The organism is Carboxylicivirga mesophila, assembly GCF_018271975.1.
Lineage (GTDB): Bacteria > Bacteroidota > Bacteroidia > Bacteroidales > Marinilabiliaceae > Carboxylicivirga > Carboxylicivirga mesophila.
The window spans coordinates 1-52,123 of record NZ_JAGUCN010000033.1 but is presented as its reverse complement, the minus strand read 5'-3'; the positions used below and the strand labels follow the sequence as shown (position 1 = coordinate 52,123).

General features: G+C 40.5%; 45 protein-coding genes. 16 read left to right on the top strand and 29 right to left on the bottom strand.

All coding sequences use genetic code 11. The features are described 5' to 3' along the window. Positions 1 to 544 precede the first annotated feature (544 nt). The 8 genes from KEM09_RS20310 to nusB form a co-directional block, all read right to left on the bottom strand. Positions 545 to 1,270 carry a hypothetical protein gene (locus KEM09_RS20310; RefSeq protein WP_212231383.1) on the bottom strand — a complete coding sequence of 242 codons (726 nt, stop codon included), beginning with the start codon at positions 1,268 to 1,270 and terminating at the stop codon, positions 545 to 547. A 116-nt stretch (positions 1,271 to 1,386) separates the two neighbouring features. After that, complete coding sequence (locus tag KEM09_RS20305) at positions 1,387 to 1,806, bottom strand: DUF5606 family protein (RefSeq protein ID WP_212231381.1); 420 nt, start codon at positions 1,804 to 1,806, stop codon at positions 1,387 to 1,389. Positions 1,807 to 1,882: 76 nt separating this feature from the next. Further along, positions 1,883 to 2,611 (bottom strand): TerB family tellurite resistance protein, encoded by a 729-nt coding sequence (locus tag KEM09_RS20300; protein ID WP_212231379.1) that lies wholly within the window; start codon positions 2,609 to 2,611, stop codon positions 1,883 to 1,885. Beyond that, positions 2,611 to 3,186 (bottom strand): dephospho-CoA kinase, encoded by a 576-nt coding sequence (coaE, locus tag KEM09_RS20295; protein WP_212231377.1) that lies wholly within the window; start codon positions 3,184 to 3,186, stop codon positions 2,611 to 2,613. Before coaE ends, KEM09_RS20300 begins: the two co-directional genes overlap by 1 nt. Beyond that, entirely contained in the window at positions 3,183 to 4,202 is a 1,020-nt protein-coding gene (locus tag KEM09_RS20290; protein WP_212231375.1) for a CdaR family protein, read from the bottom strand. Before KEM09_RS20290 ends, coaE begins: the two co-directional genes overlap by 4 nt. Positions 4,203 to 4,274: 72 nt before the next feature. Beyond that, entirely contained in the window at positions 4,275 to 4,601 is a 327-nt protein-coding gene (yajC, locus tag KEM09_RS20285; protein WP_212193343.1) for a preprotein translocase subunit YajC, read from the bottom strand. A 21-nt stretch (positions 4,602 to 4,622) separates the two neighbouring features. Further along, entirely contained in the window at positions 4,623 to 5,018 is a 396-nt protein-coding gene (locus KEM09_RS20280) for a DUF1573 domain-containing protein (RefSeq protein WP_212231367.1), read from the bottom strand. Positions 5,019 to 5,024: 6 nt separating this feature from the next. Further along, a complete protein-coding gene (nusB, locus tag KEM09_RS20275; RefSeq protein ID WP_244825127.1) occupies positions 5,025 to 5,924 on the bottom strand; it encodes a transcription antitermination factor NusB in 900 nt (299 codons plus the stop codon). A gap of 440 nt (positions 5,925 to 6,364) precedes the next feature. On the opposite strand from nusB, the gene KEM09_RS20270 reads away from it, so the two are divergent. Continuing rightward, the gene (locus tag KEM09_RS20270) at positions 6,365 to 6,724 is read left to right on the top strand and encodes a DUF3276 family protein (protein ID WP_212231363.1); all 360 of its coding nucleotides are present in this window, start codon (positions 6,365 to 6,367) and stop codon (positions 6,722 to 6,724) included. 76 nt (positions 6,725 to 6,800) lie between these two features. On the opposite strand, the gene KEM09_RS20265 is transcribed toward KEM09_RS20270, so the two are convergent. Together KEM09_RS20265 and KEM09_RS20260 are read right to left on the bottom strand one after the other, a co-directional pair. Then, positions 6,801 to 7,076 (bottom strand): thiamine-binding protein, encoded by a 276-nt coding sequence (locus KEM09_RS20265; protein ID WP_212231361.1) that lies wholly within the window; start codon positions 7,074 to 7,076, stop codon positions 6,801 to 6,803. A 10-nt stretch (positions 7,077 to 7,086) separates the two neighbouring features. Continuing rightward, the gene (locus KEM09_RS20260) at positions 7,087 to 7,842 is read right to left on the bottom strand and encodes a hypothetical protein (protein WP_212231358.1); all 756 of its coding nucleotides are present in this window, start codon (positions 7,840 to 7,842) and stop codon (positions 7,087 to 7,089) included. Positions 7,843 to 7,999: 157 nt separating this feature from the next. Between KEM09_RS20260 and feoB the strand changes: the two genes are divergently transcribed. Together feoB and KEM09_RS20250 are read left to right on the top strand one after the other, a co-directional pair. After that, entirely contained in the window at positions 8,000 to 10,495 is a 2,496-nt protein-coding gene (gene feoB / locus KEM09_RS20255) for a ferrous iron transport protein B (protein WP_212231356.1), read from the top strand. A 4-nt stretch (positions 10,496 to 10,499) separates the two neighbouring features. After that, complete coding sequence (locus KEM09_RS20250; RefSeq protein ID WP_212231354.1) at positions 10,500 to 10,688, top strand: hypothetical protein; 189 nt, start codon at positions 10,500 to 10,502, stop codon at positions 10,686 to 10,688. Positions 10,689 to 10,760: 72 nt separating this feature from the next. On the opposite strand, the gene KEM09_RS20245 is transcribed toward KEM09_RS20250, so the two are convergent. The 3 genes from KEM09_RS20245 to KEM09_RS20235 are packed head-to-tail and all read right to left on the bottom strand — an operon-like array spanning position 10,761 to position 14,016. Further along, positions 10,761 to 12,218: an aminoacyl-histidine dipeptidase gene (locus KEM09_RS20245; protein WP_212231352.1), complete on the bottom strand. Its 1,458-nt coding sequence runs from the start codon at positions 12,216 to 12,218 to the stop codon at positions 10,761 to 10,763. A 39-nt stretch (positions 12,219 to 12,257) separates the two neighbouring features. After that, complete coding sequence (locus KEM09_RS20240) at positions 12,258 to 13,130, bottom strand: transglutaminase-like domain-containing protein (protein WP_212231350.1); 873 nt, start codon at positions 13,128 to 13,130, stop codon at positions 12,258 to 12,260. Between the two features lie 7 nt (positions 13,131 to 13,137). After that, positions 13,138 to 14,016 carry a nucleoside phosphorylase gene (locus KEM09_RS20235; protein ID WP_212231348.1) on the bottom strand — a complete coding sequence of 293 codons (879 nt, stop codon included), beginning with the start codon at positions 14,014 to 14,016 and terminating at the stop codon, positions 13,138 to 13,140. Positions 14,017 to 14,243: 227 nt separating this feature from the next. Between KEM09_RS20235 and KEM09_RS20230 the strand changes: the two genes are divergently transcribed. Continuing rightward, the gene (locus KEM09_RS20230; protein WP_212231346.1) at positions 14,244 to 14,699 is read left to right on the top strand and encodes a DUF4293 domain-containing protein; all 456 of its coding nucleotides are present in this window, start codon (positions 14,244 to 14,246) and stop codon (positions 14,697 to 14,699) included. 34 nt (positions 14,700 to 14,733) lie between these two features. Here KEM09_RS20230 and KEM09_RS20225 read toward each other — a convergent pair whose 3' ends face one another. The 3 genes from KEM09_RS20225 to KEM09_RS20215 form a co-directional block, all read right to left on the bottom strand. Further along, a complete protein-coding gene (locus KEM09_RS20225) occupies positions 14,734 to 15,612 on the bottom strand; it encodes a DUF4249 domain-containing protein (protein WP_212231344.1) in 879 nt (292 codons plus the stop codon). 3 nt (positions 15,613 to 15,615) lie between these two features. Beyond that, the gene (locus KEM09_RS20220) at positions 15,616 to 17,925 is read right to left on the bottom strand and encodes a TonB-dependent receptor (protein WP_212231342.1); all 2,310 of its coding nucleotides are present in this window, start codon (positions 17,923 to 17,925) and stop codon (positions 15,616 to 15,618) included. A 71-nt stretch (positions 17,926 to 17,996) separates the two neighbouring features. Further along, entirely contained in the window at positions 17,997 to 19,250 is a 1,254-nt protein-coding gene (locus tag KEM09_RS20215; RefSeq protein ID WP_212231340.1) for a hypothetical protein, read from the bottom strand. 428 nt (positions 19,251 to 19,678) lie between these two features. On the opposite strand from KEM09_RS20215, the gene KEM09_RS20210 reads away from it, so the two are divergent. Continuing rightward, entirely contained in the window at positions 19,679 to 21,349 is a 1,671-nt protein-coding gene (locus KEM09_RS20210) for a M28 family metallopeptidase (RefSeq protein WP_212231338.1), read from the top strand. 223 nt (positions 21,350 to 21,572) lie between these two features. On the opposite strand, the gene KEM09_RS20205 is transcribed toward KEM09_RS20210, so the two are convergent. The 3 genes from KEM09_RS20205 to KEM09_RS20195 all read right to left on the bottom strand — a co-directional run bounded on the left by KEM09_RS20205 (position 21,573) and on the right by KEM09_RS20195 (position 26,181). Then, positions 21,573 to 21,992: a GNAT family N-acetyltransferase gene (locus tag KEM09_RS20205; RefSeq protein WP_212231336.1), complete on the bottom strand. Its 420-nt coding sequence runs from the start codon at positions 21,990 to 21,992 to the stop codon at positions 21,573 to 21,575. A 9-nt stretch (positions 21,993 to 22,001) separates the two neighbouring features. Then, positions 22,002 to 23,267, bottom strand: coding sequence for a 2-oxoglutarate dehydrogenase complex dihydrolipoyllysine-residue succinyltransferase (odhB, locus tag KEM09_RS20200; protein WP_244825125.1), 1,266 nt, complete (start codon positions 23,265 to 23,267; stop codon positions 22,002 to 22,004). A gap of 91 nt (positions 23,268 to 23,358) precedes the next feature. Next, a complete protein-coding gene (locus tag KEM09_RS20195; RefSeq protein ID WP_212231334.1) occupies positions 23,359 to 26,181 on the bottom strand; it encodes a 2-oxoglutarate dehydrogenase E1 component in 2,823 nt (940 codons plus the stop codon). 526 nt (positions 26,182 to 26,707) lie between these two features. Here KEM09_RS20195 and KEM09_RS20190 point away from each other — a divergent pair. Continuing rightward, positions 26,708 to 29,560, top strand: coding sequence for a PD-(D/E)XK nuclease family protein (locus KEM09_RS20190; protein WP_212231332.1), 2,853 nt, complete (start codon positions 26,708 to 26,710; stop codon positions 29,558 to 29,560). Between the two features lie 395 nt (positions 29,561 to 29,955). Here KEM09_RS20190 and KEM09_RS20185 read toward each other — a convergent pair whose 3' ends face one another. Both KEM09_RS20185 and KEM09_RS20180 read right to left on the bottom strand, forming a co-directional pair. Further along, a complete protein-coding gene (locus KEM09_RS20185) occupies positions 29,956 to 30,963 on the bottom strand; it encodes an outer membrane protein assembly factor BamB family protein (protein ID WP_212231330.1) in 1,008 nt (335 codons plus the stop codon). Positions 30,964 to 31,270: 307 nt separating this feature from the next. Then, positions 31,271 to 31,825: an REP-associated tyrosine transposase gene (locus KEM09_RS20180; RefSeq protein ID WP_212231328.1), complete on the bottom strand. Its 555-nt coding sequence runs from the start codon at positions 31,823 to 31,825 to the stop codon at positions 31,271 to 31,273. A 703-nt stretch (positions 31,826 to 32,528) separates the two neighbouring features. Between KEM09_RS20180 and KEM09_RS20175 the strand changes: the two genes are divergently transcribed. From KEM09_RS20175 to KEM09_RS20160, 4 genes are all read left to right on the top strand, one after another. Then, positions 32,529 to 33,182 carry a PQLLE family protein gene (locus tag KEM09_RS20175; RefSeq protein ID WP_212231326.1) on the top strand — a complete coding sequence of 218 codons (654 nt, stop codon included), beginning with the start codon at positions 32,529 to 32,531 and terminating at the stop codon, positions 33,180 to 33,182. Positions 33,183 to 33,528: 346 nt separating this feature from the next. Beyond that, positions 33,529 to 34,485 (top strand): tetratricopeptide repeat protein, encoded by a 957-nt coding sequence (locus KEM09_RS20170; protein ID WP_212231323.1) that lies wholly within the window; start codon positions 33,529 to 33,531, stop codon positions 34,483 to 34,485. A 120-nt stretch (positions 34,486 to 34,605) separates the two neighbouring features. Next, positions 34,606 to 35,022 carry a hypothetical protein gene (locus KEM09_RS20165; RefSeq protein ID WP_212231322.1) on the top strand — a complete coding sequence of 139 codons (417 nt, stop codon included), beginning with the start codon at positions 34,606 to 34,608 and terminating at the stop codon, positions 35,020 to 35,022. A 228-nt stretch (positions 35,023 to 35,250) separates the two neighbouring features. Beyond that, a complete protein-coding gene (locus KEM09_RS20160; protein WP_212231320.1) occupies positions 35,251 to 35,910 on the top strand; it encodes a hypothetical protein in 660 nt (219 codons plus the stop codon). 367 nt (positions 35,911 to 36,277) lie between these two features. Here KEM09_RS20160 and trmD read toward each other — a convergent pair whose 3' ends face one another. Beyond that, positions 36,278 to 37,048, bottom strand: coding sequence for a tRNA (guanosine(37)-N1)-methyltransferase TrmD (gene trmD, locus KEM09_RS20155; protein ID WP_280516781.1), 771 nt, complete (start codon positions 37,046 to 37,048; stop codon positions 36,278 to 36,280). A gap of 80 nt (positions 37,049 to 37,128) precedes the next feature. Between trmD and KEM09_RS20150 the strand changes: the two genes are divergently transcribed. From KEM09_RS20150 to KEM09_RS20140, 3 genes are all read left to right on the top strand, one after another. Next, the gene (locus KEM09_RS20150) at positions 37,129 to 39,054 is read left to right on the top strand and encodes a DUF349 domain-containing protein (protein ID WP_212231318.1); all 1,926 of its coding nucleotides are present in this window, start codon (positions 37,129 to 37,131) and stop codon (positions 39,052 to 39,054) included. A gap of 573 nt (positions 39,055 to 39,627) precedes the next feature. Further along, positions 39,628 to 42,558 (top strand): DEAD/DEAH box helicase, encoded by a 2,931-nt coding sequence (locus KEM09_RS20145; protein WP_212231316.1) that lies wholly within the window; start codon positions 39,628 to 39,630, stop codon positions 42,556 to 42,558. Between the two features lie 98 nt (positions 42,559 to 42,656). Continuing rightward, a complete protein-coding gene (locus tag KEM09_RS20140) occupies positions 42,657 to 43,349 on the top strand; it encodes a head GIN domain-containing protein (protein WP_212231314.1) in 693 nt (230 codons plus the stop codon). 55 nt (positions 43,350 to 43,404) lie between these two features. Here the strand turns inward: KEM09_RS20140 and KEM09_RS20135 are convergent, their stop codons facing one another. Then, complete coding sequence (locus KEM09_RS20135; protein WP_212231312.1) at positions 43,405 to 43,995, bottom strand: flavin reductase family protein; 591 nt, start codon at positions 43,993 to 43,995, stop codon at positions 43,405 to 43,407. Positions 43,996 to 44,127: 132 nt separating this feature from the next. Between KEM09_RS20135 and KEM09_RS20130 the strand changes: the two genes are divergently transcribed. Then, the gene (locus KEM09_RS20130; RefSeq protein ID WP_212231311.1) at positions 44,128 to 44,697 is read left to right on the top strand and encodes a hypothetical protein; all 570 of its coding nucleotides are present in this window, start codon (positions 44,128 to 44,130) and stop codon (positions 44,695 to 44,697) included. Between the two features lie 318 nt (positions 44,698 to 45,015). Here the strand turns inward: KEM09_RS20130 and KEM09_RS20125 are convergent, their stop codons facing one another. The 5 genes from KEM09_RS20125 to KEM09_RS20105 form a co-directional block, all read right to left on the bottom strand. Further along, positions 45,016 to 45,369, bottom strand: a complete 354-nt coding sequence (locus KEM09_RS20125; RefSeq protein WP_212231308.1) for a DoxX family protein — start codon at positions 45,367 to 45,369, stop codon at positions 45,016 to 45,018. Between the two features lie 131 nt (positions 45,370 to 45,500). Continuing rightward, a complete protein-coding gene (gene pyrI, locus KEM09_RS20120; protein WP_244825122.1) occupies positions 45,501 to 45,956 on the bottom strand; it encodes an aspartate carbamoyltransferase regulatory subunit in 456 nt (151 codons plus the stop codon). A 24-nt stretch (positions 45,957 to 45,980) separates the two neighbouring features. After that, positions 45,981 to 46,889 carry an aspartate carbamoyltransferase gene (gene pyrB / locus KEM09_RS20115; protein WP_212188418.1) on the bottom strand — a complete coding sequence of 303 codons (909 nt, stop codon included), beginning with the start codon at positions 46,887 to 46,889 and terminating at the stop codon, positions 45,981 to 45,983. A 390-nt stretch (positions 46,890 to 47,279) separates the two neighbouring features. Beyond that, the gene (gene msrA, locus KEM09_RS20110) at positions 47,280 to 47,873 is read right to left on the bottom strand and encodes a peptide-methionine (S)-S-oxide reductase MsrA (protein WP_212231307.1); all 594 of its coding nucleotides are present in this window, start codon (positions 47,871 to 47,873) and stop codon (positions 47,280 to 47,282) included. A 439-nt stretch (positions 47,874 to 48,312) separates the two neighbouring features. After that, positions 48,313 to 48,846, bottom strand: coding sequence for a DUF4395 domain-containing protein (locus tag KEM09_RS20105; protein ID WP_212231305.1), 534 nt, complete (start codon positions 48,844 to 48,846; stop codon positions 48,313 to 48,315). Between the two features lie 748 nt (positions 48,847 to 49,594). Here KEM09_RS20105 and KEM09_RS20100 point away from each other — a divergent pair. Further along, positions 49,595 to 49,846 (top strand): GlsB/YeaQ/YmgE family stress response membrane protein, encoded by a 252-nt coding sequence (locus KEM09_RS20100; protein ID WP_212231303.1) that lies wholly within the window; start codon positions 49,595 to 49,597, stop codon positions 49,844 to 49,846. A 120-nt stretch (positions 49,847 to 49,966) separates the two neighbouring features. On the opposite strand, the gene ybaK is transcribed toward KEM09_RS20100, so the two are convergent. After that, a complete protein-coding gene (gene ybaK, locus KEM09_RS20095; RefSeq protein ID WP_212231301.1) occupies positions 49,967 to 50,452 on the bottom strand; it encodes a Cys-tRNA(Pro) deacylase in 486 nt (161 codons plus the stop codon). A 224-nt stretch (positions 50,453 to 50,676) separates the two neighbouring features. On the opposite strand from ybaK, the gene KEM09_RS20090 reads away from it, so the two are divergent. Further along, complete coding sequence (locus KEM09_RS20090; RefSeq protein ID WP_212231299.1) at positions 50,677 to 51,549, top strand: hypothetical protein; 873 nt, start codon at positions 50,677 to 50,679, stop codon at positions 51,547 to 51,549. Positions 51,550 to 52,123: the final 574 nt, after the last annotated feature.

Here is a 52,123-nt window from a genome sequence, read left to right as displayed (position 1 = left end):
GAGAAGCGGCTGCAAAGGTAAAAACTTTTTGAGCTATTCTCCAAATGTTTTTTAGGTTTTTTTGAAGAAAAGATTTAAGACTTAAGACCTAAGATGTAAGACTTAATTTCATTCTCTAAAACCCTCTCAATACCCCGCCGTATCTTACAACCCTTGTTGATTTTGCGGCTGCAAAGATAAAGGTTTTTATTCGTAATATCCAAAACTATTTTTGAAAAAATTTTAGCCTTTTTTTGAGTCAGGAAAGCTAAGATATCACCTCTTATCTGCCTTGTCAAGACTATGCCCTTTTTACCTCTCAATATGTTATTGACATATGCCTGTAAGCCCTATCAATCCTGCTTTTCGTGACAACCGTTGTTCTCAAAAGCGGGTGCAAAATAACACAGGATTTCTTTATTATCCAAATGGAAATTCGAGAAAAAAGATAAACCCGTTGAACTTTGATTGCTTAGAGGTTGAATGGGTGGGTGTTGAAAGAAAATAAAATTTATAAGAAAGCTCCCGGATGGGGAGCTTTGATATCATTTATGGCTTCTATCTATTATATTCTTGCATCATAAATACGCTCTGCTCCTTCTCCTCCCCATATTTTATTGAAATCACGCGTGTCGAATTGCCAACTTAAGGAGATATAGAACATTTGGGTTTTACCATATCGGGAATAATCGTTCAACGGATTATCGCCTTTTTTAAAGTCATTATTTAAGAAATCATCCAGATAATATTTAAACTTAAGGTTTAAACCGCGGGGAAACTGCACACCAGCAAACACTGAGGGAACAAATCGATTGGTGCGATTACTAAACCATTCAGATGTTTTGTGTTTATCTCCATCTATCCAATACTTATACTTATAATGGAATAGCAATTCATATTCGGCGCCACCAAATACATAAAAGTGATTGCGGAACGAACCCAGCTTAAGTGCAACAGGTAATCCAAGTGTGTAAGAACGGTGCTTTTCCTTTTCAACCCCAAGATCAAGCGCATCATCTTCTGTGATGAACCCAATATTACGAATGGCTAAGCCTGAATACAGGCCTAAGGCATCGGTAAAATCAAGATGCACGTATTGCCCAACGTGGAAAAAAGCTGAAAAACGTGGTATGCTCGATACATTATCCATGGCTCCTCCTCCCAAGGGTGCCTGTTCAACATCAGCCCAGCTAAAGATCATCTCTCCACTGGTAACTGTATAAACTTGTGTTTGCGCATTTATGCTCAATGCTGCAATTAATAATGCAATTGATACTATAAACTTCCTCATTAAACAAGAATTAGGATTATTAAGAATAACACAAATATAACGATAAACACTTAATCATCAAGATCAAAAAAGGGCGCCCATACCGGACACCCTAATATCTTTGATTGGTGTTATGACTAATCTTCAGCAGCTTCCTCGCCTTCTTCTTCAACAGCATTTGGATCAAATAGCTCACTCTCCATCAGCAGATTATACCAGCCAAGTACTTTTTTGATATCAGAAACATACACACGATCCTTATCATACAATGGTAACACCTCTTCGAAATAGTTTTTCAGCTCATTAGAAGAGCTTTTGGGCGAAATGGCCATTCCTCCATTTTCCTTTTCGTATATAGCTTTGAATACATCAAACAGCTTAACATCCTCGTCTTCAGTGTAAATCGAAATATCCTCCAGCGCACTGATACGAGACGTAGCGTATGCCGGCATTTTCTTTCCATCAATCAACGACTCAACAATAATTGAGTTTTTAGCTTGCGACACCAACTTGAAAAGTCCTCTTTGTCCTGAAATCGCTAATATTCCTTTCAACATATGTTTACTTTTTATTTTTCTGCAAAAATAGAATTATACAGGCTTTGACCAAAAGATTTTAACTCTGCGGAAAGAATTATTTGATCCCCCGTTCCTTTTTTATTTGCTCGTAAGCCTCATTAATTTTTTGAAATTTCCTTTCGGCATCCTTGCGTATATCATCGCCCAGATGCGCTACTTTATCAGGGTGAAAACGAACAGCCATCTTCTTATATGCCTTCTTAATGACCTCATTCGATGCACTTTCATCCACTTCCAATACTTTATAGGCAGCTGATGAATCCTTAACATACATCGAGGCAATTGATGTCATATCAGCACTTGATATCCCAAGGCCATAAGCTATTTGCTGCAGATAATTTTTCTCTTCACTCGAAAGATGACCATCTGCCAGAGCGATTCCATATAGTAAGTGCATCAATTGCACTTTTGACGCATAATTGATATTAACACGCGCCTGGTGCACCACTTCATCTACCGGAATATTCTGATTTAGTATATCTCTTAGCATCAACAAGGCCTTACCTGCCTCCTTTTCACCAAAAGTGGCTACCAGGCTTCTCTTTACAAAATCCAGCTCTGAACGTACCACTTTACCATCCGCTTTCATCACAGCAGCCACCAAGACCAACAAAGTTGCCAAAAAACCACTTCTTGCCTGTTGATGAGGAGATTGTTTACTTCCTTTAATAAATGTTGACTGCTCTTCTGACAAATGCCCCAAAACCAAACCCATGATGGCACCAATGGGGCCCAATGTCCACCATCCGATACTGGCACCAAGGAAAGAACCTAATAATCCCATTATAAACTTTTTAAAACATTCAACACCTGAGGAATAACCAAGTTTTGACCATCACAGTCGATCACAAAATCGGCCAGTTTTACCTTTGCTTCATCTGTCCACTGGTTATTCATTCGTTCAATAACTTTTTGCTCTGACAACCCATCACGTCGCATAACTCTTTGCAAACGCACATGCTGCGGAGCTGTTACCAATATTGTTTTATCGAATTTAGTGTAGCTCCCATTTTCAAATAATATAGCCGCCTCCTGAAACACAATATTATGGTCGTTATGCTCATCACACCATTGTTCAAAGTGATTGGCAACAGCAGGATGCACGATGCTATTTAGCTGATTAAGTATTAATTTGTCATTAAATACTACACTTCCAACATACGCTCGATTATAGCCTTCAGCATTGTAGGCCTTCTCTCCTAAAAGCTCAATGATCTGTTCCTTTACTCTCGTATTGTGATTAATTAGCTTCTTGGCCTCAACGTCTGCTTCATAAACCGGGAAGCCTAGTGAAAGGAACAAACGAGCCACTGTTGTTTTTCCGCTTCCAATGCCTCCGGTAATACCTATCTTTATCATTCTTCAGTTTTCCTTTCCAGCAAATACTCCACAAATAGTGGCTGATAACTCATATTCTGAGCATTGCCTGGATAATCACTAACTCTCACTTTAAGGCGACGAGGCGGTTGTTTTAAATCGATACTGGAGAAATCAATTGATACATTAAAATCTCTCGCCAGATAAAGCGGACGACTCAAACCCAAATGATACGAAATATTCACCTCAGAAGGAAATGTCTTAAGTTGCAAACTATCAGGCAGATTCAATGCTTTTATTGGCACCATTACATTGGCTTCAGTAAATGGCTCAACAGGTAGCGTAACCACCACTCTTTTAGCACTCAACTCAAGGTTATCTGACTTTTCAAGTGCTACATTTCGCACAATTGTATCGGCCAGTTTTTCGAACTTCAAAGGCCGCGTTTGAATATATTCAATGGAATCTAACACCTGAGCAGCGCCTGATACTGTAACTGAATCAGGCTGAACAGCTATTGGGCCAGATAACTGGCATTGCTGGGCAAAACTGTAGTCAGCAACCACCTTTACCGGAAGTATTTTCGATTGCTTTTTTAACAACGGTATGAATAAAGTATCAGGCGTAATGCTCACCAGCTCAATACCCACCACCAACTCATCTTCAATAAGTTTAAAATAGTCGTTTGAGTTAATATAAGCACCAGTAACACCATCCAGACTTATACGCCTCAATCCGGATATATCAACCCCTTTGGCTGAAACTTTATGGCGAGTGAGATAATTTAATATCTTAAAACCTCCCCCTTTTATTTTCAGGTTGAGCTCTCGCCTTGCACTACCATTAATTATTTCATCCTCACCTACATTAACAAACTTGATTGGATAGCTCACTTCGGTAGTGTAATTATCTTTTTGCAAAGCATTTAGCACCCAAAAACAGGCTGACAAAAACAGAAAAACCAAGAAAATAAGCGCATTTTTATCATCGCGTACTTCCTTGGTTTTACCGATTATTTGTTGTAAATATTTTGTTAATAGCGCTTTTATGTTTTCCATAGTTTAATGATCAGACTCCCAAAAATAATCAATCTTTATCAGAATACTAAAAACACGCAGCACCCAAATGTTTTACTTATTGGCAGCTACATCTGACATATCCATAACGATGGCTGACTTATCCATCTTCACTTTCACACCATCAGCAATTTCCACTGTTACAAACTGGTCTTTTACCTCAGCCACTTTTCCATAGATACCTCCTGTCGTAATAACCTTATCACCTTTTTTCAGTGCTTCACGATACTTACGTAACTCTTTCTGACGCTTCATCTGTGGACGAATCATAAAAAAGTAGAATACAATAATAATCAACACAAAAGGTGCAAATGACATTAAAGGATTACCTCCTTCGGCCGCCTGTGGAGGCATACTTAAAAAAACATTTAAAAAGCTCATAATTCTTCTATTTCTTATTTTCTATTTAATACTTGCCCAAACCAGTAGCTCATGCTTTTGGATTGAATCATTGGCCATTACTACCACTTGTTTAACCTGTCTTCCGGTCCAACCTTTGGTGTCGAAAATTACTTCAACAAACACTGTATCTTTAGGCTCAATAGGTTCTTTTGGAAACATTGCATCAGTGCAACCACAACCATGCTCTACGTTCTGAATAACAACAGGGTAAGCCCCTTCATTAATTACTGCAAACCTGTGTCCGACAATATCTCCATGTTTTAGCTCGCCGAAATTATAAGTCAGTTCCAAAAATCTCAGCCTACCTTTTCCTTCCAAAGTGGTCGATGATTTTTGCTTTTTACCAACACAACCAAAAACCAGAATAACAAGAAGCAAGAAAGTGCCTGCCTTCATCTCCTATTAATTAGCCTTACCAGGTTTATTAATGACTTTTTCAGCAATAAGATGCTCAGTAATTTTATCTAGAACACCATTGATAAATACACCACTTTTGTTAGTTGAGTAGTATTTGGCTATTTCGATATATTCGTTCAGCGATACATTTATTGGAATATTCTTAAACTCTGTAATCTCAGCAAGAGCTACCTGCATGATGACCAAATCTAAATAGGCAACACGATCAAAATCCCAGTTTTTGGTAAACTTCTTGATTAACTCCATATTATCCTTATGGTTTACCAAGGTTTTACGGCAAAGGCGCTGCACGAAATCACGATCTTCATCATCTTTAAACTCCGGCAGCAGTGCTTCCTTCTCTGCATTCTCCTCACTGAATCCTTTAATAGTCTTCACGACCATAGAAATAACAAATTCCACTTCATCATTCCAATAAACACTCTGCTCTTCAAAAATGGAATACAGACTTTCGAAAGGTGCAATTACCTTCTCCAGAAGTTTGGCAATAAATTTCTTATCAGCATCATAATCACCCGCCTCAGTTGCCATATATTCAGTATACAACTCCGACTCAGTAACGATATTGAAAAGTCCTTTAATGGTTTCGGGATGGTTGACCCAAGGCGTTCCATTCTTGCTATTGTAGGCCAGCAATGACTCATTATTGGCCAGCTGCACCATAAAGGCATTCTCTACAAAACGCAAATTGGGATTCAGATCTTCTTCGGATGGACGTTTCTTTTGTTTGCGCAGTTCAATCCTGTTTTCTGCAAAATTCTTCAGTTCGAGCAACAACAGCAAAAACGCATGGTACATTTCATGAGACTTAGCTATGCTATGAAATAACTCATTTTCGGTTTGTTGTATCGACACTTCACCCTTTTGGTAATGTGCGTAAGCCATCTGCACAACTTTAACTCTTAACAATCTTCTACTTAACATCCTTAAAGAACTTTTTTACTATATAATAAATGCAAAAGTAGCTTTTTTTTTATTTGCATCAAGCGCTTTTAACAAGTCTTCGATATAACTTCATAGACCTTTAATACAACTAACTCAGATAAAGCATAGTTCCATTGAATCTGACCATAAATTTCTGTTTTAGCGGCCAGATTACTTTGGATACTATTTTGGCCTTTGCAATACCTAAAAGTTGCCAAACTAGATTATATTAAATATCTGAACCTCTCCATATTAGCATTAATATTAAAGCGTTAGTCGCTTGTAAGACTTGTTTATTTGTTTAAAAAACATAAAAAAATTGTAAAGATTTTATTGGTTAATAGGGAAATATTTATCATTTTTGAGGCATACAAGCTGTTTCCAAAACAATAAAGAAAACGATGGAAGGATTTGAAAAAAACGATGGATTTGAAAAGAATGATAGAGATGAGATCTTTTCAAAAGCGATAAGAGCAGGAAAAAGAACCTACTTTTTCGATGTAAAAGCTACTCGAAAAAATGATTATTACCTGACAATTACAGAAAGTAAAAAACGTTTTGATCAAGATGGGAAATACCATTTTGAGAAACACAAAATCTTTCTTTACAAAGAAGACTTTGAAAAATTTGTGAACGGACTTGAAGAGACAATTGGTTTCATTAAACAAAATCAACAGGCTAACTCTAATGAAGAGTTAATAGAAGAAGGTGTTGCTACAGCAGAGTACACCAATGTTGAGTTTGAAGACTTGCATGAATAAATTTATAGCGTTATAATTCAAAAAGGTTGCTGATATGGCAACCTTTTTTTTTGCATTTTAAATATCTTAAACTACCCTATTCATACTTGGCCATCTTATCTTCAATTGTTACATAGCCAGTATGGTCCGATTGAATTTTTAAATTACAAAGCAGCTTTTGTGCCCCACTGATAAAACAAGCCTCCTGGACCTTTTCAACCAATGCCATTACATCGTCATAACTTCCTTCAATAACGGTTTCAAAGGGTGTAACCTTGTATTTCAGCCCTGAGTTCTCAATCACCTTAATGGCCGCATCAACAAGGCCATACATATCGTGATTATCAGACATTGGCAAAACTTGCACTGCCACATTAACTGTTTTATTCCTCAATTCCATTTTTATTTATATTCTGATTAGATTGTTGCTGATCGATCAGCTTTTCAATTTCTCCTAATGATAGCTTTTTTACATTAGTAACCAAAAGCGATGGGCTTAAAAAATCACCCAACTCATTACATTGCTTAATAATTTTAGCGAGCATGTTTTTTAAAGCACAATCCAAAGGCACCAATGCCTGAATAGTCATATAATAACCGCAAAACTCCAGCTCCTCAATCTCAGCACTGTGCTTTCTAAAAGCATATTCCACCTCTCCCTTTACCAATTGCTCTTGATATTGTGAGAAAACTTGTTGCTCATTGGCAAAAAGCACGATGAAATAACGCAATTTATTGCCTTTACCACCTAATCCGGTTGAAATAAATAATGGTTTCTCATCGAGCAATGTACTTTGTAAAAGCATTTTACTTTCCTGGTAAGCTAGTATCGACCAATCAACCAAAGCCTTATCTGGGTTGGCCTTATAGGATTCCAGCATTCTGTAGGCCTCCACCTCATTTACAGAAGCTAACCGACACAATAGTAATTTCTTTTCCTCGAGTGAATAATCCGGATCAAACAGCTTTTCCTTTTGCGAAAGCACTTGTTCCTTGTCCAGTTCTTTCTTCTGCTGTTTACTTTCCTTGAAATATTGCAACTGCAACTGAACATCAATTTTCTCCTCAAGTATCGCAATATTTCCAGCATACTTTTCCAACAACTTCTGCATATCTACATCTGTCAAGAGTTTGTCCATACCAACTAAACGCAATTTCAGTTAAAAAGTTATATACAGTCTTGCAATATTTATTTTGCCCACACTGTAAAATCACTACTTTTAGGTATTGTAACATAAGGTCGACAAATATACTTTTGTAGGATCTTATTAATGGGCATAGTCAATCTAAGTTTTCATGAATTTATCTGAGTTAAGCAACGGTAATGAAGGTGTCATTGTTAAAGTAAAAGGCCATGGCGCTTTTCGCAAACGCATTACCGAGATGGGATTTATTAAAGGGAAGAAAGTTACGGTTGTAAAAAACGCACCTCTCAAAGACCCAATTGAATACCAAATACTTGATTATAAAGTTTCTTTACGACGAAGTGAAGCTAAACTCATTGAAGTTGTTACGGTTGAAGAAGCTAAGAACATTGCCGATTTAAGCTATCAGGGTACCATTTCAGAAGATATTCTCAAGCAATCAGCTAATAAGAAACATCGCAACATTAATATCGTATTAGTTGGTAACCCCAATTGCGGCAAAACAACCTTATTTAACTATGCCAGTGGCGCCAAAGAGCACGTTGGTAACTATAGTGGAGTAACAGTTGATGCAAAGGCTGCTACATTCCTGCACAATGGGTATCAATTCAATATTATTGATTTACCGGGCACATATAGCATTTCGGCCTATTCACCCGAAGAAACATTTGTACGCGAATACATCACCAATGAAAATCCGGATATAGTCGTTAATGTGCTTGACAGTTCCAACCTTGAACGTAATTTATACCTCACCACCCAATTGATTGATCTGGATATAAAAGTGGTTGTGGCCCTAAATATGTTCGACGAGATGCAGCGCAGAGGTGATCGGCTAAATTACGACCAGCTAGGTGCTATGCTGGGTATCCCTTTTGTCCCAACGGTTAGCTCTCGAGGAAAAGGCGTCACTGAACTGTTTGATAAGCTCATCGATGTATATGAAGATAGGGATGAAATTGTGCGTCATATCCATGTAAATTATGGAGATCCTATTGAATCAGCTATTGAAGTCCTTGACGGCATGTTTATTAAAGCCGGGGATATTGCCAATCGTATTTCGCCTCGTTATCTGGCGATTAAAGCTCTTGAAAAAGACAAGCAACTGTTTGATTACATGCAGTCAAACAGCCATATTTATTCTGACATATTAAAAGAAACCGAGCACCTGACTGAGAAAATTGAAAAGCAATCGCAGGAAGATTCTGAAACCATATTTACCGATGCCCGTTACGGCTTTGTTGCCGGTGCTCTAAAAGAAACATTTAAGGAAAACCCTCAAACACGAAGACGAAGGACTGATAGCATTGATGCGCTGATTACCCATCGTTTATTTGGCTTCCCCATATTTATTTTCTTTATGTGGCTGATGTTTCAATCTACCTTTAAGCTGGGCGAATACCCGATGACATGGATTGAAACAGGCGTGGCATTTTTGTCTGATTTTGTTAGTAGCGTCATGCCGGATGGCTCACTAAAACACCTGCTCGTAGATGGCGTAATCGGCGGTGTTGGTGGTGTTATTGTATTCCTACCCAACATTCTGATACTCTTCTTTTTTATCTCATTCATGGAGGATACCGGCTATATGGCCCGTGCTGCCTTTATCATGGATAAGCTAATGCACAAAATGGGCTTACATGGCAAATCATTCATACCGCTTGTAATGGGGTTTGGTTGTAATGTACCGGCAGTGATGGCCACACGCACCATTGAAAACAGGAATAACCGATTGCTAACCATGCTTATCAATCCGTTTATGTCATGCAGTGCCCGTTTACCGGTCTACATTCTTATTATTGGGGCTATATTTCCTGAAAATGCAGGCACCATGTTATTCATCATTTATGGCGTTGGCATATTACTGGCAGTATTAATAGCACGTTTATTTAAGCGTTTTATTTTTAAACACGATGAAGTTCCATTCGTCATGGAGCTTCCGCCCTATCGTATTCCTACGCTTAAAAACACCATCAGACACATGTGGCACAAAGGTGCCGAGTACCTCAAAAAAATGGGTGGCATTATCTTAGTGGCATCCATCATCATCTGGTTCTTGAGCTATTACCCGCAAAATGTCGATTACTCAGAAGACTTTGACACTAAGATTGAACAACTTAATACCGAATATGCGAGCTTAATAGCTAAAAGTTCAGATGAATTAGCACAGCAGTATGAAGAAGAACTAACAACTAAAACCGATTCTATTGAGCTGATTAAAAAGGGTGAACACCAAAGCAACACCTACATTGGACGACTAGGTAAATCCATCGAACCGGTTATTCAACCATTGGGTTTTGACTGGAAAATGGGCGTTAGTCTTATTACGGGTATTGCAGCTAAAGAAATAGTTATTAGCACGATGGCGGTTATTTATCACAGCGATGAGGATACCGAAGATTCGAAACAATTAATTACGCAGATAAGGGAAGAAACACATCCGGATGGCCGGCCCGTTTTCAATAAGGTTACCGCCTTTGGCTTTATGGTGTTTATACTCATCTACTTTCCTTGTGTAGCGGTAGTGGCAGCCATTCGAAAAGAATCCGGCTCGTGGAAATGGGCCTTATTTACCATCTTTTATACCACTGGCTTAGCCTGGGTTTTAGCCTTTGCAGTGAACCAGGTAGGTCATCTATTGTTATAATATTATGATACAGGATATAGTAACCTATTTGATTGTGGCCTGGGCCTTTTACCAGGTACTAAGTTTTTTTTACCGCCTGATTAAACCGGCTAAAGGAAAAACAGCCTGCGATGCCGGTTCATGTGCCTGCAGTGCAAAAAATGAACTCTTCACCGCTATAAAAAAAGGTAAATATCCTACACTTATCGAATAGACTGAATCATTTTGGCAATAACATAGCAATGAGATAAAAAAAAGCCGGATTTTTCATCCGGCTTTTGCTTTATTATGCTTCTGGTATATTTTTCAGAACATCAATCAAGTGCTTCCAGAATTTATCCACTGTCTCAATGTCAATTCGTTCATCTGGCGAATGAGCCCCCCTAATGGTCGGACCAAATGAAATCATATCCATACCCGGATATTTCTCAAGGAAGAGTCCACACTCCAATCCCGCATGAATAGCTCGCACAACAGGTTCATTACCAAATAAGCGCTCATAGGATTCTTTAGTTATCTTCAGAATTTCCGAATCAGTATTTGGTGCCCATCCCGGATAGCCATCAGTGTGAAAAGCTTCCGCACCGGCCAGCGTAAATACAGCATCAACCATGTTGGCTATATCCTCCTTTGAGCTTTCCACGGAGCTTCGCTGACTGGTAGTAACCAACACATGATCATCTTGCATCTTAACAGAGGCCAGGTTGGTTGATGTTTCCACCAGGCCTTCAATGTCACGACTCATTTCAATAACACCGTGTGGACAAGCATACAATGCATTCAGCAGGTTGTTTTGGGTGTTATTATCCATCACAAATGCTGGTACATCCACCGACTCTAGTTTCATTCTCAGACCAGGCTCAGTTACTTTCAGCTCCATCTGCACATCGTGAAACAACAGGTTAAATGCTACACGTACCTGCTCTTTATAAGCATTGGGCACAACGGCAATAGCATGAGCCTCACGGGCAATGGCATTTCGCAGGTTACCACCATCAAATGAAGCCAGACGCAAATCATATTTACGACTTGTCTCCCACAAGAAACGGTTTAATATTTTATTGGCATTACCCAGTCCTTTATTAATATCATCGCCTGAGTGGCCTCCTCTAAGGCCAGAAACAGATACTTTAAAAGCAAAGCCTTTATCGGGAGCAGCTTCTTTTTGATATGGAAACTTTGCCAGGGTATCTACACCTCCGGCACAACCTATAAAGAGTTCACCGTCATCTTCCGAATCAAGATTTAATAATATGCTCGAATTAAAAAATCCTTCCTTCAGACCAAATGCACCAGATAAACCGGTTTCTTCGTCAACAGTGAACAAGCACTCAATGGGGCCGTGCTCAATATCATTGGCAATGAGCAAGGCCATTTGAGCAGCCATTCCAATACCGTCATCAGCACCTAAGGTGGTGCCATCGGCTTTCACCCAGTCACCATCAATAACAGGCGTAATCGGATCATTATCAAAATCATGCTTTTTATCACTATTCTTTTCGCACACCATATCAATATGCGACTGCAGTACAACAGACTTCAGGTTTTCTTTACCAGGCGTAGCCGGCTTTGAAATTAATACATTACCAATTTCATCTTTCTTAGCCTCCAACCCGTTCTCTTCAGCAAACTTCAGAAGAAATTCAATAATCTTTTCTTCTTTTTTGGAAGGACGCGGCACCTGACAAATCGCCTCAAACTGTGTCCAGACTTCCTGAGGATGTAATCCTGATAATTTATTCATTCTTCTATATTCTGTTAGAATTATTATTGTGTGTTATTATTACTCATCAAACAAAGCCAGCAACTTTTGTATTTCTTCTTTTTTGGCTTCTTCACCATTGCTGTCATATCCAAAACTGAGGTTGTTAAACATCCGTTTGATGATGGTTACATTATCGCAAGGTAAAAAGAATTCTTCCTTTGGCTGAAGTTTTTGCTGTTTCACAAAGTACTCAATCTCCTTGCGACCAAGCACTGCTCCTTTATTAATCGGATTAATGTAAAACAATACAGCCGCTTCATCTGCCAGTTGATCATTGTCATTAATGGCTGTTTCATCAATAAATGCCAAAATAAAGTTTTTGGGCAGATTAACGCCATATACAGGCATTCCCAGCTCACGACAAAGGATTGAATAAATAACAGATACTGACAAAGGATTGCCTTTATGGGTATTCAGCACTTCGCATATATAATTGTTTTCGGGTGCCAGGTACCTGCTTGTGTTGCGCGAGAATTTATGGATGTCGAACAAAACATGATTGACAATGCGAATTTTCTCCAAGGAAGTCAGGTGTTCATTCATTTCCAGCCAAATATCCTTTCGCAACTCTGACAGCTGCTCCTTAAGGCGGATAATACTCACTTCGGGATATTGATATTTACATACCAGAAAGGCGCCGTATAGCAAATCTTTATTAGGTGATGCTAACCAGTTTTTCAGCTCTGTGTGAATATCATTGAGTTGAATGGTATGGATGATGTTTTCCACACGCGACTGAAACAAGCCATCCAAAGACGCTTCCCATGCCTTCTCAAGCTCTGGTACAATTTCCACCGGTTCCTTGAGCAGAGCATGCTCCACCGATGAGAACACTTCATCATTCGGATCATCCAGCAGCGCTATTAATGCTTTTATCTTATCCCTATCCATAGGCCTGCTATTGCGTTAAACCTTTTACTACATGCTCAATCAGCTGCTTCATTACTGGTTTATAATCTTTAGTGGCTGTGCCGGCCAGACGATTGGCAATGATCACACATACTGTAGCTGCCTGATGGCCCAAAAGTGCCGACAAGCCATAGATGGCCGAACACTCCATCTCATAGTTCGTAACGCGGTAATCCTGGTAGTTAAAACCTGTTATTTTAGCATTGATATACTTATCTGCAATGTCCAACCTCAGCTCACGCCCTTGTGGTCCGTAAAAACCAGGTGCCGATATAGTGACGCCCCGCACTACTTTGCCTCCGTCAAGCTTATGGAGTAGTGATGGAGCAGCATCAACCACATATGGAGCTGTTAGCAGAGGGTTCCAGTTCAGCTCATCGGTAAATGCTTTCTCAAATGCCAGATCGCTTATCTCGTTGCGACGCGCATAGAAATTAATTAATCCATCAAATCCGATGGCTTTTTCACTTAACAACCAACTATCTACTGGCAAATCTTTCTGCAAGGCACCTGATGTACCAATGCGCACAAAATTAAGCTGCGTATGTTCAGGTTTAACCGTTCTTGTTTCAAAATCAATATTAACCAGTGCGTCCAACTCATTAACAACTATATCAATATTATCAGTTCCTATTCCGGTTGCCACAACGGTAAGCCGCTTACCATTATATGTTCCTGTACAGGATACAAATTCCCGGTTGGCTTTTCTAAGTTCTATTGAATCAAACAATGAACTGATTAATTCAACCCTGCCCGGATCTCCCACTAATATTATATCTCGGCCAATATCCTCCGGTTTAAGGTGTAAATGAAAAATACTTCCGTCCGGATTTATAATTAGCTCTGAAGCTTCGATTTTCTTTTGCATGTAATTTTCAATTTCCAGTCAAATTAGTGATTTTTTATTGTATAAAGCATCCCAATCGGGCAATTTTGCACCAACAGGAGAAAAATCAGCTTTAAGCTGGCTGGGCAGACTTGTCTTGTCACCTTCAGGCAAATGCCAGGGCAAAGGTCAGTAAACATTGAGATTGCCTTAAGTTTATTGCATAAAAATATGTAAATTCGCAGTCCACATTTTTAAATTAGTTAAGCATGTTACAACGAATTCAAACAGTATATTTATTGCTAAGCGGCCTGCTGATGACCAGCTTGTTCTTTCTGCCATTTGCTCAGATTGAGGCTGAATCAGGCGAAGTGTATAACTTCATGTACAGAGGACTGACTAACGCTGATGGAGAAACAGTTATTCCTACTCTGGCACTGGCTATTCTGCTAACAGCTGCCACTATTGTAGCCTTTATAACCATTTTTTTATTTAAGAAACGGGTGCTTCAAATACGATTGTGCGGATTAAATCTAGCCTTACTGCTTGGCTCAACAGGAATGATATACTACCTGGGAACACAGCTGATTGATGAAATAACGGGCGTGATGAGTTATAAGATAATGACTGCCTTTCCGCTTGTGGCCTTAATCCTGACATTTTTAGCTTTAAGAGCCATTGGTAAAGATATAGCACTGCTCAAATCGATGGATCGCATCAGATAAACCAGCTATAAAATATCATGAGGCCCTGCACAATCTAGTTGCGGGGCTTTTTATTATATACCAGAAACTGCCGCGTCGCCATTCCGGTCCACCTCCCTATGCCGCCTTTAATATTTGTGTGCGTTTTTTGATCAACAAACGTAAAGGGACTGCTTTGACTTAAATGGTCGATGTAGATCCCATTTAAAACCTCGTAGGCTTCCTTATCAAGCTGTGAAATTTTCACCGAAACAGTGTCCGTAATGGCAAACTCATCAGCCATAATATTTCGGTCAGAATTGATATTATAGATATTTAAAGGATCAGGTTGATCGCTCCTTTTCACCTGAAAAGTATGCATCTGCCCATTAAAAAAACGGTCATTTTTCAAGGGATTGTCAGAAGGATGAAAACGGGTATCATAATGCCAGGTAAATATCTGCGAATAGTAGTAGTTTTCATTCAAAGCATCATCATTCACAGTTGCAAATATGACCATTGAGGTATCTGAAACAGGCTCAGTAACCACCTCCCTAACATCTGGTAATGTGGGAATTGAAGTAGCCGCCTCTACTATTTTATCGCGATAAACCACCTCAAGCGTATAGGTTTCGCCCACTTCCCCCTTTATAGCAATTGATTTGTACACAAAAGGAGGAAAAAACTCCTTTTGGCGGGTTAAAGTAAGCACCTCAGATTCTCCTTTACCGGTAGTGATGGTCACTTTTGCGTAGTTGAGAAAGGTATTGCGAATAGATGCAGAATCATAGTCGGTAAGAAATGGTGAACTCATCGTCAAAAGCACATTGGCAGTTCTACCATTTTCTATCCAGCCATCCACTACAATCTTTGGTTCATAGTTAACTTGTTCCAGTTCTATATCTTTAGAACAGGCCAATAATAGTGTTAGTATAAGTATTACAGCAATGCGCATACACTAAAATTTAAATCGCCAGCTGATGGATGGCATAATTGGAAACAATGAAACCTGTCTGGCTTTTATACTTAAGGCATAATCCTGCTGCCCCTCTTCTACCTGATAATAGATATAATAGGGATTGCTACGACCATACAGATTGATAATTGAAAAGTTAAGGACTGACTCATTAAATAAATTGGATGGCAAGTGGTAGTTTAAGGAAACATCCATGCGGTGGTAGGCCGGCATACGGTAATTATTGACGCCACTATAATCACTGGCGATCTCGCCCATCAGCCAGTAGCGGCCTGTTGGCAAGGTAGCTTTATTGCCAGTCGCGAAAATAAACACGGCTCCTAAATCAACTCGTTTGTTGAGCTTATACAATGCCTGTAAATTAAGATCATGGCGGCGATCATATTTGGCATCGTGCCATCTGCCACTATTTATGTCATCAAACTGTTGTTGTACCCAACCAAGTGTATAGCTAAGAGTATAGCTTAGCTTCTCATCCGAATTACTAAGGTAAAATTCACTTCCATAGGCTAATCCCCGGCCCCGATAGAAGTTATCCTCAAAACGCTCTGTTTCTGACTGATTCTGATTTAACTTCACCAATAGCTGGTTATGCATATACTTACCATACAATTCTATTCCCCATTGCAGTTTCTTGTCTGCATATGACTTAAAATACCCGGCTGTCAGCTGATGACTGGCCTCCAATGGCAAGGCCTCCGATGCAGGCATCCAGATATCAGACGGTAAAGGTATGGAAGCGACTGAAGCGAGGTGAATATCCTGCGTTGTATAAGCATATGACCATTTATACGAGGCATGCCGCGAACGATTATAATTCAGTGTAAGAATAATATTAGGAGCCATTTGCACCCCATTATCGTTTCTCGTTGTCTGTCCATCTCTGCCCGAATACATTAGCTTGTAGGCATTAAAACCTAGTCCGGCATACAACGACCAAGTGTCACTGAAGGTATAGTAATCGCTAATATATGGCCTGATGGCAAGACTTTTATACTCATCAATGACGGCATCGGCACTGCTAATATTGCTTACTTCGAGCTGCTGCGGAATGATATTGTATAAGGTAACATCACTTCCCCAGCGTAAAAAGTGCTTATCAGCCACCATACTAAAGCCACTTTGTAGCTTTACCTGACTATAGTCTGTATCAAACTGCATGGTACCATCAGGGATAGAAGCACCGAAATTGGAAAAGTAAGAAGAGTAAGAGATGGTATGTTCCATCATAAAACCTGGCTGAATTGTGTGTTTCCATTGCATGGCCGTTCCACAGTTACCCCATTTCGAATGAGATTCCAGTTGATGCTTAGGATTATCCATCTGAAAATTATCCTGCCCAAAGTACCATGTCAGCTGCACTCGATTGCGACCCGATTGATAACTTACCTTACCATTCCAGTCATAAAAAGTATAGGTATTCTGATCAAAATAGTTTACTTCATCACTAAAAAAAGGTCGAGCCATGTAGCCTAATACCTCCAGGTAGCTTCGCCTGATACCTGTTGAAAAATACCATTTATTGTTGGATGACTGACCATTGTATGTAAGATTGGTCATGATGTTGCCAATATTACCAGCCCAATTACTACTGCCTTTTTTCTGATGATAGGTATCGACAATAATCGATGAAGCCAGCCGTGATGAAAGGTGAATAGGCGCATTGCCCTTATAAAAATCTACGTGTTCGGTGAGTAAAGGATTGAAGACTGAATAAATACCCATCAAATGTGTCGGGTTCATCAGCTCAATACCATCAAACAGCACGTAATTCTGACCTGGCGATCCGCCACGAACATAAATCCCAGAATTACCTTCACTAACTGACTGCATGCCAGGTAGCAATTGCAGGCCTCTTAGTACATCAGGACTTCCCATAAAAGCCGGAAGCTGCAAGATATCCTCCTTCTTCAGGCTGAGTTTACCAGGTATATAGTTACTCACAATAGCATTTTGCTGGCCTTTTATTTGCACCTCTTTGGTGCTATAGGTTTTATAAGTCAGGTATATTTCCAACTCCTTATTCCTATCCTTGTACACCACTAATCTCTGGCGTTCAAAGGCCGTATGTCCAATTAGGAAAATAATACTGTCTCCTGCTAATCCACAAAGTTCAAAACGCCCATCACCATCTGACACTGTGCCTTTTTTTCCATCAAGGGTGGTAATATGCACTGATGGAACAGGTATACCAGCTTCATCAACCACAGCGCCTTTGATGCACCAACCTGTGTGTTGTGCATCAACTGAAATTGCAACCAGAAGAAGAAAGAATAAGAGTAGGTGTTTCACCTTAGCTTTATTTATAAAAGAATTGGAGGCCATTATAGGACCTCCAATTACTATGCTAAATCATTGAACATTTACTGAACAGGTGCACCATAGCTGGCCTCCAGGGCCGCTACAAGGTTCTCTATTTCGGTAATCAATCCTGAAAATCCACTATTAACAAACTCATCAACAGTTACTTTAGAACCGTCACCAAACACCATATTTAAGGCAGGCTCGTTATAAGTTCCTCCGTAATAATCTTCAACTTCCTTCAGGTAAAATTCTCCTTTGGCAATAATCTCTTTTGTATCGGCATAGCGCACATACAAAATGGCATATTCATTGATTAATTTAACCAAAAGGTTCTCCATGTCGTCTTCAGTCGGATTTTGAGGAAGATTGCCGACTTCATCAATGTAAGCATCAATAAAACCTTTCACATCAAAAATACCTTCTAACTTTATGTTGCCCAGCTGAAACCAGATGTTTGATTTTTCAATAACCTGCTGAGTGAAGATAGCATCCATCCCACTGCCGTCCTGTGGCATAGTATCGAATATTTCATTGTATGAAAACTCACCATCTATACTGATGCCATTGGCATAAATAACGTCATTTAAATAGTTAAAAGAGGCGCTGGTACCGATGGTTGAACTGGTATTAGTCAACTCACTTTCGAAAGAAAAATCTTCAAGCGTAATGATTTCCTGAATATGCTTTGGTGTGTCATCAGCATGCCATTCAGCAGCTAACGAAAAGCTGGTTAATACAACGTCGTTCAGTTTCACGTGTGCATTCAATGTTAATGGCAATTCTACCACCATTTCTGCATATTCATCCTGGTGAGTGGCATCTTTTGCAGTGAAGTCGTATACACTAATCTCTGCATCCTGACCATTTATCATGAAACGGAAAGTAGCCTCAGTGCTTGAAGTTTCTAACAATTCCCAATCCTGTACTTCGGCATCCCATAAAAAGATACCTGCTTCTTCTGCAAACATTTCAGTTGCACGCGATTGTTCAACCAATGCACCTTTCAGGTTAACAGTTGATTTAACTCCATTTGCCAGAGATACAATCTCATTTAATCCGAACTGAACAGCAAGCGTTGGCTGAGTGCCAACCGCATCCATATTGGTAAAGAATGCATCAATTACATCAAATGTTTTCAGATTTTTAGCAGCATCCAACTTTTGCACTAAAGCAATGCCTTCGTTTTCAATTTCCTTCTTGTGCTGCTCTGGTGACAAATCGCTGAATACCTCTTTGTTTTCATCATCACTACAGGCAGTAAAAGCTACTAATCCAGCAATAAGCATTGCTGATAACCATTTCATTTTTTTCATGTTAATTTGTTTCATTGGTCAGAAAGCAACCTCATGTGTGATTTAAGATTGCCTCTGCCCTCCCTAGGTTAATTATTATTTTTTGTTTGCTCAACTTCAATAAGTCAAAAATGTAATACGCCATATACCCCCATTTGTTACCTGAAATTAGTCACCATTTACATCGGCTACATCTTAATATTCTGATTTCTTAAACATTAATTGAATATTTTTTTTCATGTGTTTATATTTTCTTTCAATTGCCACATGGAACTCGCCAGAAAAATAGCCATCCCCGTGTGCGAGAACATTTTCTCATAGCTCGTTTCATATCCTGATGTAAGTATTACCTGCAACTTACTTAGTCCTTATAAGCAGATATTTTGCAGCCTGTTAATTTTCGATCCAGATAAGAAAGCCTAACTTCGCTTATCCAATTTAAATCAACTATGAAAACAACCAAACACTTGCTTTATGGGGCCATTCTAATTGCTCATATAGCATGTAATAATGAATCAAATAACATTACCATAGCCGAAAAAGCTATCTCCGAAAATTCCATAGCAGAATTTGTAAAAGAAATTGGTAGCGACCAATACCTTGGGCGCAAGCCGTTCAGCAAAGGTGAGGATTTAACGCTCGAATTTCTACAGGAAAGTTTTAAAGCAGTTGGATTAGAACCTGCTAACGGCAACAGTTACCTTCAGGATGTTCCGCTGGTCAAGATTAAAGGCGCAGTTGAAGGAACCATGCTTATTAAGACCTCCAAAGAAAATCGCGAGTGGACAGCATTCGATGATTTTGTGGCCTTCTCCCGACAGATGACTCCCTTTATTGAATTAAACCACTCCGAAATGGTATTTGCGGGCTATGGCATAGTAGCCCCTGAATACAACTGGAATGATTACGAAGGATTAGATGTTAAAGGGAAAACCGTTGTTGTATTGGTCAATGACCCCGGACTGGACTCTGGCCGTGAAGATTTCTTCACTGGTAATGCCATGACCTACTATGGCCGGTGGACCTATAAATATGAAGAAGCGGCCCGCCAGGGAGCTGCCGGTTGTTTAATCATCCATGAGGACAAAGGTGCAGGCTACCCCTGGTCGGTGGTAGTCAACTCAGCCGCTGTTGCCAAAGTTTATCCGGTTGTTGAAAATGATTATGCCGATCGCTGCCAGATAGAAGGATGGATACATGCCAATGCAGCTAATCAACTTTTCGAATCGTTAAACCTGAATCTGGACAGTCTTAAAAATGGAGCAAAACAAAGTGGTTTTATAGGTTTTAAGATGGATGCCAAAGCAGCTGTGCAGCTACATAACAGCTGGCAAAAGGATGTATCGCATAATGTACTGGGAATAATAAAAGGCACCGACCTGGCCGATGAATACCTGTTTTATTCAGCACACTGGGACCATCTGGGCATTGGCAAACCGATGAATGGCGATTCGATATACAATGGCGCAGTTGATAATGGCACTTCAATGGCCTGGATGATGGAAATTGCGAAAGCTTTTAAAGCCATGCCATCGCCACCACGGCGAAGCATTGTGTTTTTTGCCCCTACAGCAGAAGAATCTGGTTTAAATGGCTCGGGTTATTACGCTTACAATCCTATATTTCCAATTAACAAAACGGTGGCCAATATCAATAACGACCTGATGCTGCCCTTTGGCAAATGCAAAGATGTGATGATTACCGGCTATGGCAAGTCGGATTTAGATGATCTGGTTAAAAAGCATGCCACGAAACAAGGCCGATACATTCTGCCGGATCCAAATGCTCACACAGGTATGTATTACCGTTCCGACCATTTTAGTTTCGCACGGGTTGGTATACCCGCTCTTTTTGCACGTGGTAACAACGATCACTGGGAGCATGGACAAAGCTATATGAGCGAAAAAGAGCAGTACTGGATCAATAACTGCTACCATAAGCCTGATGATGAATACGAAGAATGGTGGGATGTTTCAGGCGTGGCTGAAGATGCCCGGCTACTTTTCCGCGTTGGATGGGACATTGCCAATACGGATGACTATCCGCAATGGAAAGCACAAGCAGAATTTAAGGCGATAAGAGATAAGCAATTCCAAGAAAAGAGGCTGTCCGAAAATTAGGAGAGGCATTTTTATACAATTAATCTATAACTTCATCCCGGCCTTCTCCTCAAGGAGAAGGTGACATTATCTAAAAAGGCAACTATCTATAATGGAGGATGATACCTTTTCTAAGTAGTGACTTCCTCTCCTTGAAGGAGAGGATTGAGGAGAGGTATTTTCTTACGAATTATAAGTTTATTATTATGATTTTTTGATTTTCGGACACCCTCGTTAATATCCTTTAGATTAGTGCTTTCTCCATGATAACATACTCTATCCCACCCTTCAAAAAAGTTTGGTCAGTCAACTTCATCCCGAATTTGGCGTAGTAACCAGCTTTATCCATTCGGGCATTACACCATATTTTATCCAGATTCAGACTTCTGGCCACATGTATCACTTCTTCCAATAGCAGTGTTCCATAGCCTTTGCCCTGTAACCTTTGAAGAGTGGCAAACTTTCTAAACTGGGCTTGCTTATCTGTAATAAATAGTGAAATCACCGAAACCATTTCGCCATCAATAAATAAGCCATAATGCTTTCCCTCTTCATCATTAGGCAACCTCACATAATCAACTGGTTTATCAGGCCACATAACCTGATGCCTGATGGCTATGGTTTCATCAGCTGAAATTTCGACAATACGATGATTCATATTCATTGAAGAAGTTTACAATCCTAAAACAGCCTGTTCAGGATCAAAACCGCCAGATAATAGTTTTGCCGGGTTCTCCAGCATTTCCTTCACCTTAACTAAGAAGCCAACTGAATCCTTTCCATCAATGATGCGATGATCGTAAGACAAAGCTAAATACATAATCGGGCGAATCTCCACTTGACCATTCACCGCCACCGGACGCTCCACAATGTTGTGCATACCCATAATGGCCGACTGCGGCGGATTGATAATAGGGGTACTCAGCATCGAACCAAATACACCACCATTGGTCACCGTAAACGTACCACCCGTCATCTCTTCCAAGCCGATTTTTCCTTTTCGCGCCTTCTCAGCCAATTCTTTCAATGCCGATTCAATGCCATCCAAACTCAAAGTCTCCACATTACGAATCACAGGCACCATTAAGCCTTTTGGCGTTTGAACAGCTACCGATACATCATGATATTCAGGCATCACAATCTCGTCGCCATCAATCATGGCATTCACCATGGGGTGATGTTTCAGAGCCAATGATGCCGCCTTGATGAAGAAAGACATAAAACCCAGTTTCACCCCATGCTTATCGATGAATTTGGATTGATATTTCTTACGCAAGTTCATCACCGCCGACATATCCACTTCGTTGAAGGTAGTGAGCATGGCCGTTTCATTTTTAACCGCCACCAAACGCTGACTTAGCTTTTTACGCAGCATCGACATTTTTTGGCGCTCAGCATCCCGACTGGCATTGGCATCAATGAACGAAGAATGGGCTGATGAGGATGAAGTGACAGCTTGTTCCTGCGGCATATTCTTCACCAACTCCACTTCTTTGGTCGATAATCGCTTTAATCCGTTTATCACCTGATCGATATCCAGACCGGCCGCTTCCATCTGCTTTTTAGCCAAAGGCGATGCTTTGGCATTTGGATAATTCGTTGAAGCAGTTTCTTGCTTAGGGGCTTCCTTAGCAACCTCTTTAACTTCCTCTTTAGGAGCATCTGCAGCCTCTGCCTTTGGTGCTGATTTAGCCTCACCTGCAAACTCTGTATCAACCGTACAAGCAACCGCACCAACGGCAATGGATTCACCGGCTTCCACTTCAATCTTTATTTTCCCGGCTTCAGTAGCCAACAACGACAATGTTGCTTTATCCGATTCTATCTCGGCAATTTCCTGATCTTTCTCAACTATATCGCCATCGCTAACCAACCAACTGGCCAGTTCAACTTCAGTAATGGATTCGCCCGGGGTAGGCACTTTTATTTCAATTATCATGTTTCTCAAATTTTAGTCCGAAGTCCGAAGCACAAAGACCGATGTCTAATAAACTACTACTGACCACTGACATGATACTACTGTCTGCTTATTATATCGAAAATCTTGGTTTTTCTTCAAAATACTTGTGCTGCTTAAGTATCTCGGTTCTGGATTTACCTTCCACACATTGTAATCCACAGTACTTAAGTTGTCGTTCACAATGGCAGCCTTTAAATACCTTATTGATGATCTCATTCTGACCAATCAAGTGTAAACCATTCAGTCCGGTAGCCGGACTACCACTGGCAATACGCGCCACTGGTATAATACCCGTTTCTGGCATCTTACTGCGAATGTAATTCCATGCTCCCATGTTCTCCGGCTCTTCTTGTACCCAAAGATGCAACAAGGCATTATTGTACTTTTTCAGGATAGCATCTACCTGCTCCTGCGGGAACGGATGCATCTGTTCCAGACGCACCAATGCCACATCACGGGCATTTAACTCCTCTTTGCGAGCCAGCAAATCGTAGTAAATTTTACCTGTACAAAATACAACGCGCTTTACGTCTGCCACATCCACGTTAGTATCATCAATAACTTCTTTGAATCCGCCTTGTTCAAACTCAGCTAATGACGACACACACTTCGAATGACGTAATAAGCTCTTTGGTGTGAATACTACCAGTGGAACACGAAATTCGCGTTTCAGCTGACGACGCAACACATGGAAAAAGTTAGCGGGCGTGGTACAATTCACCACCTGCATGTTATTGCGGGCCGCCAACGACAGGAAGCGTTCAACACGGGCACTTGAATGCTCCGGTCCCTGCCCTTCAAAGCCATGTGGCAGCAGCAATACCAAACCATTCATCAAGCCCCATTTTTCTTCGGCCGATGAAATGTACTGGTCAATAATCACCTGCGCCACGTTATAAAAATCACCAAACTGCGCTTCCCAAATCGTCAGTCCTTCTGGCTTGGCCAATGAATAGCCATACTCAAAGCCCATCACCCCGTATTCCGACAACAAAGAGTTATATACTCTAAATGGTGCCTGATCGGGCGATATATGCTGCAACGGACGATAGCGCTTATCTGTATCTTCAATGGTTAATGCCGCATGACGGTGAGCAAAAGTACCGCGCTCGGCATCCTGTCCGCTTAAACGCACCGGATGCCCCTCGGTTACCAACGAAGCATAGGCCAGCTGTTCACCCAAAGCCCAATCCAGGCGATCTTCATCCACCATGGTTTTGCGGTCGTTCACAATCTTATGCAGCTTCTTAAAGAAATGCATGTCCTCCGGCAGGTGATTGATACGTTCCAAAAGGTTTATGAGCTGCTCGCGCTTCACCGAGGTATCCGGGGATTTCACAAAATCCTCATCCTCTGAATAGCGGTAATCAGTCCAGTCATCATGCAGGAAACGCTGAATAACCACTTTATCAATTTCCTTCGATGCTGCCAGCTCTTCTTCCAGCAACTGGTTGAAGTTGGCTTCTTCCTTTTTGGCATCTTCTTTAGATACGACTTGCTCTTCTTCCAGTTTCAGCTTATAGATATCCCTCGGATTTTTATGGCGGGCTATCTCTTTGTAAAGAATAGGCTGTGTAAAGCGTGGCTCATCACCCTCGTTATGCCCATATTTACGGTATGACAACAGGTCGATAAATACATCAGAGTTAAAGCGCTGACGATACTCCATAGCCAGCTCAATGGTGTAAACCAAAGCTTCCACATCATCGCCATTCACATGGAAAACCGGTGAGCGGGTTACTTTACCCACATCGGTACAATAGGTGGATGAACGCCCTTCGAGGTAATTGGTGGTAAAACCAACCTGGTTATTGATGACAATATGAATGGTTCCACCAGTTTTATATCCTCTGAGTTGGGCCATCTGAACCACTTCATAAGCTACGCCTTGTCCGGCAATGGCCGCATCGCCATGGATGACAATAGGCACCACTTTATCGTAATCCTTATCGTATTTATGGTCAATTTTCGAACGGGAAATTCCTTCAATAATGGGCGCAACAGTTTCGAGGTGAGATGGGTTCGGCGTGAGATTAACCCTTACCTTTTTGCCATCGGGTGTTTCAATATCACTGCAATACCCCAGGTGATACTTCACATCACCCAGCGATATACCCTCTTCGTACTCATCTCCCACAAACTCTTTGAAAACGTTCTTAAAAGGCTTTTGAAGAATATTGGTGAGCACATTTAAACGGCCACGGTGCGCCATGCCAATCACCACCTCTTCGGCTCCCAGCTCGGCCCCTTTATTAATCAAGGCATGCAAACCAGGAATCAACGCCTCCGAACCTTCAAGTGAGAAACGTTTCTGACCCACAAACTTCTTATGAATAAAGCTCTCAAAGCCAACAGCTGTATTCAAGTGATTAAAAATAAGACGCTTTTTTTCGTGAGAAAAAGAAGGCGTGTTGCGAACGTTTTCCATGCGGCTTTTCATCCAGCCTAATATTTCCGGATGACGTATATAAAGGTATTCCACCGCCACCGACTGACAGTAGGTTTGTTGCAGGTGGCTGATGATATCTTTTAATGGAGCGGCGCCAATGCCTATTTCATTACCGGCCTGAAAAACGGTATCCATATCTTTTTCAGAGAGTTGAAAGTTCTCTACATCAAGTGTTGGATAGTATTTACGTCGTGTACGTACCGGGTTGGTTTTGGTAAACAAATGCCCGCGCTGCCGGTAGCCATGTATCAGGTTCAATACATGAAACTCTTTATCCACCAGGCCTGAACTTGTGGGTTGCTGGTAGTTTTGCAACGCAAAATCAAAGCCTTGAAAGAATTGCTGATACGATTCTTCGACCGAATCGGGGTCTTGTTTATATTGCTGATAAAGCTCGTCGATTGAGCCTATTTCACTGTTACCCAAGAATGAGAATTTATCCATAAAACTATTTTCGTGAGAAAAACATTTTGTATTTCTTTCCTCTTTTAACAAATAATTGACTTTAAAGTTAAAAGTTTTTTAGCCTTTAAAACCTATTATAAAACACCTTTTTATCTCTTATTATAATTTGGTCATTAACTTTAAAACTTTATACAGCCTGCTTGTAATGCAAAAGCACGGCAATTGCATTTAAAAACGTTTCAGGTTTTTAGTCGTTTGTTTCCGACTTAGGTTTCGCAGCTTGGGCTCCATCGGTTGAAGTTGATGCAAAGAAATAAAGCTGTTTGAGCGTAGCGAGTTCTTTATTTCTCATCAACAAAGCCTTGATGGGTAAGCGAGAAACCCGTCGGCAGTTTTCTTTGTTTACTTTCTTCAACTGAAGGAAGAAAGTAAAGACTTGTCCCGTGTCAAAACGGGAGCCTCAGCGACTTGCGCTGGCACAATGGGAATAAAATCTTTAAATGCAATTGCCATGGTAATCGGTATAATAAAAACATAGTACATTTGCTATTCAAAATTTGACCTTATGACTTCCGGATTTCTTAATTCAATAGCCACCTATTATTATCAGAATTCAAAAGAAGAGTTAGCCGATTACTGCTTCGTGTTCCCCAGCCAGCGGGCTGGTATCTTTTTTACCAATCATCTGAGGCAGTTGGTGGATGGCCCTGCATGGGCGCCCGAAATACTGACCGTCAATGATTTTTTTGCATCCTTGTCAAAGGCTATTCCTGCCGATAATATTACCCTGCTGTTCACCCTTCATCAGGTTTATAATGAGGTAACGAAAAAAGCCATCAGTTTTGATGAGTTTTTAGCCTGGGGCGAGCTTTTTCTGGGCGATTTTGATGACATCGACAAGTACCTGGTGGAAGTGGACCAGCTATTCTCCAACCTGATTGCTTTTAAAGAGCTGGATGATGATTACAGCCACCTGAACGAGAAACAACTGGAAGCCATCAAAACCTTTTGGGGCGCTTTTAAAGCCGAGCAATTATCATCGCACCAAAGTCATTTCCTTGAAAACTGGGAGCACATCCCGCATATATATAAGGCCTTTGTTCGGCAGCTGCAAACCGACTCACTGGCGTATGAAGGTATGATATACCGCGAGGTGGCCGATAAAATCATCAAGGATAAGCTCATAGATATTAAATGGAAGAAGGTGGTGTTTGTTGGTCTTAATGCCCTCACCCCTGCCGAACGCAAACTGATGGATCATCTGCGCAAACGACATCTGGCCGATTTCTTCTGGGATTATTCGCCCTGGATGGAAACAGCTGCCGATGATGTGTTTCAGTCGCGTGGACCCGGTTTATTCCTCAATGAAAACCGCTTGCGTTACCCCGCCCCAAAAGACTTTGTGTTACCACTTAACGAGCAAGGCCCGGAAGTAACCATCACAGCAGTAGCCAATCCCACCGAACAGCTGAAATCGGTCCATTCGTTTCTGACTAAAGAATATGAAAGTGACCTGAAAACGGCGGTTGTGCTGGCCGACGAAACCATGCTGATGCCCACCCTGCATGGCATCCCCAATAATGTGGATCGGGTGAACGTAACCATGGGTTATCCCTTGAACAACACGCCGGTATTCGGACTGGTGAACCTGCTGTTTGACCTGCAACGCAATGCCCGCACCAGCAAAGAAGGCACCTGGCTATACCACCGCCATGTTTTACCCATCCTGCAGCACCAGTACATCTCTTTGCTGGCCGAAGATGATTGCCGTTCGATGCACAAAAAGCTGGTGAAAGAAAACATCATCTTTGTCAGGGCGACTGAACTGCATAGCAATGCGCTGTTTAAGCTCCTGTTCAGTAGAGTGAATAACGGTTCTGAACTGGCTGATTACCTGATAAACATACTCACTAAAATATACGAGTTACTGCAGCCGAAGGAAGACAAGCTGCTGGAGCAGGAATTTGTGTATGCCCTGCACAAAAGCATTGTGCGCCTCCAGGATTTACTGGAACAGAACCAACAGGACGACCTGCAACCCGAAACCTGGATTAAGCTGTTTAAGAAACTGGCCGATTTTCAGACGGTGCCCTTTAAAGGTGAGCCATTAGCCGGTCTGCAGGTGATGGGTATATTGGAAACACGCGCACTGGATTTTGATAAGCTGATTATCCTTGACCTGAATGAAGGGGTGTTTCCGCGTACCTCAGCGCCCAATACCTTTATCCCGGCCACGCTGCGTGCCGGTTTCGAACTGCCCACCATCGAGTTTCAGGATGCCATCTTCTCCTACTATTTCTTCCGCCTCATTCACCGGGCCAAAAAGGTAGAACTGCTCTACTCGACCGGTGCACAGGGCATGAAATCGAACGAGATGAGCCGTTACCTCTACCAGTTGAAATACGAATTTAACGCCCACATTAACACGCACACCACTTCTGAGAATGTGTCGCTACTGGCAGCCCCTCAACCAATTGCTCGCAAAACAGCGGCCATATTGGGCGAACTGGACAAATACAAAACTGGTCATCAGCGCTTCCTGTCGCCCAGTGCCCTGTCGGTTTACATCGAGTGCCCCATGCGCTTCTACTACCAGAAGATAGCCAACATCAGCGAACCGGAGGAGATCACCGAAGAGGCCGACGCCCGTATCTTTGGACTCATCTTTCACGATGTGGTGGAACACCTGTACAAACCATTTGAAGGTCAGGAAATAGAGGCATCAACCATAGAAGGCTGGATAAAGAACAAGAAACGCATTGACGAACTGATACGCGATGGCTTTAATAAGCACCTGAGCGACTACGAGAAAGGCAAAAACGCCTTTACCGAGATACATGGCAAAAACGTGATGGTGTTTGAGGTGATTCGCCGTTACCTGCTGCAGTTTCTGAAGCTTGAAAAAGCCCGGGCTCCCTTTACCATTGTGGAGCTGGAGCGCAAGGTGGAGCACACCTACGCCTGCAACGGGCTGCAACTGAACATTGGTGGCTATATCGACCGCCTGGAAAGCAAAGATGGCCTGCTGAGGGTGATGGACTATAAAACCGGGACAGGCGATGCCACGGCCGGCTCCATTGAGGACCTGTTTAATACCGATAAGCATAAAAAGATTAAAGCAACCTTCCAGACCCTGCTGTATTCGCTCATCCTGGACGAAACAGCGAATGAGCCAACACCCATTCAGCCAGGCGTCATCTGGGTGCGCGATGTGTTTAAGAAAAGCTACGACACCCAGCTATTTCTGAAGGATGGCCGAAGTAAAAATCCCATCCTGCTGCAAAGCGTGCAAAGTGAGTTTAAAGCCGGGCTTGACAATTTGCTGGCCGAGCTTTACAACCCGGATATTCCCTTTCAACCAGTGGAAGATATTACTAAGTGCCGCTTTTGTCCTTATAAAACGCTGTGTAACCGCTAGGTGGCTGGCTCACGGAAGTTGTTAGTTTTTTATAGCACAGATTGCAAATCTGCGCTGGCCGGGGGGCTAATTAAAGAGATAAGATAAAAGAGGCAAGATTTATGACAAAAACCCAAAATCATTCAACTCTTATACTTCTCAACTCATAAACTAAGAAACCCTGAACTATCAAAGCTGCCGCGCGAATCCTTTCGCGTGGTTTGAATAAATTACTTTGTAAGCCACTTAGCTACCGCAAAACCTAAAGGCAAACTCTTTGCGAATTATTAAACTGATAATTATGGCCTAGTATTAAAAATTACCGCAGAAAATAGGGCAACTCACTATACCACACGAGAGGACTCGTGCGGTAGCGGGGACCTAGCGAGACGCTACGCCGAGCAGTTTTTTTTCAACTATAAAGTATCGTCCTTATAAATATGAAGGTTCTTTGAAAAATCGTCTAAATACTCTAACACATAAATATTACCATCCAATACCTCTAAATCTCCTATTTGCCAGGCATCTTTTTGGTAGTCAATGGTTATTATATCTATTAACTCTAGGCTATAATAGTCAAGTATACCTATTTTAAACTTACGGTAATCAGTAAAGTAAATACGGTCTTTTTCAACCTTATAACGAGAAATACGATCAATCCCTTTCCCTATTTTTAGGTAATCGTTAAGATTAATGTCTCGCAAGGTTTTTCCGGTATGTAGGTCAATTTCCTGGAATGCACTTTCGTATAAGCAAACTATTTTATCATTATAAATTTCGTATTTGCTAAATGGCACTATTGCTTCCCACACCAATTCACCTGTACTGTAATCAAGGCTTACTAATTTGTGACCTGTTAAGGGTACAATAAGGTAATTATTCCACAATTGTATTTTCCCTCTTATTTCCCCGGTATGTTCACCTTCGTAGTCGGTGAATTTACCTATTTTCGAGGCATTAAATGTCCAAAGTGTTTCGCCTGTTAAAATATCTCGCTTAAATATTTCTTCATCATCTAAGTATTTACAGTAGGTCATTAGTCTATCACTCCAACCTTTGCTTCTTACAGCTTCTTGTTTACTCCATATTACTTTTCCCTCCAAATCAACAACTCCATTTTCAAAGAACTTTCGCTTAATACGTTTGGTATAAATAAAGTACTCATCATTAACTCTACTTACGATTTCTGAATCAGCAACCTTAACCTGTGTTTCTTTTTCTAGTTTATGATTATATACATTTCTATTACCATTGTAAATCTCAATTAGTTTCCCCTCTTCTCTGTAGTAATTACTAGCATTTTTATTATATACCTTTTTTATCAAGGGTTCTGATGACATTAAAGAATTATCATCGTGATAAATAATACCATCCTTTAATGCCCAAAATGTTTTTACCCCTGAAATAATATTAACTTGTTTCATCCTGCTTATAAATTAAAGATAGTATCAAACTGTTTTTCTATTTGCTCCCCTCGCTGGCGCGGATTTGCAATCCGTGCCTCTACCTGTTATAGCACAGATTACAAATTTGCGCTGGCTATAGGCGACTTTCAATATTAGCTAAACCTGTCAGGATTCGAAATCCTGACAGGTTTTTCATGAATACGAAAAGCCTTGCCGTAGCTCAAAGCTGCCGCGCGAATCCTTTCGCGTGGTTTGAATAAATTACTTTGTAAGCCACTTAGCTACCACAAAACCCCCGCTGCCGCACGAGTCCTCTCGTGTGGTTTTACCTTATTACCACCACTCCTTCCAACATTCCTTGTTCTCCGCTATAATCTCTCGCACTACTGTATACATAATCTTCAGGATTAAATACCAAGCCTTCTTCTACCGGATTATTATGGATGTAATTTATTTTTTCGTCTATTACTTTATTACTCCAAAGCTCTATTGGCTTATTATCGTGACGCCAAAACTGATAATGCTTTACATTTGATGATTTTTCTCCTGCCTTTTTAAACTGAGCCAACAACCATTCTTTTCTGCTTTCTTGCAGATTATCTTGTATGGCCTTTACTAATACTCTACTTGTAAACCGCTTAAAATCGCCCAATAAAACTTCTGGTTTCATACCATTTGTACATTTAAATATAAGATGCATATGGTTGCTCATGATGCACCATGCATATACCTCCATGCCTTTTTGCTTTTGGCAATAGGATAAGTTTTCAAGCAAAATATCTTTATACTCGTTTCTGGTAAATACATCGAGCCACTCTACTACAGCAAAGCTTACAAAACATACACCTGATGGATTATGGAACTTATAGTTGTGGCTCATTTTTGGTTTATTATTATTGATTTAAAATGACTTAGCTTAACTTTTACCTACTTAGCTTTATTTACCACACGAGAGGACTCGTGCGGTAGCCGGGGGCCAATACCCAGCCAGTTGGCAATTTCGTTGCCAACTGCATCATTAAGTGGCTATACCTGGTCGTCAATAACATTTGCATATTTAACATTTTACATTTATATTAACAAACCTAAATCAAATAATCCTTAAACAAATGCTTTTATACCTTAGCCCCAATTACTGCAGATACGCAGCTCATAACACCAGACTGACTGCTCATTACAAGCTCTATCACGACAACATCCCAGGCTTCAAACAAACAATATACCGCATACACTCACTCATTAAGCCTATCAATCGACTTATTTTATGTCATATTAAAAAATCAACTCTTGTAGCTCCATCTTTTGCTAATGTCAGCTCACATATCATTACTGTAAGCGCGTAAAAGGCAGATGTAAATACATAAAACCCATATGTAAACCTTACAAGCGCATTTTATGAGCCTTCAACTACAGAATATGAGCCTGCATTACCAGTCTGTACAACAACAGATGCACCTTATGCAGCTACACACCCAGTTTATGTAACACCATAGGTACATGATGCACCACCAGCCCTTAATCATTTAGATGTCAATACATTTTATTTTCAATTTTTATACTTAATCATTTTAATCAACCAAATTATGAACAAACAATTAATGACCATCGCCGAATTCTTGTTTCAATGTAAGTTACGCATCAACAACTCCTTGTCTGATGAGGCCATTCAATCGAAAGTAGCCGTGCTTGGCTATACACCCGAGCGACTTGGAACCGGCAAAGATGCTTTAACGGATGCCGAGCAGGCGTGTGAGAACTACGACAAAGAATATGGTGAAGTAACAGCCGCCTTTGAGCAGCGCAACAATGAAAAGGAAAAGGCTGAAAAAATTTATGACACGCATGTGGCCATTGCCCGCATTGCCCTTAAAGACGACAAGGCGGCCAATACGACCTTGCAATTGTCAAAAGCTAAGCCACGCACCTTAAGCGGGTGGATGAGCCGTGCACGCAATTTCTATAGTAACCTGCTGGCCAATAGCAGCTGGTTGGCTGCAATGGCTACTTTCAACATTGGCGAAGAACAGCTGCAGGAAGGTAGTCAGCTGGTGAAAAATGTGGAAGCGTTTGCCGAAGTGATTATGCGCGAAAAAGGCGATGCCCAAAATGCCACCAAGATACGCGATGCCAAGCTGGATGTGCTTAACGAATGGATTAACGACTACGAATCAATTGCTAAAATAGCCCTAAGCGACGAACCGCAGCTATTGGAGAAGCTAGGTATTGTTATGAAGTAGCACTTGCGCTGAAAAGCCCTTTCATGATCCTGTAAAACAACAGACATGAAAGAAAACAAATGACTTTGCTAAACCTGTCAGGATTCAAAATCCTGACAGGTTTTTCATGAATACGAAAAGCCTTGCAGTAGCCATATTGCAAGGCTGTGTATTTTTTTCCGGCTATGGTAGATACAAGCTACTTGTTGTGTTCGACGAATCCACTGGATAACACACTACATGGTTAACATATAAAAGTGCACAATACTTGCCTATGTAGTATGTATTGTGCACCTTTAGCATGCGTAAAGAAATAAAGCCATGCGCTTTTGAAAGGGTTGGTGGCAATAAAACGTAAACCATTCAAATGAAATCCAAAAGAAACTTAGTCTTTTTAATCTCATCCATATTAATTCCAACTGGTATACTGCTTAGAGTGTCTGGATTGAATTTCGGAGCTTTATCGCTAGTTCTTGGTTTTCTAGGATTCTTAATCGTGTTTATTATTGAATTAATCACAGCAAGAAAGAGAAATCGCACTAGTATTGAAATTGTAATGTACGTATTGATTGTTTTAATGTCTGTTTCTCTATTTACCAGATATCTTTATTACATCTTTGGTGACTATCCATCTCTTATAATTGTGCCTCTTTTTATTGTTGCGACATTATTGTATTTAGCAACTCAGAAACATAAAGACCCTAAGTTAGTAAGTATCTCTTTATTATATCTAGTATTAACAATTCCTCTGTTCGGACTTGATTTTCATAAATCACCTAGACAATTATTTCCCCAATCTTGGTATAATAGATTAGGAGATGTAGATAATATTAATGTCACACTATCATATCAATTTCAACTCCAAACAGCAAAAGAATTGTATAATAACGCTTCAAATGCCAGAGAACATAAAGACTATTTTCAAGCGATAATATTTTATCAGAAAGCTCGAAATTTAGAACCTTACAATCCTACCATATTATTTGATTTAGCAGAAACCTATGTGAGAATTAACGAGCTTGAAACTGGAGTTGCACTCTTAGACACTGCAATAATGATTGATTCAACATATGCTGGATTTTATAACAACAGAGGCTTGTATTATTATAAACTCAACGATTATGACAAAGCGATTTCAGATTATCTAAAAGCTATTGAAATCGATTCAGTTGGACCAACTAGTTATGCAAATTTAGCTTTAGTATATTATTACAAAGACATGCACAATGAAGCCCGTAAGGCGCTTAAACAGGCTGAGTCCAAGGGGTTAATTATTAAACAATCAAAAGAAATACAAAAAATAAACAAGATACTTAATGAATAATTACTGCCACCAACAATATGCAATAGTGCATTGTCACCTTGCAGGATGCCAACAGAACCATGCAAAGACCGTAAGAGGCAAGTTTAAGCAGCACGTCCATTCAAAAATAAAAACATTAAGATGAAACAAAAAAAGATAAGTACAGTCAAAGTTTTATTTATTTTACTCGTGACCATTCTGTTTAATGGTTGTGGAGTTTATACAACAGTAAGTTCAAACAAGTGGGGAGAATATGAATTGCCACCTTCTAAAATAGTAAAAGATGGTTCTACGTTTTTTGAAGGAAAGCTTTCAGATGGTACTGATTTCTTTGTATTTTATGATGATTTAGTCGATAATGATGGAGAATATTACTATGCTATGCTAATGCAAGATTTGGGATGGAGAAGAAATGGTGATGAATGGTCTGCCCCACAAGGTACTCGTTCTTACAAAAGAGGTTGTATATATGTAAATCCAAGAAGACAAGTAGCTGTTTATTTTTATCCAGATAAAAATTTTAATGCATTTAAGTTGTCTTTTACAAAAAGGAATTAAGTATATGTACAATATTACTCTTATTAGTGCTAATTATTCAGCTAAAGCTGCCGCCCACAGCTGCCGCGCGAATCCTTTCGCGTGGTTTGAATCAATTACTTTATAAAACACTTAGCTACCACAAAACCTAAAAGCAAACTCTTTGCGAATTATTAAACTGATAATTACCTTACTTTACCACACGCAAGGATTCGTGCGGTAGTGAGGCAGTAAAAATCAAATTAAATCATGAAAAATCTTCTTGTAATCCTTTCTATTATCGCTTGTGTGAATTGTCAGAGGCAAAATGACATAGAAGCTTTTGACAAACTTATGGGATATGAAAAAGCAGAATCATTTAATAGTGCAGTAAGTTCATTTCAAGAATTCTTAGTATTAAACTATCCTAATATCGACGATGAAAATGAAAGAATTAGTGAATTTTTGAAGACCATAATACACTCTGAAAATATTAAAGCCGACTTCATATTTAATAAAGAACAATGCGCCAAAGTTGTTAATAATTGGGAGTCGAGTGGTTTACGAAAAGAAATATGGTTATATCCTGACGAAAAATATACTTCTCCAATTTACGGAGAAGTCACGATTGAAGAAGTAGTTATGCCCATTATTAGAAATGGAGAAACTAATACAGACACAATTGATTTAAGTAATTATTTGGAATCTAATACATATGGACTTTTCCTATATGGACTTGAAAAATATGCCCCTAAGGATAGAGTAATTATTGATTATGTTGAAAGTAAAAAGGCAATGGGGAACATTTATTATAAACCTGTTGCAGAATCGATTTATAAATTGAAAATAAAATACAATGAACCATTCTTCATGAGAATATTGATTGTTGAATTCTATTATGATTTAATGTCTTTAGCAATTGAAGAATAAGTAGAAAAACGCACACCCCCCGCTAAGCGTAGCGTCTCGCTACGTTTTATTCCACAAGGCCTCTGGCCTAACTATTACTTCACGGTTATTACGCTTAATGCCAAAACTTCCACTTCGGTAAAACAGCCGTTTCAACAGCATAATTACAGGTGCAGGAATATATATTACTCTTCCGGCTCCACAGTAAGCGAAGTTTGCATCTAACACACAGATTGCAAATATGCGATTGCGGAGCGATTAGTTTTAGGCCAGAGGCCCTGTTAAAAGCGACGTAGCGAGACGCTACGCCGAGCGGTTTTGTTTATTTGATGCTACGTGAAACGGAGATTCGTGCGGTAGCGAGGGTATCTCTCAGTTGCTCTTTCAATCAGTCCTCCAGCAAGTCAGGTCGAATCTGCTTAGTACGCTCATAGGCCTGCTGTTCGCGCCATTCATCAATCATGGCCTGGTTGCCACTTAACAGCACATCAGGTACTTTCCAGCCATGGTAATCGGCAGGGCGTGTATACACAGGTGGCGATAACAGCCCATCCTGAAAGCTGTCGGTTAAAGCTGATGTTTCGTCCGACATCACGCCGGGTATCAGGCGAATAATGGCATCACTCACCACGGCAGCCGCCAGTTCACCTCCGGTTAATACATAATCGCCAATGGATAGCTCCATGGTCACATAATGGTCGCGGATGCGTTGATCAACACCCTTATAATGGCCGCATAAAATCATGATATTACCACATAACGACAAAGTGTTGGCGATGCGTTGCTCAAACCGTTGCCCGTCGGGTGTCATATAAATAACCTGATCATAATTGCGTTCTGCTTTCAGCTTATCTATCAGGTCGGCAATAGGTTGAATGGTCATCACCATACCGGCGCCACCACCAAAGGCATAGTCATCCACTTTTTTATGCTTATCAAGCGTATAATCCCTGATATCATGAAAATGCATCTCCACCAACCCCTTATCAACAGCCCGCTTCATAATCGACTGTGTTAATGGCCCTTCAAACATCTCCGGAAAAAGTGTCAATATATCTATGCGCATAGCTGTTTCAATTTTTGGCCAAAGATAATTAAAAGCGTTTAGCTGATAGCTATTGGCTTTTAGCTTTCTTTTTGCAGCAAATAATTTGCCCATTGCCCGATTTACAATATATTCGTAAAATAAATTGACTTAAAGGACCATACCTTAGTCTAGATTAAAGAACTCAAAAGCTTATGGAAGCACAAGACCTAAACAAACCGACCAACGATGGTGCAGGTTTGAATTCAGACAATCAAGCTGAAAATACGCCTGCCAGCAACACACCCGAAAATGAGGTGCCTACTCCAACCGACAGCAGCACGCCTGAAGCAGCTGCAACAGAAGAACCTGCAACAGAAGAACCTGCTACCGAAACACCTCAGGAAGAGGCTATCAAACTGGAGCCGGTTGACCATATTATGCTGACCAAAGAAGAGTTAGTAAAGCGACTAAAATCTGTCCTTAAGGATTTCCCGGTTGAAAAGATTAAAGAAGAAGTAGAAGCTATCAAATCGGCTTTCTATAAGAAGCATGCCGCCGAAGTTGAAGATTTGAAGCGTAAGTTTATCGAATCGGGTGAACAGGAAGAGAACTTTGAGGCCCCGGTGGATAGCTTTGAAGTGGAACTGAAGGCTTACCTGAAAGAGTTCAAAGAACGTAAAGCTGAATTCAATAAGCGCCTTGAAGAGGAAAAAGCGACCAACCTGCAAGCCAAACTCGATGTTATTGAAGGTATCAAAGAGTTAATCAATGGCCAGGAGTCGTTGAACGAAACATTCCAGCATTTCAGGGAATTACAGGAGAAGTGGCGCAACATCGGGACTATTCCGCAAAACCGCGTTCATGATTTATGGGAGACCTATAACCACACCATCGAGAACTTCTACAGCTATATAAAAATAAACAAAGAACTGCGCGACCTTGACCTGAAAAAGAACAGGGAAGCCAAAATTGAGCTTTGCGAAAAGGCGGAGAAGCTGCTGCTTGAACCGACCATTGTTAAAGCCTTTAAAACACTGCAAAAATACCATGAGCAGTGGCGCGAGATAGGCCCTGTGCCGCGCGAAGAAAAAGAGGAAATATGGGCACGCTTTAAAGAAGCCACCTCTAAAATTAACAAGCGCCACCAGGAATATTTCGAAGGACTGAAAGACCAGCTGCAGAAGAACCTGGACGCCAAAACAGAGCTTTGCGAAAAAGCCGAGGCCTTATCGGCACTTGAGCTGCATTCGCCTAAAGATTGGGAAGCCAAAAGCAAGGAGCTGATTGAGCTGCAGACCATCTGGAAAACCATTGGTTTTGCACCTAAAAAAGATAACAACCGCATATATGAGCGCTTCAGAACAGCTTGCGATAGTTTCTTCAATAATAAGCGTCAGTTCTTTAAATCATATAAATCGGAGCAAACGGAGAACCTTCAGCTTAAAACAGAGCTGTGTATACAGGCTGAAAGCATGAAGGACAGCACCGATTGGAAGCGCACCACCGATGAGTTTGTGCGTATCCAGAAGAAATGGAAAGAAATTGGTCCGGTACCACGTAAGCAATCCGATGCCATTTGGAAACGCTTCCGTACTGCCTGTGATGCCTTCTTCGATCACAAAAAGAAATTCTTCAGCAAAAAGGATGAGTCGCAGGAAGAAAACCTGAAACTAAAAGAAGCCCTTATTGAAGAAGTGAAAGTCTTTGAACCAAGTGATAATGCCGAAGATAATTTCCAGAAACTGCAGGACTACCAGCATCGCTGGAATGAGATTGGTCATGTGCCTATCAAAGATAAGGACAGGGTGAATCAGGAGTTCCGCAACCACATCAATAAGTATTTCGATAATCTTAACCTGAATGAATTTGAGAAAAACGTTGAGAAGTTCAGAAATAAGATAGAGAACTATAAAACGGAACATGCCGATGACCGTTTAACCCAGGAGCGTAATAAGATCATCAACAAGCTGAAGCAGCTGGAAAATGACATTACCGTGTGGGAAAATAACATTGGTTTCTTTGCCAAGTCTAAAAAGTCAGATGCTTTGGTGCGCGACTTCCAGCACAAAATTGAAACAGGGCGACGCAACATCAAACTGCTGAATAAAAAGCTGGACATGCTCGAAGACATGGATTAAGTATTTCAAAATTAACCATATTAAAAGGCCGGCATTATGTCGGCCTTTTTTATTCCAACGGGCATTCGCCTTTGCGCTCCCTTTTGGAGATATATCGTAAACTAGTAATTTATTGAATGTTGGCCTCGCTGATGCGATACCATTGGTGTTTAATGGCGAATCCTGTGCTTAATTGATTGCAATGGCTGCGGATTGAACCCACTTCGGGGCTCTATTCGTAATACTTATATGCCATGGGATACTCCCATGGTTATTTATAGTTACATCCCTGTGGGATAAACAAATGTCTGAAGGACATTACCAATAATAACCCCGTGCGAAGCGCGGGGCATGAAGAACCGTAAAGCAAACAACCCTGAATTGGGTTGACCATTGACGGTAAGTAAGTTTCATCTGTTGATGCGATACTATTGGTGTTTGTTAGTAAAATCTGTGGTTGAAATAGTTTATAAAGGTTTACAGCATTTTCTCCGATTTATCGCCACTGGGCAATTACTCTATTAAGAATGATACTATCTTTGTTGGTTCGATAAAACAATAGTAAGGTCCGAATTAACACATCGTCCTAAAGCAATGGAGCAATTTATTACCGTCATATCCGAGAAACGTAATATTGGTTTTACCCTAATCCCCTTTTATGCCACACTTAATGAGAGCGGTACACTCAAACTGATTGAGCAGGCCACCAAAGAACATATCCAAGACGAGCGATTTGACTTTACACCTGCTCAGAAAGAAGTGGTGAAACTGCTGGTCAGTATCAATGAGCAAAACCTGTTTAAGCGCTTCTCAAAACAAAAGAACCTCAAGCTCTTCTTTGAAAAACTGGAAGAGCAGTTTACGCTGGAACACATTCGCCCGGTGATGGATGATAAAATAACGCAGGCACTGGAAATAATTGCCTTGTCGGACATACCAGTGTACTTTAAAGACCCGAATTATTCATCCATCTATTCATCTGACCGCATTAAGGTACGTGCCCTGCACGACCAACCATTGTTTGACTTTAACCTGGAACCAACGGGGCTCAAATACACCCTTAAAATCAAAACGGAGATAGGTGAAATGGGCCTTACTAACCGGGAGGTAGCTGAAATCACCACGTCGCCATGTACCTTTTTAATCAATAACCAGCTGTTTCGTTTCCAGAATATCGACAGCAAAAAGTTCAAGCCCTTTTTAAAAGTCAATCACCTGATTATACAGCCACGCAGTGTAGATGCCTACATGTCGTCCTTTGTGGAAAATTGTGTGCGCGACTTTCCTGTGCAAGCCAATGGCTTTTTCATCAATAATAAAGATGCCAGGCTGGTGCCCATGCTCATACTGGAGCACGACCTTTCGCAACAGCCCGTTTTCACCCTTAAATTCAAGTACGACGACCGTGAATACCTGGCCGGGACCCGTTCAAGGGTGTTTGTTAATCATCGCAAAATGAAAGGGCACCATATATTCGATCGCTTTAATCGTAAAACTGAGGAAGAGCAGCAAATCATTGAAACGCTCATTGGCATAGGTTTGAAAGGCGTCAGCGAATCGCAATACCGACCAATCAACCAACAGCAACCGAGCACCGAAATGCACCAGGTTGTTGAGTGGCTCAATGCTAATGCCCATACCCTGGCAGCCAAAGGCATTAAAGTGGTGCAACAAGGCTTTGAACAGAACTACTATACCGGCGGCGTAAAGCTCACCATGCAATACACCGAAGACAATGATTGGTTTGATATTAAAGCGGTCATTCTGATAGATGAATTTAAAATCCCGTTTCAACAAATTAGGCAGCACATCATACGTGGCAGACGCGAATTTATCTTACCTGACAAGGCTGTATTTATCATTCCGGAAGAATGGTTTACCAAATACACTGATTTGATGCACTTTGTTAAAGCCGATGGCGAACAGCTTAAGCTGGATAAAATGCATTACAACCTGCTGGATCAGGAATTACTAGGCGAAGTATCGCCTCAGTGGCAGCAGCGCATGGAGCAATTAAAGCAACGTACCATTAATTATGATACACCTGACGGTCTGCAGGCTACACTCCGCTCCTATCAGCTCGATGGTTTTAAATGGATGAAACTACTTAACAGCAACCGGTTTGGCGGCATATTGGCCGACGATATGGGATTGGGTAAAACCATACAAACCATTGCCTTGCTCCTCAACCAGTATGAAACCAAGGAAGTAAACGATAGCAACAATAATGCTCAGGGACAACTCAATATGTTTGATGGAGTGCAGGGTTTTAACAACAGTGCTGTACCTGCCAGCCTCATTGTCATGCCTACCTCCTTGGTCCACAACTGGGCCAATGAGCTAATTAAGTTTGCACCAAACCTGAAAATTTATCTGTACACAGGTAATAATCGCACTAAATCGAAGGAAATTGGGAAAATATTGAAACACTACCATGTGGTACTCACCAGCTATGGCATAGCACGTAACGATATTGAGTACCTGAAGCATTACCAGTTTCATTATGCCATTCTGGATGAAAGCCAGAACATCAAGAACCCGGGTTCTAAAATATATCAGGCTGTTAGTGATATCCAGTCGACCTACAAGCTGGTACTCACCGGCACACCCATTGAAAATGCGCTGGTGGACCTATGGGCACAAATGAATTTTGTAAATAAAGGCCTGCTGGGCAACCTGAATTTCTTTAAAAATCATTATGCCGGCCCCATTGAGAAGAAGCAGGATGAAGCCAAGGAACAAAAACTGCGCGAGCTGATTAATCCATTTATCCTGAGGCGTACCAAAGAGATGGTGGCCAAAGAACTGCCACCTGTAACCGAGCAAACGCTGGTGTGCGATATGACAGAGGAGCAGCAGAAGTTTTATGAACGTGAGAAATCAGGAATCCGTAATGAGCTGATGAAAGCCATTGAGCAAACTGGCGTGAATAAAAACGCCATCCTCGCACTGCAGGCACTGACTCGCTTGCGCCAGATTGCCAACCACCCTGCCCTGGTGGATACTTCTTACAAAGGCTCATCGGGTAAATACGAGCAAATATTCGAAAAACTTAACAATGTAATAAGTGAGCATCATAAAGTATTAATCTTCTCATCCTTTGTTAAAGACCTGGAGCTGATAGAAAAAGACTTGGTAACCAGCAAAATAAAATATGCAAAACTGACAGGTGCAACAAGCGACCGGCAAAAGGTGATTAAAAGCTTTACCGATGATGAAGATTGCAGGGTGTTTCTGATATCGCTTAAAGCCGGCGGCGTGGGTCTGAACCTTATTGAGGCCGATTATGTATTTGTGCTCAACCCGTGGTGGAATCCGGCAGCTGAAGCACAAGCCATCAACCGGGCACACCGCATTGGACAAACTAAAAATGTATTTGTATATAAATTTATAGCAGCTGATACCATTGAGGAAAAAATAGCCAAATTGCAAGAACGCAAATCAGCCCTGGCCGACACCTTTATTACAACTAATAATCCATTAAAAGATTTATCAGAAAACGAGCTGCGTGAATTATTTGCATAGTTTTTGTTGTGAAAGTGAACATTTGCAACGCCTCTTCGTAAGGAAAAGCGGGGCTGGAAATAAGAAAGTGAAAACAATCAATAATAAAGAAACATCGAATGAAACTAACTAGCACAATCATACTGCTTTTGGCAGTTTTAACAGGATTACAAGCACAGGAACCCGATCACACACAAATACGCAAAGTGGGATCTTTTGACAAGGTAAAAGCTTCCAAAGGTATTAATGTGACTCTAATTGAGGGGGATAAAGAAGAAGTGGATGTACACATTAAAAATGCAGAAGTAACTGATGTTATCACCACCGTTAAAAACCGTCAGCTTGTGGTGAAAATGAAAACAAAAATTTACAAAGATATGGCCGTGCAGGTGTATGTAACTTATAAGCGTCTGCGAGAGATAGAAGCCGGTTCGGGTGCCAGCATAGATGCGGAAAATATTATCTATGCCGAAAGCCTGAAACTGCGTGGCGGTACCGAGTCAAACATCATACTGGATGTGGACGTTAACAACCTGGATGTAAACGGCTCTACTTCTAAAATTGAGTTAGCAGGCAAAGCTAAATACCAGGAAATCAATATTGGTGCAGGCGGTAAATACCTGGGCTTTAACGTTGAAAGTGAAGAAACCTACGCCAAATCAACCTTGGGCAGTATTGTGGAAGTAACAGCCAACAAAAAACTAGGTGCAACAGCTGGTTCGGGCGGTGTTGTTTACTACCGTGGTGAGCCCGATAAGATTGAAAAGAACGAAAACACAGGTGGTAAAGTTAAGAAAGATAGTGGTTCTTAATTGCTACACCTGGCAAGAACATAAAAAACCCGGCCTTTTAAAGCCGGGTTTTTAGTTATCTTTTTTTACGTGGCTTTCTCTTCTTTTTTTCAACAGCATAACCAAATTTGCCGATCTTCTTCCCCACCTCAAAATAATGCCCGTGCGAATAGCAGATAGGCTTCGCCTTTTGCAGACTGAAAGCACCCGTTTTCTCATCAATGTACTGCTCATCAGCCTTTACATTCACCACCTCAGCCATAAACATATCATGTGTGCCCAGCTCTTTCACCTCTGTCACTTTACATTCAATATTAATGGGCGATTCCTCAATGATAGGGGCATTTACCACCGATGCTTTACCTGGTGTTAAATGCATCTCTTCAAACTTATTGTATTGCCTGCCCGAACGCACCCCACACCAATCGGTAGCATACGCCAGTTCTTTAGTTGTCAGATTAATGACAAACTCACCTGTTTCCTTAAGGGTTTTATAGGAGTGCCGGCCTTTACGCACCGAAATATAACACATGGGCGGATCGGAGCAAATGGTGCCCGTCCAGGCAATGGTTATAATATTGTAGTTTTCAGGTGAATTACCAACCGACACCATCACGGCTGGCAAAGGATATATCATATTGCCGGGTTTCCAATCTTGTTTTGCCATGTTCTGAATTTTTCAACAAAGATACACCTCCGTCAGAAAAAGCCCGATGGATTGAAAAAAATATTGAAACAAACGTAAGTGTATCAGTCCTGCTTATTGTCAAATAGGCAAGAAATACCTTAACACTAAATAATGAAGAAAACTAAATTACTAGTCGCACTATGCTGCGTCTTAACATCTGCTATTGCACAAAATGAAGAAATAAGCATCACCTACTCACCCGCTTCCTTATACCGCTTCGAAAAATGGGTGGATGGCCGTTCTGATGGGCAGGATAAATATTTTGTATTGGGTGCCTTTAACCTGGAGTATAGCCGCTACCTGAACAAATGGCTCAAGCTGGGCATTAATATCATGTATGATAAAACCGTGAGCGAAGGCATACAAGCCTATTACTATACGCCTTATCCGACTATAAACTCACCATACCGCTCTTCCAAAAGTGCTTTTATTGTGGCACCACAGCTTGATTTTGAATACCTGCGCCATCCTGCGTTTAAACTATACAGCGGGCTGAATATTGGCTATGCTAAAGAACGTATCAGAAATGAAGGCGGATTGAACAGTTCTGCAGATATTGATGGCCTTACAGTTCACATTAACCTATTGGGCTTCAGATGGGGCCAAAAACAAGGCTTCACCGGTAATATCGGATTCGGATACAAAGGGCTTATTAACCTGGGATATTTTATCCGGTTTTAATTAAAAAGCAGCTAATAACCTGAGTTCGATGTGGAATTTTGAGCTCAGAACGCTTACAAATAGTGAGTTTCAAGTGTATATTGACGAAAGAATAGCGGGCTATTTTGAGTCGATTACACGAAGAAAATTGCTGTTTGTAAGCGGGATTACCAAGCTTTGAATAAATAACTGATTTACTGCTTCAATTTTTATCGCAATAGTTCACTATTCCTCTAAAATTATTCATTGTAAATCAGCTCTTTATTCTAATCTGAGTTTTAAAATTTAAATCGAACTCAGGTTAATAGCCTCCAACCGATAGCTATTAGCTGTAATTTTTTATCGCTTTCTTCCGAAAATATAGGACACCAGCAACAATGCCAGGGCAATCAATGCGCCCATCTCCTCTCCGTCCTTTACACTAATGTGAGCTGCTGCTGCCAATACAAAATCGAAGAAGAAGCCTGCATAGGCCCACTCTTTCAATAACCTTGATGCATTGGTTAATATGGCTATCAAACCGAGAATTTTGGCGACAGCCAATGGGTAAATAATGTAGGTAGGATAACCCAGCGTAATAAAGGCCTCAGTAATTGCCTCGTGATTAAAAATATACATACCAGCCGACATGAGCATCATAACGGTAAGTAAACCGGTGGCGATCCAATAAATAATTTTGTCTCTTTTGTTCATTTCACGAAAGTTTAAAGTTTATTGAAACAAACAATGCATAAAGGTAAATGTTTGGCGCAATAAAAACTCCCGCATCGAACGACACGGGAGTTTCCTATTTAAGTTAGATGCTTGTGCATCCTGATCCATCATTACAACACTTCGAGGTGAGCCTCGTTAGTGATTTTCTCACAGTATTGACATTTTAAAGCCAAAGGCGACTTCTCAACCAATGAGAACCTGGTTGTCATGTTCTCATTATTGGTTATACACTTAGGATTAAAACATTTAGCAATACCAACAATCTGCTCAGGTATTTCCACTACTTTCTTTTCCACCACCTGGTAGTCCTCAATAATATTCAGCTTAGCCGAAGGTGCAACCAGTGCGATCTTATTGATATCTTCATCGGCAAAGTACTTTTTAGCTACTTTAATAATAGCTTTATGTCCCTGTTGCTTGCTCTTCAGGTTGGTACCAAAAGTAATCTGGTTCTCTATCTTATCCAGTCCAAGAATAGAGATGACTTTAAATAAATGAGTAGCTGGTATATGGTCTATTACGGTACCGTTTTTAATTGCTCTTACGCTTAATTCTTTTTTTGTCATGATTCAATGTCTTTTAATCTGCTATTACTTCAATCCTAAAATAGATGCCATTATGGCCATACGTGCATATACCCCGTTTTCGGCCTGCTCAAAATAGTAGGCTTTTGGGTTGGCGTCCACATCGGTGTGAATTTCATTTACACGTGGCAGCGGATGCAAAATTCGCAGGTTGTCTTTGGTATTATCCAGCATCGAATTGCGTAACACATACACATTCTTCACCTTTTCGTATTCGATAGGATCTGAGAAACGTTCACGTTGTACGCGGGTCATGTAAAGAATATCAGCTTCCTCAATAATATCTGTAAACTCAAGGTGTTCATAGTATTTAATGCCTTTCTTATCGAGGAACAACTTGTATTCATCAGGCATTTTCAGTGAGTCGGGCGAAATAAAGTTGAAAGTTGGATTAAACTGTGACATCGCCATCAGCAATGAGTGTACAGTACGTCCATACTTTAAGTCCCCAACCAAAAAGATATTCAGATTATCCAATGTACCCTGCGTTTTATAAATAGAGTACATATCAAGTAAAGTTTGTGTTGGGTGCTGATTAGCTCCATCGCCAGCATTGATAACCGGCACATCTGACACTTCAGAAGCATAGCGGGCTGAGCCTTCCAATGGGTGACGCATTACAATCAAATCGCTGTAGTTGCTCACCATCTTAATGGTATCATTCAACGACTCGCCTTTTGATGTTGACGATGATGATGAATCGGTAAATCCGATGATACGGCCTCCCAGGCGCTGAATAGCAGTTTCGAAGCTCAGGCGTGTACGGGTCGATGGTTCAAAAAATAAACTTGAAACCACTTTGTCGTCCATTAACTTCTGATTTGGGTTAGCTTCAAATTCGGCAGCCAACTCAACAATGCGCAGGATTTCTTCCTTCGAGAAATCGGTGATGGAAACTAAACTTTTATTCTTCATTTGCATAACTGTTTACTGCGGACGCGGGCCCGCATTATTTGGTTCGGATTACAATTATTACTTAAGCAAAGGGTATAGCTTGCTTGAGAAAAGAGCACAAAAAAAAGACCTGAAATAAAAATCAGGTCTTCTTTAAAATATCTAAAAATAATAAGTTGATCAGCATTGAGATGATTGAATGATCGAAGGGAAAAACGGCGTGTCAAACCATCTTTTTCCGGATGATTTACTGACTTTCGTCGTCGTAAATATTGGTCAATCTGTTGTCTCATTCCGGAGTTCAAAGATAGGTAATTTTCATATTACAAAACAACCTTTCCTTAAAACAAATTTAACATTACCATTTTTAACCCACATCCAACTATTTGTCTTTCAGCATCAAAAGCACGATTATTTTTTCAGCTTTTCTTTAAAGAGCTTTTTAAACTTTTCCATTTTAGGATTAATCACCACGTTGCAATAAGGCTGACGTGGGTTGTTGGCAAAGTAATCCTGATGATAATCTTCAGCCTCATAGAATTGATCAAACGGGCTTACTTCTGTCACTATTGGATCATTAAAAATCTTTTCCTTCTCCAGCTCCTTTATCACCAATTCAGTAATTTGTTTTTGCTCCTGGGTGTGGTAAAAAACCACGGATCGGTATTGTGTTCCCACATCGGCCCCTTGCCGGTTAAGAGTAGTTGGATTATGAGTAGCAAAAAACACCTCCAATAAATCTTCAAAACCAATCTGATTAGGATTATAAGTGATTTGCACCACCTCGGCATGGCCTGTTAAGCCTGTGCATACTTCTTTATAAGTGGGGTTAGGTGCTTTTCCTCCACTGTAACCCGATACTACCTTTTCAACGCCTTCAAGAGCGGTGAAAAATGCTTCGGTACACCAGAAACAGCCGCCACCAAAGGTAGCCACCGCTTTATCTTGTCCTGTACTATTCATACTTATCAATAGAGTTAATGTTATTATCGCAATCTGTTTCATAAGTCGATTGTTTTAACCCACAATATGTATTAGAAAATCTATTACGCATTTAAACTGCTTTAAAACAAAACACTTCGTTGCTTTACCTCAACTCACCAGAACGATGCTATGCCTCGTTTCAGTAAAGCTTTGTTTTATTGCATTTTCAACGCTCATAACGTATTTCTAATTCATAATCCGGGTTTAAGCATAACAGGTGATGCATGCGAATGTTTAGGTAAGAAGCTTCTAGAATGAAAAGGATCGCATCTTTATAGGAATTGAAAAACAAAGATGCGATCCTTCTCTTAAGAAACGTTCATGATTAGGGGAAACTCCAACAGCAATGAAGAAACCCTGCTTGGCATCTCCCAGATGCTTAGCAAGTCGTTATACATACAGAAAAAAGCCCGAAAAGGTATTATTCCTTCCGGGCTTTGTAATATTGTTTTACAGGTTCTTACACGCTGCACGAATCACCCATGCAGTTGGGCTTTACTTCAGGTGCTTTAATCATCTTTAAGCGGATAGCCAGGTGATAAAGCTGACAACCCACACAGATGCCAAAAGCTGACTCTAAATAGAGCAATAGTAAGCACAACAGGCACAGCATACAAACTGGTCCAAAATATGTTACGTCGTTTAATAGTTGCAATGACATAATAAAAATGGTGAGTGATAATCCCAGGCCTAAACTCCAGGCAAATCGCTTTTGCACTGCTCCTATCCATAGTGGACTCTGGTTATAGGTTATCATCCTTGACACCAAGGCCGTAGGCGAATACTTAGGATTGATAAACACACCGATAAAAAAGTTAATAAACAAAAAGCCTGAAATGTAAGGCACCACTTCGTATTTATTGAAAATAAAGCCATTGATGGATGCAATTGCGCCAAGTAGCAACATGATGCCGGCGCTTCCCCGCCAAACGCGTTCATCAACCACTTTATAGCCTAAATCGTCTTTGTATTCTCCGAAACTAAAAATTGCCATAATGATTTGTGTATGTTTTTAATTTAGACCATTAGATTATAGACAAAAGATGGATTAGCATTTTGTCAACATCCAATAATCTGCATTTACTGTTTGTAACAATTTGTCAAAAATAAGGAGATTGTAAATAGCATTGTGTTAACGCGATGTAAAATTTATCACTGAATTGGTCAGGCCAGGCAATAGAATCTTATTTAGGTATACTGCCAAATTAATAAAGTGACACTTTTATTATCCACTTAGCCAGGGATTTCGCCTTTTAAAAATAGATTGATTAAATTTCTTCTTTTATCCGCAAAACAACGTTCGACGAAGTCAATTTCGCGAATTACACCAATTTTAAATTCCGCATAGCGAAATATTAAACCACTAATTGGTGCAATTAGTGGTTTAATATTTCTAATGGTGTTTAAAACAATTTCCCTGTCCACTGAGCAATTGCCATTCACTTTTGCGATTATTTTTCATTACAGACCAATTAAAAATGTAAAAAAACGTGGAAATGCCTATATGATATGCAATCCCGCTGGGATTGTTATTAATAAGGTAGGCTTATTATTTCTATAAATATTCAACTTCTCCGAAGTTGTCTTATTATCTCCAGCGGAGATAAATATTTGTAGATAAATGCAATGTTAATAACCAATCAACCTCAGCGAGGTTGAATATATATTTAATCGGTTATTAATGGATATTTTAATAACTTGCTGTATTATAAACAAATTAAGCAACTCTAAACAATCTAGTTATGGAAGGAATTATTGTTACAATTTTGGTCGGTGCAGTAGCTGGCTGGTTAGGTAGTATTATTTACAAAGGTAGTGGCTTGGGTATCTTTGGCAACATTATCGTAGGTATTATCGGTGGCTTTGTTGGCTATAAGTTGCTTGGAGCTATAGGCATCAGTTTAGGTTCCGGAATTATTGGAGCCATATTAACCGGGGCAATAGGTGCCATTGTAATTCTTTTTATAATTAACCTGATTGTTAAGAAGAAATAAGACTATCACATTTTAATAATAGTTTAAAAAAGGCAGAGGCTTGTAATAGTAATTACTGGCCTCTTGTTTTATAAAATAATGGATTGGCAACCAATTAGCCTGATATTAACGAGACATCTTTTAACTCAGGTCAATGAGTGCATTCAACTGTCCATTAATGGTTTTAAGCAATTGGTCGATGCTAATTTCGATAATATGGCCTTTTTTGCCTCCACTCACTATTACTTTTCCCAGGGGTAGCGAGCTTTCTTCCAGGTAGGTCGAATACAGCTTTTTCATGCCCAAAGGCGAGCATCCACCTTTGATATAACCGGTATATTTCAGGAGATCTTTATGGGGTAACATCTCTATTTTCTTTTCGCCACATGCCTGAGCCGCCTTCTTTAGGTCCAGTTCTTTGTTAATAGGAATAATGAAGACAAACAATTGATTTTTGCTGCTCTTAGCCACTAGTGTTTTATGCACCAATCCTGCATCACGCCCATTCATCCGGGCCACTAATGTCCCATCGGTATTTGCCTCGTCTACTTTGTAGTGAAACGATTCATACGGCACTTTTTTAGCATCAAGCAGGCGCATGGCGTTGGTCTTTATTTGTTTTCCCATATACATCAGTTTGCTGTGCAAAATAAAGGCATTTAAATCAAATTACCCGCTTAAAAAGAAGAACAGCCTCCGGTCATAGTCAAAAATACAGATCTCCTGAACGGCATTTTTCTTACTTTAGCACAATAATTGCTAAGAACTATCACCTGTGATTTGTTCCTGCATTTCTTTAAACAGAAATACACCATCACACACATCTTTAATACATTAAAATAAGACGATATATGAACCAGTTAAAGTCACTGACAGGCTACTTACTACTTGCCCTATTATTAGTTCAGCCATTAAAGGCACAAGAGAGTGAAGCGCCTAAAGATTTGGATTACCTTAAAAGCTTGATTGACATCACTGAAAATCAAAGCGCATCGGGCAGTGTGAAGTTCGTCAAAGATTGCTATAAACAAATACGCTCCACCCTGCAGGTACTGGCCTCCAATCCTGGTTTTAATATGATGGAATTAGATGCTCTGGCATTTTTTAATATGGTTAAATCGGATGACGATGTGGTGGTTTTACTGGAATGGCGCCAACATATTGAAGGTAGCCTTAATACACCCGATGAAATGTGCCATATTTTGATTTATCGCCCCGTTAACGGTACCAGCCAGCATACCGAATGGAGTGCACTAAAAAATACCCATGTTAAGTCGATACAAAAAGGCAGCTCAGATACGCACTACCTCTTTAATTATTCCAATAGCGGTGATTTATTGGTAACCGATAACTGGTCGGTGGGCAGTTGGGACACCGGCAAACTCATACAACTTAGCTCCTGCTCCATGACATACCGCAAACACAGCGATGAACATGAGGCTTTTATAGCCTGGGACAGCACATCTGCAACCCTGAACTTTTTGATTCATAACGACCCTGATGAAGTGGGATTAGATCTAAAGATTAATGGCAAATCTGTGTTCTCTAAGATGAAACTATCGGGATTTGATACCACGTCGGAAATGACTTTGTTTACCTCTAAACAAAGTACAGCCGCCAGCCCAATAGTGAGATACTCAGGTAAAGTAAGCTTGGGTAAGGATGATAAGTTTAAGCTGGTGAGTATTACTATTAATGAGTTGGATGGTAATACTGTGGAGTGATAATGTATTTAATTTCTTTTGTATTGCCTCAAAGAAACAATCCCGCTCATACTTTTTGTGTTTTTTGATAAAAATCCTACAAAATCTATGGCGGGACTAGCTGGAAAAAACGCCACCCACCCTTTCGACTCCACATAATTCTAAAGAAGTAGAGTGTTTTTCTAGCACAAAAGCAAGCTCCTTTTAAGAAGTACAACGAACAGCACCATTCACCCACACGCTGGCTTCAATGTCTGACGAGCCCACACTCTTTCAAAACGCCGTTTTGAGTGGATTGGACTATACACAATTAAATGCTAGTTCAGACGCTGACATCAGCAACGTAAATGGGGGACCACACAACTAAGCGGAGCAAAATGAGATTGGGTGCCAAGCTGTACATCTTTAAATCTCATGCAGAGTAAGTTGTTAGTGGGTCATTGAGTGCTGCAGTCTTGATTTTCTTTCATTATAGACCGATTAAAAATGTAAAAAACATGGAAACGCCTATATGATATGCAATCCCGCCGGGATTGTTATTAATAGGGTAGGCTTATTATTTCTATAAATATTCAACTTCTCCGAAGTTGTTTTA

Bases quoted from the DNA above. Each gene is read 5' to 3' on its own strand.
- KEM09_RS20270 (WP_212231363.1), top strand. From the start codon at position 6,365: ATGGAAGGATTTGAAAAAAACGATGGATTTGAAAAGAATGATAGAGAT.
- KEM09_RS20280 (WP_212231367.1), bottom strand. From the start codon at position 5,018: ATGAAGGCAGGCACTTTCTTGCTTCTTGTTATTCTGGTTTTTGGTTGT.
- KEM09_RS20135 (WP_212231312.1), bottom strand. From the start codon at position 43,995: ATGGCAAAACAAGATTGGAAACCCGGCAATATGATATATCCTTTGCCA.
- KEM09_RS20250 (WP_212231354.1), top strand. From the start codon at position 10,500: ATGATACAGGATATAGTAACCTATTTGATTGTGGCCTGGGCCTTTTAC.
- msrA (WP_212231307.1), bottom strand. From the start codon at position 47,873: ATGAAACAGATTGCGATAATAACATTAACTCTATTGATAAGTATGAAT.
- KEM09_RS20140 (WP_212231314.1), top strand. From the start codon at position 42,657: ATGAAACTAACTAGCACAATCATACTGCTTTTGGCAGTTTTAACAGGA.
- coaE (WP_212231377.1), bottom strand. From the start codon at position 3,186: ATGATAAAGATAGGTATTACCGGAGGCATTGGAAGCGGAAAAACAACA.
- pyrB (WP_212188418.1), bottom strand. From the start codon at position 46,889: ATGAAGAATAAAAGTTTAGTTTCCATCACCGATTTCTCGAAGGAAGAA.
- yajC (WP_212193343.1), bottom strand. From the start codon at position 4,601: ATGAGCTTTTTAAATGTTTTTTTAAGTATGCCTCCACAGGCGGCCGAA.
- KEM09_RS20290 (WP_212231375.1), bottom strand. From the start codon at position 4,202: ATGGAAAACATAAAAGCGCTATTAACAAAATATTTACAACAAATAATC.
- nusB (WP_244825127.1), bottom strand. From the start codon at position 5,924: ATGGCTTACGCACATTACCAAAAGGGTGAAGTGTCGATACAACAAACC.
- KEM09_RS20230 (WP_212231346.1), top strand. From the start codon at position 14,244: ATGTTACAACGAATTCAAACAGTATATTTATTGCTAAGCGGCCTGCTG.
- KEM09_RS20240 (WP_212231350.1), bottom strand. From the start codon at position 13,130: ATGGATAGGGATAAGATAAAAGCATTAATAGCGCTGCTGGATGATCCG.
- KEM09_RS20300 (WP_212231379.1), bottom strand. From the start codon at position 2,611: ATGGGATTATTAGGTTCTTTCCTTGGTGCCAGTATCGGATGGTGGACA.
- KEM09_RS20180 (WP_212231328.1), bottom strand. From the start codon at position 31,825: ATGAGCCACAACTATAAGTTCCATAATCCATCAGGTGTATGTTTTGTA.
- KEM09_RS20145 (WP_212231316.1), top strand. From the start codon at position 39,628: ATGGAGCAATTTATTACCGTCATATCCGAGAAACGTAATATTGGTTTT.
- KEM09_RS20150 (WP_212231318.1), top strand. From the start codon at position 37,129: ATGGAAGCACAAGACCTAAACAAACCGACCAACGATGGTGCAGGTTTG.
- KEM09_RS20245 (WP_212231352.1), bottom strand. From the start codon at position 12,218: ATGAATAAATTATCAGGATTACATCCTCAGGAAGTCTGGACACAGTTT.
- KEM09_RS20210 (WP_212231338.1), top strand. From the start codon at position 19,679: ATGAAAACAACCAAACACTTGCTTTATGGGGCCATTCTAATTGCTCAT.
- KEM09_RS20195 (WP_212231334.1), bottom strand. From the start codon at position 26,181: ATGGATAAATTCTCATTCTTGGGTAACAGTGAAATAGGCTCAATCGAC.
- ybaK (WP_212231301.1), bottom strand. From the start codon at position 50,452: ATGGGAAAACAAATAAAGACCAACGCCATGCGCCTGCTTGATGCTAAA.
- KEM09_RS20305 (WP_212231381.1), bottom strand. From the start codon at position 1,806: ATGTTGAAAGGAATATTAGCGATTTCAGGACAAAGAGGACTTTTCAAG.
- KEM09_RS20090 (WP_212231299.1), top strand. From the start codon at position 50,677: ATGAACCAGTTAAAGTCACTGACAGGCTACTTACTACTTGCCCTATTA.
- KEM09_RS20205 (WP_212231336.1), bottom strand. From the start codon at position 21,992: ATGAATATGAATCATCGTATTGTCGAAATTTCAGCTGATGAAACCATA.
- KEM09_RS20175 (WP_212231326.1), top strand. From the start codon at position 32,529: ATGAACAAACAATTAATGACCATCGCCGAATTCTTGTTTCAATGTAAG.
- feoB (WP_212231356.1), top strand. From the start codon at position 8,000: ATGAATTTATCTGAGTTAAGCAACGGTAATGAAGGTGTCATTGTTAAA.
- KEM09_RS20170 (WP_212231323.1), top strand. From the start codon at position 33,529: ATGAAATCCAAAAGAAACTTAGTCTTTTTAATCTCATCCATATTAATT.
- KEM09_RS20160 (WP_212231320.1), top strand. From the start codon at position 35,251: ATGAAAAATCTTCTTGTAATCCTTTCTATTATCGCTTGTGTGAATTGT.
- KEM09_RS20190 (WP_212231332.1), top strand. From the start codon at position 26,708: ATGACTTCCGGATTTCTTAATTCAATAGCCACCTATTATTATCAGAAT.
- KEM09_RS20225 (WP_212231344.1), bottom strand. From the start codon at position 15,612: ATGCGCATTGCTGTAATACTTATACTAACACTATTATTGGCCTGTTCT.
- KEM09_RS20260 (WP_212231358.1), bottom strand. From the start codon at position 7,842: ATGGACAAACTCTTGACAGATGTAGATATGCAGAAGTTGTTGGAAAAG.
- KEM09_RS20105 (WP_212231305.1), bottom strand. From the start codon at position 48,846: ATGGCAATTTTTAGTTTCGGAGAATACAAAGACGATTTAGGCTATAAA.
- KEM09_RS20125 (WP_212231308.1), bottom strand. From the start codon at position 45,369: ATGAACAAAAGAGACAAAATTATTTATTGGATCGCCACCGGTTTACTT.
- KEM09_RS20310 (WP_212231383.1), bottom strand. From the start codon at position 1,270: ATGAGGAAGTTTATAGTATCAATTGCATTATTAATTGCAGCATTGAGC.
- KEM09_RS20165 (WP_212231322.1), top strand. From the start codon at position 34,606: ATGAAACAAAAAAAGATAAGTACAGTCAAAGTTTTATTTATTTTACTC.
- odhB (WP_244825125.1), bottom strand. From the start codon at position 23,267: ATGATAATTGAAATAAAAGTGCCTACCCCGGGCGAATCCATTACTGAA.
- KEM09_RS20130 (WP_212231311.1), top strand. From the start codon at position 44,128: ATGAAGAAAACTAAATTACTAGTCGCACTATGCTGCGTCTTAACATCT.
- KEM09_RS20215 (WP_212231340.1), bottom strand. From the start codon at position 19,250: ATGAAAAAAATGAAATGGTTATCAGCAATGCTTATTGCTGGATTAGTA.
- KEM09_RS20100 (WP_212231303.1), top strand. From the start codon at position 49,595: ATGGAAGGAATTATTGTTACAATTTTGGTCGGTGCAGTAGCTGGCTGG.
- KEM09_RS20235 (WP_212231348.1), bottom strand. From the start codon at position 14,016: ATGCAAAAGAAAATCGAAGCTTCAGAGCTAATTATAAATCCGGACGGA.
- KEM09_RS20185 (WP_212231330.1), bottom strand. From the start codon at position 30,963: ATGAAACAAGTTAATATTATTTCAGGGGTAAAAACATTTTGGGCATTA.
- trmD (WP_280516781.1), bottom strand. From the start codon at position 37,048: ATGGGCAAATTATTTGCTGCAAAAAGAAAGCTAAAAGCCAATAGCTAT.
- pyrI (WP_244825122.1), bottom strand. From the start codon at position 45,956: ATGACAAAAAAAGAATTAAGCGTAAGAGCAATTAAAAACGGTACCGTA.